We start from the raw sequence: 57671 nt of genomic DNA on the forward strand, positions 1-57671 counted from the left end.
CGCAGCTTGAAGTCCGACAGGCCCTCGCAGCCGAGCGAGCGGCAAAAGCGAATCACCGTGGGCTGGCTCACGCCGGCGGCCCGGGCGATTTCGGCGATCGGGTCGTTCAGCACCGAGCGCGGCTGGGCCAGCACCAGGTCGGCCACGCGCAGTTCCGCCGGCGACAGCTCGCTGCGCGCGCGGCGGATCTGGCCCAGGATGGCCGAACCCGGCGACGCCTGCAGGTTGCGCAGCTGGTTTTCAAGAATGGCCGACGCGCCCTTGAACGTGGCGTTCTCGGCCGTGATGACGAAGGTGGGAATGGCGGCCACGTAGTCCCGGAAGCGGCCCTTGTCTTCAAAGCGCTCGCGGAACGGGCTGCGGTCGAAGTACTCGCCCAGGCGCGGCACGATGCCGCCGCCGATGTAAATGCCGCCCAGCGAGCCCAGCGTCACGGCCAGGTTGGCCGCGGCGGTGCCCAGCAGGCCGCAGAACACCTCCAGCGTCTCCAGGCACAGGGCGTCCTGCTCGTCCAAGGCCTGCTGGGTGATGGCGGGCGCGGTCAGCGGCTGCACGGTGCGGCCGTGGCGGTCGGCCAGGGCGCGGTAGATCAGTTCCAGCCCGGGGCCGGAAATCAGTCGCTCGTAGGACACGTGGTCCAGCGTCTTCCAGGCGAACTTGAGGATGTCCATCTCGCGTTCGTCGCGCGGGCCGAAGTTGACGTGGCCGCCCTCGGTGCCCAGCGCAATCCAGCCTTCGCCCGCCGGAATCAGGCCCGACACGCCCAGGCCCGTGCCCGCACCCAGCAGGCCGATGACGCTGGGCCGGCGGGCTTGGCCGCCGCCGACCTGGCGCACATCCACCTCCGCCAGGCGGGGCAGGGCCATGGCCAGGGCGGTGAAGTCGTTCACCACCACCAGCGTGTCCAGGCCCAGGCGCTGGCGCATGTCGTCGATGGAGAACTGCCAGTGGTAGTTCGTCATCCGCACGCGGTCGCCTTCCACGGGGTTGGCGATGGCCACCGCGGCATGGGCAATTTGCTGGGGCCCGCCGTCTTGCCAGCTCAAACCCGAGAGGTAGGCCTGCACCGCGGTTTGGAAGTCGGCATGGTCGGCGCAGCGCAGCGACGCCGTCTGCGTGAATTCACCCGGGCCGATTTCCAGCGTGAACCGGGCGTAGGTGCCGCCAATATCGGCAAGCAGTCGGGGGCTGTCAAAACGGGGCATGAGCGCTACCGGAAACGGCGGGAACGAGGGACGGCGGATTATTCAGCAGGCCTGAGTGCGGCCCGGCGAACCCAGGGCCTGCGCCCTGCGGCCGGCTGGTGCGAAAGGAGTTTGTAGCTTCACTACAGGCGGCGTGACAGCGTGTTCTCCCTGGGGAATCGGCAAACTGGAACCGGTTCCGGTGTCGCTGGGTTTGGCGTCAGGGCGGTTGTGGATTGTGGAAAACCTGTAGTTTTGCTACCGTCCGAATTGACGCAGATTTTCTATTTCTTCCCGTGTTTTCCATCAGAACGTTTATCAAAACCTTCCCCGCCGCACTGCCCAAACTGTTGAAGGGGTGTGCAGCATGACGGCCGCCTACCCCTGGTTGGTGGCGGACGTGGGCGGCACCAACGCCCGGTTCGGCACGGTGGCAGGCCCGGGCGCTGCGGTGGAAGACGTGCGCGTGCTGCCGGTGGCCGCGCACGCCGGCCCGGCGGCGGCGGTGCGTGCCTATCTGGCAGGCCGGCCAGCGGACACCCCAGCGCCGCGCAGCGCGGCGTTCGCCTTGGCCACGGCACTGGATGGCGACCGGATCGAGCTCACCAATGGCGCGTGGAGCTTCTCCCGCGCGCAAACCCAGCAAGACCTCGGTTTGCAGACCCTGCTGTGCCTGAATGATTTCGAGGCGCAGGCGTTGTCGCTGCCGAAGTTGTCGGGTGACCAGCTGCGCAGTTGGGATGGCGCGCGGCTCGCCCCGCGGGATGTGGCCGCTGGCACGGTGATGGCCGTCATCGGCCCCGGCACGGGCTTGGGCGTGGGCGGCGTCATTCGCGCCCCCGGCCGTTGGCTGGCGGTGCCGGGTGAGGGCGGCCATGCCACGCTGGCGCCGGGGGATGACTTCGAGAGCGATGTGCTGCGCGCTGCGCGCCGCGAGTTCCCGCACGTGTCGGCCGAGCGCTTCCTGTCGGGCATCGGCCTGCCGGTGTTGTGCCGCTCGGTGGCGGCAGTGCTGGGGCAGGGCGAGGATGTTTCGGCGCTCGCCCCGGAGCACATCGTGGCGCGCGGTTTGTCGGGCGAGTCGGCGGCCTGCAGCCGCACGCTGGATGTGTTCTGCGCCATGCTCGGCGGGTTTGCCGGCAATGTGGCGCTGACCTTGGGCGCACGGGGTGGCATGTTCATCGGCGGCGGCATCGTGCCGCGCCTGGGCGAGCGCTTCTTCCAGTCGGAATTCCGGCGCCGGTTCGAGGCCAAGGGGCGCTTCCAGGGGTTCCTGGCCGGCATTCCCACCGCGTTGATCACCGACACGCTGGCGGCGCTGTCTGGGGCCGCCTTGGCGCTGGAGCAGGCCGACAGCTGACACGTTCGTTGGTCCGGCGCCTGCCGCGCCGGCCGTGAGCTCCTTCAAGGGGCGCTGCACATCGCGGCGCCCCTTTTTTCTTTACCGACCTTTTGTGGGCCTGACACGCCGCACTTCGCTGTCGCCTTGCGGCAACGGGTGGCGTGCGGGGCTTGCATGTGGCTTGTTTTGGGCGCATGCGTCGAGCTGTTGCCGCACCTTGTGTGGCCATGTAGTTGCGCTACAGAATCGCGCCACTCGAGGGCATTCAAATCGATCAGACCCCTCGTTTTCACCAAACCAACTCGGGCAAACCCTCGGTTTCGACTCGAAATCCGGTCGCTTTCGCGCAACGTCTAGGGTTTACGTAAGTGTGGTTGGAAATCTAGTTTTGATACAAACTCGTTCGAGACGTTGGGTTCTCGCCCCGTCCAAGCTGCGCCGAGCCAGATGCGGCCGCGCGGGCCTAGCCGATTTCCATAAACCAAGGAGACATCCATGACCTTGAGCCAAGACAAGCGTGCCGCCAGTGGCGCCGTGTCCTTCCGCATCAGCCAGGTGGCCGTGGGCTGCACGCTGCTGATCGCGGCCGCTGCCGCCACCGCGCAGCAACAGCCTCAGCAACTCGAAACCGTGACCGTCACCGGTATCCGCAAGGGCATCGAAGACGCGATCTCGGTCAAGAAGAACAACGACTCCATCGTTGAAGCGATCTCCGCCGAAGACATCGGCAAGCTGCCCGACGCCAGCGTCGCGGAATCGGTGTCGCGTCTGCCCGGCGTGACCTCGCAGCGCAACAAGTCCACCGGCAAGGCCAGCAACGTCAGCGTGCGCGGCATGTCGCCCGACTTCAACGGCGCGCTGCTGAACGGCCGCGAGCAAGCCTCCAGCGGCGACAGCCGTGGCGTGGAATTCGACCTGTACCCCTCCGAACTGCTGGGCTCGGTCGTCATCTACAAAACGCCGGACGCCCAACTCGTGGGTCAAGGCCTGGCGTCCACCATCGACCTGCGCACCGCACGTCCGCTGGACTTCGCCAAGCGCACCATCGCCGTGAACCGCCGCAACCAGCGCACGGGCGTGTCCTCGGGCGCCGGTGAAGGCACGGGCGACCGCACCTCGCTGTCTTACGTCGACCAGTTCTTCGACCGCACCGTGGGTGTGGCCCTGGGCCTGGTTCGTTTCAAGGAAGAGGGCGCTGACCAACAGAAGTTCAACTCCTGGGGCGGCTGGAACGTCGACGACTGGGTCACCACCAAGGGCACCGGCTCGCCGCTGGCCCGTGCAGGTCAGTGCGCTGACATGGCCAAGACCGACGCCACCATCGTGTGCGGCACCACCAAGTACAAGGTGCAAGGCGGCTTCACGGCGGACACCGAAAGCAGCACGGCTCAGCGCGACGGCGCCATGGCCACGTTCCAGTTCAAGCCCAACAAGGACTTCGAGTCCACGCTGGACTTCTTCCGCTCCAAGGGCACCTTCGGTCTGAAGAAGACCGGTCTGGAAGGCGCAATCGGCGGCAACGACAACGGTGCGTACGACCCCGTGGGCGTCATCACCAACTACACGCTGGGCAACGGCGTGGTGTCGGCCGGTACGCTGTCCAACTACAAGGGCGTGGTTCGCAACCACGTTGAAGGCGGCGACGACAAGCTGACCTCCTGGGGCTGGAACAACAAGCTGAAGGTGTCCGACTGGACGCTGATTGGCGACATCTCGCAGTCCAAGGTGACGCGTGACAGCTCGCGCTACGAAACCACCGCCGGCCAGCCTGGCCCGCAGAGCAACCCCAACCTGGGCAGCATCAGCTGGAGCGGCTTTGACGGCGGCAACTTCACCAGCGTGAAGTACAGCACCAGCCTGAACTACGCCGACCGCGCGGTCGCCAAGTTGACGGACGTGAACGGCTGGAGCGGTGGCGCCAGCTCGCCGCAGGCCGGTTACGTGGCTCTGCCGCACGTGGAAGACAAGGTCAGCTCGTTCCGCGCTGCCGCTCGCACCGACCTGAGCTTCGGCCCGATTGCCGCTGCCGAGTTCGGCGTGAACTACACCAAGCGCGACAAGGTCCGCACCACCCAGGAAGGCCGTCTGGTCATCAAGGGTGGCGACCCCTACGGCGTGGCCGCCGTGCCGGGCTCGGGCACCGCGATTGCTGGCACCACCGGCCTGCAAGTCGTGTCCTGGGATCCGCGTGGTTCGCTGGGTTCGATCTATGAGCTGGGCCGCAAGGTGGACGCCGACATCCTGAACAAGGACTGGACCGTCACCGAAAAGGTCACCACCAGCTACGCCAAGGGTGAGCTGGACGGCGAGCTGTTCGGCCTGCACTACCGTGGCAACGCCGGTCTGCAGATTGTGAACGCCGACCAGCAATCCACCGGCTTCAACGTCGACCGCACCACCTGCACCGGCAACACCGCCGCCACCTGCCCGGGCGCCACCGTGGGCCGTGGCACGTCGTACACCGACGTGCTGCCCAGCCTGAACGTGGGCTTCGACCTGGGCGACGACCAAGTGGTTCGCCTGGCCGCCGCCAAGGTGCTGTCGCGCCCGAACATGGGTGACATGCGCGCCAGCCTGGGCTTCAGCCTGAACAACTCTGGCACGCCCATCCTGACCGGCAGCGGCGGCAACCCGGAGCTGAAGCCGTTCAAGGCCACGGCACTGGACCTGTCGTACGAAAAGTACTTCGGCAAGAAGGGCTACCTGAGCGTGGCGGGCTTCTACAAGAAGCTGGACACCTACATCCTGCGCGTGCCGACGGTCTTCGACTTCAAGCAATACGTGGGCGCTGCCACGCCGCTGCCGCAAACCGGCCCGTACAAGGGCTCCACGATGGGTCTGCTGGACCAGCCGATCAACGGCACCGGCGGCAACATCAAGGGCATCGAACTGGCTCTGAACGTGCCGCTGTCGATGGTCAGCTCGTGGCTGGATGGCTTTGGCGTGCAGGTCAACCACTCCAGCACCAGCAGCTCGGTGCAACTGCCGACCTCGGGCTTCTCGGTGGAAAGCGTGACCCCGGTCACCATCCCGCTGCCGGGTCTGTCCAAGAAGGTGACGAACTTCCGCTTCTACTACGAGGCTCACGGCCTGCAAGTGGCGGTCGCTCAGCGCAAGCGTTCGGACTTCCTCGGCGAAATCAGCGACTTCCAGGACAACCGTCAGCTGACCTTCATCAAGGGCGAGTCCATCGTCGACCTGCAGGTGTCGTACGAGTTCGACAGTGGCTGGCTGAAGGGCCTGTCGCTGCTGGCTCAGGGCAACAACATGACGAACTCGAAGTTCCAGCGCTACTCGTCCTCGCCCAGCGAGATCACCGAGTCGATCAAGTACGGCAAGACCTACCTGTTCGGCGTGAACTACAAGTTCTGATGCACGGTTGCGGGTTCTGCCTCCCGCGCAGAACCCCACTCCTGAGTTAGAACCAAGACCCCGCAGCCGCCGCGCCCGCGGGGTCTTTTTCCTTGTGTTGATATCTCCCCATGCCTGACACCCTGATCCAAGACATCGTCATCGTTGGCGGCGGCACCGCCGGCTGGATGACGGCCGCCGCCCTGTCTGCCGTTGTGGGCGACCGCTACCGCATCCGTGTGGTGGAGTCCGAAGAGATTGGCACCGTGGGCGTGGGCGAGGCCACGATTCCGATGATCCAGCGCTTCAACCGCGTGCTGGGCATCGACGAAAACGAATTCCTGCGGGAGACCTACGGCACCTTCAAGCTCGGCATCGAGTTTGTGAACTGGGGCCGCCAGGGCGACCGCTACATGCACGGGTTCGGCCGCGTGGGCCAAGACCTCTGGACCGTGCCGTTTGACCAGTACTGGCACCGCATGCGTTCGGTGGGCCGTGCGGCACCGCTGGAGCAGTACTCCATCACCCGGATGGCGGCGCTGGCCAACAAGTTCATGCCGGCCCGCACCGACATCGAGAACTCGCCGCTGGCCGACATCACCTACGCCTACCACTTCGACGCCAGCCTGTACGCGCGTTACCTGCGCCGCAAGAGCGAGGCGCGTGGCGTGCGGCGCACCGAAGGCAAGATCACCCATGCCGAGCGCCGCGGCAGTGGCCCCCACCCCGGCCACATTGCGGCGGTGGTGCTGGAGGGCGGCGAGCGCGTGGCGGGTGACCTCTTCATCGATTGCTCCGGCATGCGCGGCCTGCTGATTGAGCAGACGCTGGAAACCGGTTACGAAAACTGGAGCCACTGGCTGCCCTGCGACCGCGCCCTGGCCGTGCCGTGTGAGCCGGCGCCGGTGCTCACGCCCTACACCCGCTCGACCGCGCACCAGGCCGGCTGGCAGTGGCGCATTCCGCTGCAGCACCGCATCGGCAACGGCCATGTGTACTGCAGCCAGTTCCTGAGCGACGACGAAGCCGCTGCCACGTTGCTGGCCAACCTCGACGGCAAGCCCATGGCCGACCCGCGTCCCATCAAGTTCACCACCGGCATGCGCCGGAAGGCGTGGAACGAGAACGTGGTGGCCATCGGCCTGTCCAGCGGGTTCCTGGAGCCGCTGGAGTCCACCTCCATCCACCTGATCCAGGCCGCGGTGCAGCAACTGATCGACTTCTTCCCGGACCAAGGCTTCGCCGCGGCCGACATTGACGAGTTCAACCGCCACAGCCGCTTCCACTACGAGCGCATCCGCGACTTCATCATCCTGCACTACCACGTGAACCAGCGGGACGATGCCGAGTTCTGGAAGGCCTGCGCGCACATGAGCATCCCGGACTCGCTGCGCGAAAAGATCGAGCTCTACCAAAGCCACGGCCGCGTGGTGCGCTTCAACAACGAACTCTTCACCGAAGTGGGCTGGTTGCAGGTGCTGGAGGGCCAGAACCTGCTGCCTCGCCGCCACCACCCGCTGGCCCGTTTGCAGTCGGACGACGCCACGGCGGCTTACCTGGAAAGCGTTCGCGCCGTGATTGGCAAGTGCGTGGACGTCATGCCCGACCACGCGGCCTACATCGCCGAGCACTGCGCCGCCGCGCCGATGTGAGCCTGAGGCCACGGGCGACGCCACCTCTTCCCACCGCACCATGGCCTCCTTCGTTTGCTCCTCTCCTGCGCAGGGCCGTCGCGCGTTGAAATCGATTGCCGTGTGGGGGCACGCATGCTGACGCGCCGCCAGCTCGGCGTGGCAGGCCTGTCCTGCGCGTGGGCTTCTGGGCGCGAGGCGGCCGCAGCACCCGCTGCCGTGGGCCAGCAGGCGCCGCTGGTGGTGTGGTTCACGGTGCAGGGGGCCGCGGGCATGCGCCGCGTGGCCGAGCGTTTCACGGCGGCGACGGGCGTGCCGGTGGTCATCGAGACGCCGGACGACGGGCCCAGCAAGTTCCAGCAGGCCGCTTCAGCCGGCAAGGGCCCCGACATCTACAGCTACAGCCACGACCGGCTGGGCGAATGGGTGGCGGGCGGCCTGCTGCAAGCTGTGTCGCCGCCGCGCGCTCTGCGTGAGGACATCACCCCCGTGGCGTGGGAGGGCTTCACCTGGCAAGGGCGTGTTTGGGGCTACCCGTACGCCATCGAGTCGGTGGCACTCATCTACAACCGCCGCCTGGTGCCGCAGCCGCCCAAGACGTTTGACGAGGTGGTGGCGCTGGACGACCGCCTGCAGCGCCAAGGGCGTCGCGCCATCCTGTGGGACTACACGAACAACTACTTCTCCTGGCCGCTGCTGGCCGCACGCGGCCCGGACGCGGGCTACGCCTTCCAGCGTCGGCCCGACGGCAGCTTTGATGCGCGCGACACCGGCGTGGCGCAGCCCGGCGCGGTGCGCGGCGCGGCGCTGATCGCGCGCTTGGTGCAAGAGGGCCGCATGCCCGCCGGCAGTGGCTATGCCGAAATGGAGGCCGCACTCGCCACGGGCCGGGTGGCGATGATGATCAACGGCCCCTGGAGCTGGGTGAACCTGCAGCGGGTGGGCGTGGACTTTGGCGTGGTGCCGGTGCCGGCTGTGGGCGGTGCGGCGGCCAGCCCGTTTGTGGGCGTGCGGGGCATGATGATCAATCGCGCCTGCCGGCAGCGGGAGGTGGCCATCGAGTTTCTGGAGCACTTCCTGCTCACGCCCGAGGGCCTGCGCGATCTGGACGCGGCGGAGCCCATCGGCGCCGCCGCGAGCCAGCGCTTTCTGGCCGAGCTGTTGCAGCGCCCGAACGGGCACCGCATCGCGGGCCTGGTGGCGTCAGCACGCGACGGGGTGGTGACGCCCAGCATCCCGGAAATGGGTCGCTTCTGGGCGGCGATGAAATCCGCGCTGACCGCCATGACCGAGGGCCGGCAAGGCGCGGCCGAGGCCCTGGCCGGCGCGCGCCAGCGCATCCTGGAGGCGGGGCTGTGACGGCCACGGGACGGCGACTTCGGGCCGCGCTGACCGCCGCGGCGGCGTTGCTGGGCCTGTTCGGCCTGCAAGCTCTGTACGCCCAAGGCCAGCCGCTGCTGGCCGCGGCCTTGCTCGGTGCGGGTGCCCTGGTGCTGTGGGCCTACACGGCCGGGCGCAGCGCGGCCTTGCGCTTCTTGCTGCCGGGGCTGCTGGCGGCGGGCGTGTTCGTGGTGCTGCCGCTGGTGTTCACCGTGGGCATGGGCTTCACGAACTACAGCGCGCGCAACCTGCTGCCGCTGGACGAGGCCCGCGCGCTGCTGCTGGCCGAGCACCGCCAGGCCGAGGGCAGCGAGCGCGCCTTTCACCTGCACGACACCGCTGCCGGCCTGTGGCTCGAACTGGAAAGGGAGGGCGCGGCCCCGGTGCCGCTGGATGACGCCGCCACGCCGCGCGTGCTGCCGCTGCAGCCGCTGCCCAGCCCGCTGCCGTGGCCCGCGGCGCCGCCGAACGCCGACCGGGCCGATGCCCCCGATGCCCCGAACCTGAGGCTGCACGTGCGGCACCTCGCCCGCTTGCGCACGCTGACCCTGCGACTCCCGCAGGGGCCGGCGTATCGGCTCGCCACGCTGCGCGAGTTCGCGGTGCAAACGCCGCTGTTCACCGCCGATGCCGATGGCAGCCTGCGCGAGGCCACCACGGGCCGGGTCTTTCGGCCCGACGCGAGCACCGGCTTCTTCACCAGCGCGTCCGGTGACCGGCTGCAGCCGGGCTTTCGTGTGTCCGTGGGTTGGCAGCACTACACGCGGCTGTTCACCGATGCCCGGCTCAGCGCGCCGTTCGCCGCCGTGTTCGGCTGGACGGTGCTGTTCGCGGCCGGCAGCGTGGCGCTCACGGCCGCCCTGGGGCTTGTGCTGGCGGCGCTGCTGAACTGGCAAAGCCTGGAAGGGCGCTCGGTGTACCGGCTGGTGCTGTTCCTGCCGTACGCGGTGCCGGCCTTCATTTCCATTTTGGTGTTCAAGGGCCTGTTCAACCAGAACCTGGGGGAAATCAACCTCGTGCTGCACGGCCTGTTCGGTGTGAAGCCGGCGTGGTTCTCCGACCCCACTTACGCGCGGCTAATGCTGCTGCTGGTGAACCTGTGGCTGGGGTTCCCGTACATGACGGTGCTGTGCAGCGGGCTGATTCAGTCCATCCCGGCCGACCTGTACGAAGCCAGCGCCGAGGCCGGCGCGGGGCCGTGGGTGAACTTCTCCCAGATCACGCTGCCGCTCATCCTGAAGCCGCTGACGCCGCTGCTGATTGCCAGCTTCGCGTTCAATTTCAACAACTTCGTGCTGATCAGCCTGCTCACTGGCGGCCGGCCGGACCAGCTCGACGCCGCCTTGCCCGCCGGCACCACCGACCTGCTGGTGACCTACACCTGGCGCATTGCCTTTCAAGACTCGGGCCAGCAGTTCGGCCTGGCTGCGGCGGTGTCCACGCTGATCTTCGTGCTGGTGGCCGGCATCACGCTGGTGCAAATGCGCCTGACCCGCCAGCAGGCCCAGGAAGGACGGCGCTGACATGGCCATCGTGCAACCCAAGTCGCAGCGCTGGCGCAAGGTGGCGGCGCATTTGTTTCTGCTGAGCCTGTGCGCGCTGGTGCTGCTGCCCTTTGTGGTGGTGCTGTCGGTGTCGCTGCGCCCGGGCAACTTCGCGGTGGGCTCGCTGTGGCCCGAGAACGTGAGCTGGGAGCATTGGCGCTTCGTGTTGGGCCTGCCCACCACGCTGCCTGATGGGCGGGTGCTGGAGCCCGACCTGCCGGTGCTGCGCTGGCTGTGGAATTCCATCGTCGTGGCCACCGCCACCGGCGTGCTCACGCTGGCGTTTTCCACCACCTGTGCCTATGCCTTGTCGCGGCTGCGCTTCCGGGGGCGGGGCGTGGTGCTGGGGGCGCTGATGTTGATGCAGATGTTCCCGGCCGTGCTGGCCTTGGTGGCCATCTACGCCATCTTCGACCGGCTGGGCGCGGCCTTTCCGGCGGTGGGCCTCAACACGCACGCCTCGCTCATCCTGGCGTACTCCGGAGGCATCGCCATGCATGTCTGGACGCTCAAGGGCTACTACGACACCTTGCCGCTGGAAATCGAAGAGGCCGCTCGCGTGGACGGCGCCACCGTGGCGCAAAGCTTCTGGCGCGTGCTGCTGCCGATGTCGCTGCCCATGCTGGCGGTGGTGTTCCTGCTGGCTTTCATTGGCGCCATCGTGGAGTACCCCGTGGCCTCGGTGCTGCTCACGCAGCAAGACCTGCTCACGCTGTCGGTCGGCGCCAAGCTGTTTGTGCATGAACACAACTTCCGCTGGGGCGACTTTGCCGCAGCGGCGTTGCTGTCGGGCGCGCCGATCACGGTCGTATTTCTGCTGGCCCAGCGCTGGCTCATCGCCGGCCTGGCGGCCGGTGGCGTCAAAGGATGAACCTTTCCATGTTGCCCATCACCCGTCGCGCCGTGCTCGGCGCCTCTGCTTCTCTTGCTCTGCCTGCCATGACTGTTGCTGCCCCCGCCCCCTCCGACCGCGCCGCCCTGGCCTGGACCCGCCAGGCCGTCATCTACCAAATCAATGTGCGCCAGTACTCCGCTGCCGGCACGCTGGCCGCCGTGCAGGCCGACCTGCCGCGCCTGAAGGCCCTGGGGGTGGATGTGCTGTGGGTCATGCCCTGGCAGCCCATCGGCCAGAAAGAGCGCAAGGGCACGCTGGGCAGCTACTACGCCATTCGCGACTACACCGCCATCAACCCCGAGTTCGGCACGCTGGCGGATGCCAAGGCCTTTGTGGCCCAGGCGCAGAAGCTGGGCTTCAAGGTGATCCTCGACTGGGTGGCCAACCACACCGCGTGGGACCACCCCTGGGCCACGGCCCACAAGGCGCGCTACAAGCTCAACGCGCAGGGCGAGGTGTTCCCGGTGACCTTCAACGAAGGCCAGCCCAGCGTGGAGTACTGGACCGACGTGATCGGGCTGGACTACCGCAACGAAGGCCTGCGCACCGCCATGATCGATGCGATGGCCTTCTGGGTGCGAGAGACCGGGCTGGACGGCTTCCGCTGCGACGTGGCCAGCCTCGTGCCCACCGACTTCTGGGTGCGTGCGCGCCGCGAGCTGGAGGCCATCAAGCCGCTATTCATGTTGGCGGAGTCCGATGCGGTGGACCTGCACACCAGCGGCGCGTTCGACATGACCTACTCCTGGGATCTGCCCGACCGCGTGTTCAAGAAAGTGGGGCAGGGGGAGCGCGGTGCGCCGCTGCTCAAAGCCTGGCTGGCCGACCAGGCCGACCCGGCCAAGAACCGCTACCCCGCGCAGGCCCTGCGCATGCGCTTCACCAGCAACCACGACTACAACTCCTGGCACGGCACCGATGCCGAGTTGTACGGCCCGGCCTACCCAGCCCTGGCGGTGTTGACCTTCACCTTGCCCGGCATGCCGCTGATCTACAACGGGCAGGAGTCGCGGCTGGACAAGCGCCTCGCGTTCTTCGAGAGAGACGCCATTGCCTGGAAGCAGTACGAGCTGACCGGCTTCTACCAGCGGCTCATTGCCTACAAGCACCAGCACCCGGCGCTGGCGGCCGGTGCGGCGGGCGGGGCCGTGACGCTGCTGGACGCGCCGGCGGACGTGGTGGCCTTCGAGCGCCGCGTGGCGGGCGACGTGGTGCGCGTGGCCGTCAACCTGTCGGCCACCGCGCGCACCTGGAACGGGCACGCACTGCCCGCCTGGGGCTGGGTGCTGGCGTGAGCGCGCCCGGCACCGACCGCTTTCGGCCGCGGTTTCACTTCACCGCGCGGCAGCACTGGATCAACGACCCCAACGGCCTGATCTACGACGCCGCCACGGGGCTCTACCACCTGTTCTTCCAGCACAACCCGTTCGCGGCGGTGTGGGGCCACATGAGCTGGGGGCACGCCACGAGCACGGACCTGCTGCACTGGACCGAACTGCCGGTGGCGATTCCGGAGACCGAGCGCGCGTCCATCTTCTCGGGCTCCGTCGTCATCGACCACCACAACACCAGCGGCTTCGGCCGCGACGGCGTGGCGCCCTGGGTGGCTTGCTACACCGGGTGCCTGCGCCGGCCCGAAGGCGGCCAAGCGCAGGAGCTGGCTTACAGCCTGGACCAAGGCCTGACCTGGACCGCTCACGATGCCAACCCCGTGCTGGACCTGGGCCTGCGGGACTTCCGCGACCCCAAGGTGTTCTGGCACGCACCCACTGGCCGCTGGTGCATGGCCGTGGTGTTGCCCCACGAGCACCGCGTGCTGTTCTACGCCAGCGCCGACCTCAAGTCCTGGGCCGAGGTGGGCCGCTTCGGCCCGGCCGGCTGCACACAGGCGATTTGGGAATGCCCGGATTTGATCGAGTTCCCGGCGCAGGGCCGCTGGCTGCTGAAGGTGGACACCTTCGAGGGCCACCCGGCGGGCAGCGGCGCGCAGTGCTGGGTGGGCACTTTCGACGGGTGCGCGTTCCAGCCCGAGGGCCCGGCCTTCTGGGCGGACCATGGCAGCGACTTCTACGCCGCCTTGTCGTTCGCGGGCTTGCCGCCTGGCCGTGCGCCGATCTGGCTGGCCTGGATGAACCAGCACGCCTATGCCAAACACACGCCCACCGGCGCCTGGTGCGGCGCCATGAGCGTGCCGCGCGAGCTGGGGTTGCAGCCCGGCCCGAACGGCTGGCAGCTGACGCAGCAACCCGTGGACACACGGGCTCTGCGTGGCCCAGCCCGCGAGTTGGTGGGGCCGGGCGTGTTGGCCGACGCGGGCAGCTGCACCGAATGGCTGTGGACCTTGGCGCCGGGCGAGGCGCACAGCTCCACGCTCAACCTCTGCTGCGGCGCCCAGGGTGAGCGCACCGAAATTGGCGTGGACCACCGGCGCGGCACGGTCTGGATCGACCGCAGCCGCAGCGGCGCGGTGGTGAGCGAGCCGCACTGGGCCGGGCGGCAGGAGGCGCCGTGGCCGGCGGCGAGCGGCCCGATCACGCTGCGCGTGCTGGTGGACCGGTGCACGGTAGAGGTGTTCTCGGGCGACGGCACCGTGGCGCTGAGCGCGGTGGTGTTCCCGGACGCCGCCAGCGTGGACGCCGCCGTGCTGGCCCGCGGTGGCGCCTGGGCGCATTCGCGCCTGCAGTGCTGGGCGTTGGACGTATGAAGCTGCTGATCACCGGACTGGGCGGCACGCTGGCACCCGCGCTGGCCGACGCTGCCCGAGCAGCCGGGCACGAGGTGCTGGGCTGGGACCGCCAGGCCGTGAACCCCGATGACGAAGCCGCCAGCGCCCGCTGGCTGGACGCCCAGGCGCCTGACGCCGTGGCGCACCTGGCCATGGGATCGGCCCGGTGGGCCGCTTGGTTGGCCGCGCGCAGCCCGCGCTTCCTGTTCACCAGCACCGCCATGGTGTTCGACCATGACCCCGACGGCCCGCACGACGTGGCTGCCGCACGCACCGCCCGAGACGACTACGGCCGCTACAAGATTGCGTGTGAAGACGCGGTGCAGGCCGCGCAGCCGCAAGCAGTGCTGGCGCGCATCGGCTGGCAGATCGACCTGTACCGCCGGGGCAACAACATGCGCTGCGCGCTGGACGCCCAGCAGGCCAACAGCGGTGGCGTGGACGCAAGCCGCGTCTGGACACCGGCCTGCTCGTTCATGGACGACACTGCCGCCGCTTTGCTGGCGCTGCTGGAGGCCCCGCAGCCCGGCGTGCACCACCTGGACAGCAATGCCGAGGAGGCCTGGACGTTCGACGCCGTGGCGCGTGGGCTGGCGCAGGCGGCGGGGTGCGAGTGGGCTGTGCGCGTGAATGACGACTACCGCCACGACCAACGGCTGGTGGGCGGGCCGACGCAGCTGCCGCCGCTCTCGCGCCGGCTGCCGGCATTGAAGCGGACGGATTGAACCGGCCGTTTGGAGGCGGCCGGACTGAAGCTCAGCGCGGCGCCACGGCCCGCAGTCGTTGGGTGCGCATCAGCGTGAACTCGCTGGGCTGCAGAAAGGCGTGCAGCGCCTCCCGCTGCGCCATGCCGTCCTTCTCGCCCAGTTCCAGCAACTCCTGCGTGTAGGCGCTTTCAAACAGCAGGTAGCTGGCCAGTGCCGCGCCCTGGCGCTGGCCGGCGCGCACGCCGGTGGAGCGCAGCAGCAACTGCACCGACTTGGGCAGCCGGTGGATGTGCCGGGCGGCCACGTCGTCCAGCCGCTGGCTGGGTGCGATCACGATGGACTCGATGGGCTGCAGCGGGTGGTTGGCCCGCTGGTCGGCGCTCAAGCCCTCCAGCGTGCGGTTCACGCGCTGCATGCGTTCGATGTCGGCAGACAGGGCGTCCAGGAAGATGCTGGACATGGCGTGCCCGGCCACCTGCGCCAGCGACGGGTAGCGGTGGTCATGCACGATCTCGTCCTGCGGCTGGTGCATGCGGCCAGCCCCGATGATCACCAGGCGCTTGGCGCCCAGGTGAATCGCGGGTGACAGGGGCGACGACTGGCGCATGGACCCGTCGCCATACCAGGCGCCGCGGCCTTCGTGGTGCAACCGGGTCGCCGGGAAGATGAAGGGAATGGCCGACGAGGCCATCAGGTGCTCGTGCACCAGCATGGTCTGCGCCGCGATGCGCTGGGTGCGCACCCAGGGCGGAATCGGCGTGCTGCTTTGGTAGAAGGTGACGTGCTGCCCCGTGGTGTAGCTGCTGGCGCTGATCGCCAGGGCATGCAGGTGCCGCCGCGCCAGCATGGTGGGCAGGCGGTGCATGGGCACCAGCCGGCGCATCAGCTCGGCCAGGGGCGAGTTGTCCAGCAGCGACTTCGGGCGCAGGCGCCGCATCGTCCAGCCCATGGACATCACGCCCATCCAGCGCAGGCCGTTGGTCAGCAGGCCGAGCGTGTCGCAGCGGTACACCTGGGAGGCATGGAAGTTGGCCCAGGCTTCGGCCAGGCGCTCCACGCCCGCGTCGAAGTCGTCGGCGTAGCAGGCCAGGCCGGCGCCGTTGATGGCCCCGGCCGAGGTGCCGGAGATCACCGCGAACGGGTTGCCGGTGTCGGGCGCTTCTTGCAGCAACTCGCGCCGGATGCGGGCAATCGCGCGCAGCACCCCCACCTGGTAGGCCGCACGCGCGCCGCCGCCACTGAGCACGAGGCCGGTCATGGGCAAGGCATACATGGCAGAACTCCTTGCGTCGGACGTTCAGAACAGCTCGATGCGCGGGCCGTTCACCACCGCCAGTTGCACGGCGGGCGGCTCGGGCAGGCCCACCTCTTCGCGCAGCGGTACGACGTTGCTCGCTTCGCCGCCGCCCATGGCCAGCACGTGGGCCACACGCTGGGCTTGCATCACGTAGTCTTGGGTCCAGAGCTGCAGCAGCTCTTCCAGCAGCACCGGCGGCGGCGGGGCCTGGCCGTCGATCAGCTGGTACAGCTGCGCGAAGTGGCTGGAGAGGCTGGCCAGGGCATGGTTGATCTGCTCCAGCAACTGGCGGTTGATGTCCTGGAACTGCATGTCGCCCAGCGTGTCGACGATGTCCGAGGTCACGTCGGCAATGCCGCGGTCCATCTCGGTGGACAGTTGCCCCAGGTAGGGCACCACCTCGGCCAGGGTCTGACTCATGGTGGTGATGTGCTTGGCAATCTCGTCCAGTTGGGCCGCCGAGTTGTCGCCCAGTTCGGCCTGCAGCTGGATGGCCTCGCGCTCGATGGCCTGGGCCGCCTGCTGGATGCCCTCGGTCACCTGCTTGGCCGCGTCTGCGGTTTGGGTGGAGAGGCGCCGCACCTCGCCGGCCACCACCTTGAAGCCCGAGCCTTCGTTGCCGGCGCGTGCCGCTTCAATGGCCGCGTTGATGGCCAGCATGTTGGTCTGCCGGGCAATGTCGCTGATCAACTCCGCCAGCGGGGCGAGGTGGCGCACCTGGTCGGCCGAGTTGCGCACGCGCTGCAAAAACTCCATGCGGGTGCGCTCGAAGGTTTGCTGGTGGGTGGCGAGGTCGGCCACCGCTGCCGCATGCTCGTGCGACTGCCGCAGCGATTGTTCCGACAGGCTCTCCGAATGGGCCACTGCATCCACCACGCGCTGGCGCAGGTCCACCGTACGGCCGTGCACGCGGGCCATGCGCTCGCCCATGGCGAGCACGGCGGTTTCAGAGGTCTGGATCGTGGCGTTCACCTGCTGGCCCAGCACGGCAAACGCCTGCTGCAGCGTCGAGATGTCTTGCGCCACCACGCTGCTGGCTTGTGGATGCTGCATGCGGGCGCCGGTGCTCTCGGGCTTGCGGGCACGGTCTTGCCAGCGCTTGGCCTGCCAGCCGGCATAGGCACCCCCGGCCGCCCAGGCCAGCGGCACGGTCAGGCTTTCACAGGTTGTGGCACCTTGCAGGGCATAGGCCACCAGGCCCACACCGGCGCACACGCCCAAACCGAGGCCAGCGTGCTGGCGGGTCCACTGCGCGGCCCGGTGCAGCCAGCCCGGTGAGGCGGATGCATCGGCCGGCGCGGTGTCCGGCGCGGCGACAGATTGATCGGGGTCCATGATGCGCTCTCCTCAAAGGCCAGGGATCACCTGGCGAATGACCTGCAGCAGCTCGTTGCCGCCCACGGGCTTGACCAGCCAGCCGGTGGCGCCTTGGCGCTTGGCTTCGTCGCGCTTGCCCTGCTGGCTCTCGGTGGTGAGGGCGAGGATGGGCGTGAAGCGCAGCAGCTTGCGCGCTTCCTGGATCAAGCCCAGCCCGTCCATCTTGGGCATGTTGATGTCGGTGATGATCAGCGCGGGCTTCAGGCCGGCCTTGAGCTTCTCCAGCGCCAGGCTGCCGTCGGTGGCGGTTTCCACGGTGAGGCCGCTGATGGTGAGCGAGTTGCGCAGGCTCATCAGCATGGTCGCGGAGTCGTCCACGATGAGGATGGTTTTGTTCATGCGGGGCTCCCGGTGGGTGTGGGGGGGGCGTCCAGGCTCAGCGCCTGGCAAAGCCAGCGGTCGGCCGGCGGCGCCTTGATGCGGGGTTGAAACGCCAGCAGGGTTTGCAACAGGGCCGCGTGCAGCGACTCACACTTGCCCAGGTGCACCTGCGGCTTGGATTGCTCGCGCAGCCAGGCCACCAGGCCCTCGGCGTCTTCAGCCCCGAGGTGGCCTTCCAGCGCGGCGTAGGTCTTGAGGTAGCGGATGGCCATCAGAGCAACTCCTTGGGGTTGAGGATCATCAGCACGCTGCCGTCGCCCATCAGGGCCGAGCCGGCGAAGCCGGTCATGCCGCCCAGCACGCCCTCCAGGGGGCGCAGGATGATGTCGGAGGTGCCGTCGAATTCGTCCACGATCAGGCCCACGGGCTCGCCGCCCCAGCGCAGCACCAGCACCGCGTGCTCGCGCTCGCTGTTCAGGGTTTGGGGCTCGTCCATGCCCAGCAGCTCGTTCAGGCTGCGCAGCGGCACGATTCGCCCGCGCAGCACCACCGTCTGGGCGGCCTTGAAGTGGTGGATTTCCTCCGCCGGCACCCGCACGGTCTCGACGATCAGGTCCATCGGCACGCCGAAGCGGCAGCCGGCGGAGCGGATCATCATCACGTGCGTCACGGCCATCGACAGCGGCAGCGTCAGCTGCAGCGTGGTGCCCTGGCCGCGCACGCTGGTCAGCTGCACCGTGCCGTTGACGCGCTCCACCGCGGAGCGCACCACGTCCATGCCCACGCCGCGGCCGGAGAGGTCGGAGATGCTGTCGGCTGTGGAGAAGCCGGGCAGGAACACCAGTTGCACGGCCTCGGCCTCGGTCAGGGCGTCGGCACGGTCGGCTGGAATCAGGCCCCGCTCCACCGCCTTGGCACGCACCCGGGTGGTGTCCACGCCGGCGCCGTCGTCGGCGATGTCCAGCACCACGCGGTCACCGTCCTGTCGGGCGCTGACCCGCAGGGTGCCATGCGCCGGCTTGCCGGCAGCCAGGCGCACATCCGGGGTCTCGATGCCGTGATCCAGGCTGTTGCGCAGGATGTGGATCAGCGGGTCGGCCAGGCTCTCGATGACGTTCTTGTCGGCTTCGGTGTCCTCACCCTCGATGACGAGTTGCACTTCCTTGCCCAGGCGCTTGGAGATGTCGCGCACCAGGCGGCCGAAGCGCTGGAACACCGTGCCCACCGGCAGCATGCGCACCTGCATGATGGCGTGCTGCATGTCCTCGGCAATGCGGTTGATGACGGCGTACTGGTTCTTGATCTCGCGGGCCAGCTCGCGCTGGCGGAAGTGGGTTTCGGCGCGCTGGGCGAGGTAGGGCAGGGCGTTCTTGGCCACCACCATTTCGCCGATGAGGTCCATCAGCCGGTCGATCTTGTCCTGGGCCACCTTCAGCACCTTGTGGGCGCCGCGTTCGGTGGTCGGGTCCTCGCTGGCGGCCACCGGTGCAGCACCGCTGCGGGCTGCGGGTGCGGTCGGGTCGGCCTGCACGGGGCCCAGCGGGTGGTGCTGGCGAGCCCAGGCGGCCAGGGCCGAGGGGCTGGCGTCGGTGGGCGGCAGGCTGGCTGCGGCATCGGCCAGGGCAGCGGCGTCGGCCTGCGGCAGTTCGCTGCGCACCGCCAGCAGGTGGCTCAGCACCTGGTGCCCGGCGGCCGTGGTGCCACCGGTTGGCGCGGGGCGCTGCAGCAGCGAAATCTGGTCGTTCCACAGCTGCGTCAGGCGTTGGGCCAGCAGGGCCTGGTGCTCTGCGCTGAGTTGCTGCGCCGCGGGGGCTTCCGGCGTGAGCGTGACGATCTCGCACTGCTCGGGCACGTAGCGGTAGTGCTCCTGCAGGTAGGCCTCGGGGGCGCTGCTGAGTATCAGGAAACCCAGCAGGCTGCGGTAGCAGTCGAACTCGGGCAGGGGCCCCCAGTCGGCGGGTTGCAGCACTTCCAGGGCCACCAGACCGGGCGTGTGTTGCACCAGCGCCCAGGGGTCTTCGCCCTTGAAGAAGCACTCCGGCTCGGGCTGGTAGCGCAGCACGCAGTAGCCGGGCTTTTGGAGCGCCTTCCAGGCGTCCGGCAGGCTCTGCGCCCAGGCCGGCAGCGGAGCAGCCGGTGCGGCGGCCTGGGCAGCCGGCTGGCTGGTGGGCTGCGCGGGCTGGGAGGGCAGTGCCGGTTCCGGCCGCGGCGCAGCCGCGGCCACCGGCCCGCCGTTCAAGAAGGCACGCAAGGCGTTGGCCAGTGTTTGCGACGGGCCCATGGCGCTTTCGGGCAACTGGCCGTGGGTGGCGATGGCGTCGATCAACTCGGCGCTGTGGTCCATGGCGGCCAGCAGTGCGTCAGCCATGGCGGTGCCGTACACCAGGCGACCCGAGCGCACCTGGTCGAGCAGGTCTTCGCCGGCATGCACCACGTGCTCCAGCGCGCCGAACTCGAACAGCCCGCAATTGCCCTTGAGCGTGTGCACCGAGCGGAACAAATCGTTCAGCAGCGCCGGGTCGTCGGGCCGGCGTTCGATCTCCAGCAGCCGCTGTCCAATCGTTTCCAAACATTCGCGAGCTTCGAGCACGAACTGCTCGAGCATTTCCGTGCTCGTGTTCATCGTGCACCTCCGTTCACAGGGTGGGCCGCGGCAGCCTGGGCCGCGGCCTGCGCGTCGCCCAGCAGCAGCGCGGCGGTGAGCACCAGCTCGGCCGGCCGGGCGGGTTTGACCAGGTAGCAGTTGGCGCCGGCTTCCTGGGCGGTGGAGGCGTCCTGAAGCTGCGCTTCGGTGGAGACCATCATCACCGGCGCTTGCTGCGAGGCGGGCAGCCGGCGCAGTTCACGCACGAAGCCGTAGCCGTCGAGCTTGGGCATGTTGACGTCGACCACGTACAGGTCGAACGGGCGCTCCCCCCCGCCGGCAGCCACCACTTTTTCAACCGCTTCCAGCCCGTTGATCGCCTCGTCGGTCTGCCAGCCGGCGTCACCCAGCAGCTTGCGGTGGTACATGCGGATGGTGGCGGCGTCGTCGACCACCAGGATGCGAGCGGCTGTCATGGCGCCTCTCCTGTCAGGGGTTTCTGATAGACCATGGCGTCGGCGAAGCGCCGCACGCGGTAGAGCGCACTGATGCGGCTCATGGATTCCGAGTGGCCGAGGCAGATGAAGCCGCCGGGGCTGAGCGCGTCGTACAAGGCTTCGGCCGCAGCGCGCCGGGACACGTCGTCGAAATAGATCAACAAGTTGCGGCAGAACACCAGGTCGATGTCGCGAAACCGCTGGGTGTCGGCCGGGTCGCTGAGGTTCACCCGGGTGAACTCCACCGCGGCAACCAGGTCCCGCGAGATGGCCCATTCGTTATCGCCTCGGCGGGTGAAGTACTTGTCCAGCCAGTGCTTGGGCAGGTTGGCCACCGAGCGGGCGCTGTACACGCCGCGCTGTGCGGCTTGCAGCACCTGTGTGTCGATGTCGGACGACAGGATCTCCACGTCATGCAGGTGGATGCCGGGCCAGCGCTCCAGCAGCTGCATCGCAATCGAGTACGGCTCTTCACCGGTGGACGACGGGATGGACCAGATGCGCAGCGGCTCGCCCGGGCGCTTGCGGGTGGCCAACTCGTCCATGAGACTGTTGGTCATGCAGTCGAACTGGTAGGCCTCCCGCAGGAAGTAGGTCTCGTTCACGGTCATGGAATTGACCAGGTGCTGCAGTTCCAGCCCCTCGGCCTCGAAACGCAGGCCGATGAAGTACTCCCGGAAGTTGGCGGCGCCTGTGGCCTCCATGCGGTCAACCAGGCGCTTGTCGACGAAGTAGCGCTTGTTCTCGTCGAAGTGGATGCCGGTCTTGCGATAGAAGAACTCCCGGAACTTCAGGAAGTCCGCATCGGTGACCACACGCTCGACGCGCGCGGGTGGGGTGCGCAGGGCGGAGGTCATGACGTTTCGATCCGGCTGATGGCCACATCGGCCGCGAATTGAATGAAGGCGTCGCTGCCGAACCGTTCGCGCACACTGACCAGTGCGGGCAGGTCAGCGGTGCTGCCCACTTCGGCCAGCACCTCCAGACTGGCCGCCACCACGTTGACGTGCGCTTCATGACGCAGCACCTGCTGCAGCCACCGGGGCACGTTGGCGTGGCGCAGCTCGCCCAGCAGGTTCACGGCAAAGATGCGCACATCAGCGTCCGGGTCCAGCAGCAGGCGGTCCATGCACGGGGCGACCACCTGCGGCATGGCGGCCAGCGCTTCGATGGCACCGTTGCGCAAGCCCGCGTCCTCGGTGCGCAGCAGGGGCAGCAGCGCTTGCACTGCCTCGTCGCTGGACAGTTGGCCCAGGCTGTTGAACAAGGCCTCACGCACGCTCGCATCGGTCTCCACCGCCAGGGCCCGGCCCAAGGCCAAGGCGGCCTGTGGGAAGGCTGCGAGGTCACGTGCGGCCAGACGGCGGTGGCGGGGGTCGGGGTCGGCCAGTTGCTGCTGCAGGCCCGGCAGGTCGCGGGCGTGGGCGCGGGGCTGCACAGCGTGCAGGGGGGCAGTGGGTGTTTTTCGCAGGGCCATGATGGGTTCCTTCACTGCGGTGCAATCCAGTCGCGCAGCTGCTCGCCGATGCGACCGGAGTGCAGAATGCGGTTGGCGCCCTGACGGTTGATGAGTTCCTGCGGCATGCCGAACACCACGGCGCTTTCGGCCGATTCGGCGATCGTGCGGCCGCCTTGCTGGTGCAGCCGCGTCATGCTGGCTGCGCCGTCAAACCCCATGCCGGTCAGCAGCACGCCCACCAGCTGTTCCGCTGGCATCTGGCGCAAGGCGCTGTCCACCAGGACGTCCACGCAGGGGTGCCAGGGCTGGCCCGGGGCTTCGGCCACGGGCTGGGCCACCAGGCGTCCCAGGCGCTCGGAGACGACCATGTCGAACCCACCCTGGGCGATGATGACTTGACCCGCCTGCAGCGGCATGGGGCCGTTGCACTCGCGCACTTCCAGCGCGCAGATCGAGTCCATGCGCTGAGCGAAGGTGGCGGTGAACTGCGCCGGCATGTGCTGGCACACCAGCACCGGCCAGGGAAAGTCGGCCGGCAGGGTGGGCAGGATGTCTTCCAGCGTGCGCGGGCCGCCGGTGGAAACGCCGATCAACACCAGCCCCTCGGGGCGGCCCAGGTCGCGCAGGGGCCGGGCCAGGCGGGCTTGGCGCTCGGCGAGGTCGTGCGCTTGGGTGCGGCCCTGGGGCTGCGCGTTCGTGTGGCCGCTGGGTGCCTGGCGGGTGCGCAGCGGGGCGCGGGTGCGCGCTGCGGGCTCCGGCTTGGCCAGGCGGGCCCGCGCGCCGCGCACCCGTGCCGTGCTGGCGGTGCGCACCTTCTGAACGAGGTCGTCGGCCACCTCGTGCAGGTTCAGCGAGATGGTGCCGCCGGGCTTGGCGATGTAGTCCACCGCTCCCAGGGCCAGGGCTTCCAGCGTGGGCATGGCCGACGCGGTGGTGAGCGACGAGACCATGATCACCGGGGTCGGCCGCTGCGCCATCAGCAACGACAGCGCGGTGAGGCCGTCCATCTCGGGCATGTTGACGTCCAGCGTCACCACGTCCGGCTGGAAGGCTTGCGCCAGCTCGATGCCTTCGCGTCCGCTGCGGGCGGATTCCACTTCAAAACCCGCCTCGCTCAGCACCTGACGCAGCACCTTGCGCATCAGGGCGGAATCGTCAACGACCAGGACCTTGTTGCCCATGATGACCTCCGCCCATTCATGCGGCCTGGCGCTGCAGGTCCGGCAGCGTGTCGGCGGCCGCGGCGGCAGCGGCTTCTTCCAGGGCTGCCTCGTTCTGCCATTGCAGCAGCTGGGGCGGGTCGATGAGCATGATGAGGCGCTGCTGGTCGTCCAGCCGGGCCACCTCGCGGATCATGCGGCCTTGCGCTTCGGAGAGCGACGGCGCAGGGGCCAGGCACTGCCGTGGCACCCGCAGCACTTCGGCCACGGAATCGACGATGAAGCCTGTGCGTTGCTCGCCCAACGTGAACACCATGATGCGCTGGCGATCGTTGCGCGCCAGGGCTTCCAGTCCCAGCCGCGTGCGCTGGTCGATGACCGGCAACACGGCGCCGCGCAGGTTGATCACGCCTTCGACGAAGGCCGGCGTGCGAGGCACTTTGGTCAGTTGCTCCGGCACGCGCACGATCTCCTGCACGCACATGATGGGCACGCCGAACTCTTCGGCGCCGAGGCGGAAGATCACCAGCTGCAGGTCCTCCTGCATCGGCGTGTCGCGGACGGTGTCCTGCATGGATGACTCCTGGATGGGATCGTGGGTGGGGTCCATCGAGCGGGTGAGGTCGGCAGCTTCGCGCACCGAGTCCAGCCCGATCAGCCGGGCCGACGACAGCACCGACACCAGCCGGCGGCCTTCGTCCAGGCGGCAAATCGCGCTGAACTCGGCCAGCTGGCCGTCACGGCTGAGCAGTTCGGGCACGGCGTCGGTCAGCGTGCGGGGCACGCTGAGGACTTCCTTCACCGCGTCGGTCACCAGGCCCACCGGGCTGCAGCCATTGAGGCTGACCACCACGATGCGCTGGTGAGCGTGCTGGGCCGGGCTGCCCAGGCGGAAGAGGCTGCGCAGGTCGACCAGCGGCAGCAGGCGCTGGCGCAGGGTGATGACGCCGCGCACGTGGTCCGGCGCCTGCGGCAGCGCGGTGACGGACTCGGGCAACTGCACGATCTCCTGCACGTCTTCAATCGGCAGCGCGTATTCCTGGCCGGCCACGGTGAAGCTCACCATGCGCAGGTCTTGGCTCAACGGGTCGGTGTCCGCGCCCTCGGCGCTGGCGAGCGGGTCGCGCGCGCTGCCGTCGGACTTCGCGTTGCGGGCTTCGCGCATCACGCTGCGGAACGCGCGCTGCACCAGCAACTCGAAGTCCAGCACCATCAGCAGCTCGTCGCGGCCTTCGGCACCGGGGCGGCGGATCAATCCGGTCAAACAGTCGGTTTGCACCACCGACTGGATGCCCGCAGCCGGCTGCAATTCGTCCGCTTCGACGTGGAGCACGCTGAGCACCGTGTCCACGAGGAAGCCCAGCGCCTGTCCACCACAGTGGATGACGAGGGCGCGAGCAGCGTCGTTCTGGGCCAGGTCGGGCAGGCCGACCAGGCGGCGCAGGCTCATCAGCGGCAGCACGCGGCCGCGCAAGTTGGCCAGACCGAGCAGCGCGTTGGGCGCCAGCGGCAGCCGGGCCACGTCCGGCAGGCGGATGATTTCTTGCACGGGGCCCATGGGCACGGCGAACTTTTCGCCCGCCAGCTCGAAGCTGACGAACTGACCGTCTGCCGGTGCTTGTGGCCCGCCCGGTGGGGCGAGGGGGTCCTGGGTGTCCATGGGGCCTCCCGAGGGGGTCAGTTGCTTTGCAGTTCGTCGGCGAGCGAGGAGATTTCCTCGATCGCAGCGCTCAGCTCGTCCGCACCCTGGCTTTGCTGCTTGGCCGCAGCGGCCGCTTGTTCGGCAGCCTTTTCAGCCTGCGCGGCTGCGGCGGAGATCTGGTCGATGCCGGTGCGCACCTGGGTCAGGGCGGCGGAAATCTCCACTGCGGCCTGAGCGGTGGAGGCATTGCCCGACTCCACCGCCAGCACGTCGCGCTCCATGCTGGTGAGGTTTTGCGTCACGCTGCGGGCCTTCTCCACCTCGGCCTGGCCCGCGGTCATGATCTCGGAGAGGTCACGGCCAACCAGGGCGATCTGGTCCTGGATGCTCTTGACCAGGTCTTTGATGCGGTCCGCGTTCTCGGCGGAGTCGTGCGCCAGGTTGCGGATGTCGGTGGCCACCACCACGAAGCCTTTGCCGTACTCGCCGGCGCGAGCGGCTTCGATGCTGCCGTTGACGGCCAGCATGTTGGTCTGCACCGAGACCTGCGTGATGGCGTCCACGATCTTGTCGATCTTGCGGCTCACCAGTTCCAGCTCCTTGATCTGCTGCATGCTGGTGCGTGTCGAGTTCACGCCGTCGCTGATGCTGGCCACCAGGGCATTGATGTGGCGGGTGTTCTCGCCCATCAGGCTGCGGATGGCCGTGGCGCGGTCGCGGGCTTCCACGGCGCGCTGCTCGGCAATTTGCGCCGACTTGGAGATTTGCGAGATCGCCGCGGCCGACTCGGTGGTGGCGCTGGCCTGGGTTTGTGCACCTTTGCGAATCTGGTCCAGCGCCACCATGATTTGCGTGGCGGCGCGGGTGATTTCCTGCACCGTGCTGGACAGCTCTTCGGCGGCCGACGCCACCTCTTCGGCGCTCTTGGAGATGTCGGTCGAGTTCTTCAACTCGTCGGCGATCTCGGAGAGGTTCGCTGCGGTCTGCTCGCACTCGGCGAGCGCTGCGGATTGCTCCTCCACCGTCTTCGCGGATTCCTCGCAGGCCGAGCTTTGCTCGGTCGAGGCCGCAGCGATCTGTTCCGTGCCACGCAGGGCCTGCTGGGCGGCTGCGCTGCTTTGCGCGGCGGCCGTGGCAATCGTGGTGGCCCCTTGCACGATCTCGGCTGCATCGTCGCGGATGCGCTCGAGTTGTTCCGTGATGATGCGGCTCTTCTCCACCTCGGCCTTGATGCTCTCGGCTGAGGTGTTGATGCCCGACGCGATGCTGGTGACCTCGGTCTGGATCTGACCGACCAGCTCCTGGATTTGCTTGGCGCTCTTTTCGCTGGTTTCGGCCAGCGTGCGCACTTCGTCAGCCACCACGGCGAAGCCCTTGCCGTGCTGCCCGGCGCGTGCGGCCTCGATGGCGGCGTTGAGCGCGAGCAGGTTGGTCTGGTCCGCGATGCGGGCCACGGCCTTGACGATGTCGCCAATGTTGGCGGCCTGACGCTCCAGCTCACCCACCATCTCCACCGAGGCGGCTTGCCGTTCGGCGGCGACGCCCACAGCCTGGATGGTGGCGCTGATTTCCGTGTTGATTTCGCCCGCGAGGTCGCGCATGCCCTCGGCCTTGGCCTGCGAGTCGCGGCAGGCTTCCAACTGGCGGGTGAGGGCGCCGTTGACCTGCGTGATCGCCGCCAGCGACTCTTGCGCCGCACCGGCGGCTTCTTCCGCGCCGCTGGCGATTTGGTCGGTGGCGCGCTTGAGTTCTTCGGCGGCCGAGGCGGCTTCGTTGATACCGCTGGACAGTTCGGTGCTGGCGCTGGCAATGCGCTCGGCGGCCTGTTGCTGCTTGGCCAGCGTGCGGGCGCGGCGTCGGTACACCTCGGCGTCGCGGTTCATGTTGCGACTCGGGCCTTTGGCCACCACGGGCGGTGGGCTCGAGTGTTGAAGGGCATCCTTGTTTTTCATCACCAGCGACATCGCCACTCTCCTTGCTTCAGGGTTGTCGAGCTGGCCGCTGCTGGCACTGGGTGAACATCACGGCGGCCGGGTAAGTGATCGAATTGGGCGCCTTATTTGATAAAAAAGCTAGTAAAACGTGGGTGAGGGCCCAAGGCAATCGTTTGGGATGTGAAATATGCTGCACTCGGGCTGGCTCTTTGCCCGATTTGCGCGTGGGGTCTTGCGGTTTTTTCGCTTCAGGCGCGCCGCCGACGCCCTCCTGAGCCACCCAGCCCTGTTGGGCGGGCCCCTCAACTGCGCGGGGGCTCGATCCAGAACGCCCGCTGGTTCAGCGGCGTCTGGAATGACAGGGTCGGGTTGTTCAGCGTGAGCACCGTGGTGCCTGGTGGCAAGTGCTCGCGCCAGATCGGGCCGTAGTAGGCGTCGTGCAACTGCTGAAAGCTGCCGTCACGGGCCGCAGCCCCAAGGCCGGTGGACAGGGCCTCGGCCAAATCCGGTCGCGTTGGGGCCACAAAGAAATAGGTGGCCGCCGGGTAATGCAGGGCCAACCGGGGCACGACGGCCAGCTGCTCGCGGCCGGGCACGGCCAGTTCGGCGTCGATTTCCAGCACCGAGCGGGGAAAGTAGTCGAACCGGCCGCTGCCCAGCATGCGAAACAGCGCCTCGTAATGGCTGCCCGTGGCCACCGGCAGCCCGTTGGCGCGCAGGATGGTGGTGTCGGGCCAATCGTGCCCTTGCCCGGCGCGGTGCTGTCGCAGGGCCGCCAGCGAGCGAACCGGCTCCCACAGGGCCAAGTCGCTGCGGCGCACCAGCAGCACCCGCCAGCCCAGCAATCCGCGATCGATGGGCACGCGAACCGGCAGCAGGCCGCAACTCTCGCGGAACCGGTCGGTCATGGTCCACATGATGTCGTTGGGTGCCGTGCCCTGGGCCACTTCAGCGAGGCTGCGGGTTTGCGACATCTCGGTGGGCACATCCACCAGCTCCGCGGTGCGGCCGGCGTGCTGCAGGGCCAACTGGATCAGCTGGCGCACATAGGGCAGCTGGGGGTCGGGCCGGCTGCCATGCACCGGCACGTGAACCCGCATGCTCGGGCCCGGTGGGCGGGGCGCTGCAGCGCCTGGGGTGGGTGCGGCGCAGCACGCAGACAAGCCTGCCAGCACCGTTCGCCGGGACAGGCGGTACGGTGGGCAGGCGAGGCAGTGCGCATGCGGTGGGCAGGCCATCTCCAGGCCATGATGCCACCCTCATGCAGCGTTAGGAATCTGCGGGGCGTGAGTTCTTCCCCTTGCCTTGATCGGGGTCAAGGGGTGCGATTCAAAGGCGCCGGCGGCGCTTGAATTCCTTTAAATCCAGCCCGCCCAGTGCGCGCCGTGCGCTTGAAACCCCGCGCGAATGGCCACCGCCTGCGCGGCGGGTAGGGGGCCTTGGGCGATGGCGCGCAGGTTGCGCTGCAGGTTGTGCGGCTGGGCCGTGCCCACGATGGCGCTGGCGGCGCCGGTGTGGAATGCGGCAAAGCGCAAGGCGATGTCGGCCCAGTCGACCGCACCGGGCGAAGCCGGCGACACCGGCAGGGTGTCGTTCAGCGCCATGGCCTGCCAGCGGTCCCAGTAGGCGCCTTCGGCGGGGTCGTTTGGGCGCTGGGCGTGGCGCCACACCGCGCCGGCCAGCGGCCGCTTGGCGATCACGCCCATGCCGGCGTGGTCGGCCCGCGCCGCGCGGGCGGCGAGGTGGGCCTGGTCGCACACGCTCACCGAGGTTTGCAGGCTGCCGAAGGCGCCGCTGGCGATGGCGAAGTCCACCTCGTCGTTGTCGCCCGAGTAGGCGGCCACGCGCAGCTTGCCGGCACGCTGGCAGTCTTGCAGCGCGCGGGTGACGTCGCCTTGCTGCAGCACCGGCAGCGGGCAGGAGTGCAGGTGCACCAGGTCCAGCCAGTCGGTCTTCATCAGGCGCAGCGCGCGTTCCACGCCGTGCACGATGCACTCGTAGGTCCAGTCCGGCACGCCTTCCACGCCATAGCCCACCTTGGTGGACAGCACGAACTCCTGGCGCCGGTGCGCCAGGTGGCGGCCGATGCGTTCTTCGCTCAGGCCGTAGCCCCGCGCGGTGTCGATGAGGGTGATGCCGGCGTCCAGCACCTGATTCAGCAGCGCGGCGGCTTCCGCCTCGGTGGTGCGCTCGTCGTGGATGTGCATGGCGCCAAAGCCAAGCGCGGAGACGCTCAGGCCGGTGCGGCCCAGGGAGTTCTGGATCATGAAAGGCAGTCAGGGCGTGACGAGAACCCGCCCGAACAGCGGCGGCACGGTCAGTTGGATCTGGTGGTTTTGCACCGACACCGGCGCGCCACCCAGCGCGTCGTTCAGCGTGCCCGAAGCCATGGGCACGTTGACGGTGACCGTGCGCGGGCTGGTGCTGTTGTTGGTGGCCGTGAGTGCCCAGGTGGCACCGTGCTGGCGGGCCAGCACCACCACGTTGGCGTCCACGTGCAGCGGCGCGGCCAGCGTGCCATGGCGCAGCACGGGCAGGGCGTGGCGCAGTTGCGTCAGGCGCTTGAAGTCGGCCAGCAGGGCCTCGTCGGGCTGGCCGCCTTCGTCGGCCCAGGGGTAGGGGGCGCGGTTGAACGGGTCTTCCCCGCCGCCCAGGCCCACTTCGTCACCGTAGTAAATGGTGGGCGAGCCGGGGTAGGTCATCTGGAAGAACACGGCCAGGCGCAGGCGTTGCTTGGCCTGGGCCAGGTCGGTGTCTTCGCCGAAGTGGTGCAGGGCGCGGGGCTGGTCGTGCGTGGAGAGCAGGTTCATCAGGGCCGAGAAGGCCTGCGGCGGATAGGCCTCGCGCATCAGCTCCAGGTTGGCGGCCATCAGCGTGCCGGGCTTGCCGGCGGCGTAGTCCAGCACCGCGTTGCGGAAGATGTAGTTCATGGTGCTGTCGAACATGTCTCCCAGGAAGTACTTGGAGCTGTCGAACCAGGTCTCGGCCACCGTCAAGGCGTCGGGCTTCTTAGCCTTCACGGCCTGCCGCCATTCGCGCCAGAAGTCGTCGGGCACCCAGGGGGCCACGTCCATGCGCCAGCCGGCGGCGCCGCGGTCCAGCCAGAGGTTGGTGACGGAGTCTTTGTCGCGGTAGGCGTAGGCGCGGAAGGCGGGGCTGTTCTTGTCGATCTCCGGCAGGTCGGTCACGCCCACCCAGCCCTGGAACTGCTTGTTGGGGTCTTTCTCGTCGGGCTTGAACTTGAACCAGCTGGCGTAGGGCGAGTCGGGGTTGATCTTGCCGTTGTCGAACGCGCCGCCCGCCGGGAAATTGCCGAAGCGGTTGAAGTAGGGCGAGTCAGCGCCCACGTGGTTCAGCGACGTATCCGGGATCACGCGGATGCCACGCTTGGCGGCCTCGGCGCACAGGCGCACGAAGTCGTCGTTGGTGCCGAAGGCAGGGTCGATCTGCTTGTAGTCGGCCGTGTCGTACTTGTGGTTGCTGGGTGCGCGGAACACCGGCGTCATGTAGATGGCGTTGGCGCCCAGGCTCCGGATGTAGTCCAGCTTTTCGATGATGCCGGCCAGGTCGCCGCCGAAGAAGTCGTTGTTGTAGAGGGCGTCCGAGCCGTCGCCCGTGCCGGGCTTGAACGGCTTTTCGTTCCAGCGGGCGTGGCGTTCCACATCACCGCTTTGGTAGCGGTCTTGCGGGCGGCCGCCGCCGGGGCGCGGGTCGTTGGCCTTGTCGCCGTTGCGAAAGCGCTCCGGGAACACGTAGTAGTAGACGATGTCTTTCGCCCAAGCGGGCACCTGGAAGTCCGCCGCGTAGATGGTTTGGCGGTAGCGGCGGATGCGCTGGGTGGAGGCTGGCAGCCGCTCGACCACCGCTGCGCCCATGGAGCCCTTCTCGCGCGTCCAGTACACGGTGTCGGTGTTGTTCTGCAGCGCGTAGCGCGTGCCGTCATACATCTCCAGCTCGAACCAGTAGCCGTAGACACCCACCTCGGAGAAACGGTAGCGGGCCGAGAAGCCCACGCCCAGGCCGCGCGGCTGGGGCGTCATGGCGATGCGGGCCAGTGGCTGGTACTGGAGTTGCTCCTGGTTGCCGCTCATCTGGCGGCGTTCGATCACGAGGGTGGCCTGTTTCAAGCCCGGCGCGTCATTGCCCATGCTGAAGCGCACTTCGGTGCCGGCGGGCTGGGCGCCGAACGGGGCTTTGAACTCTTCCACCCGCGAACTGAAATGGGCGGTGAGCGCCGCGCGGTCGGTGATGGGTTGCGGCGGCGTGGGCTTGAAGGTCTTGGGGCCCACGGCCAGCGTGGCCTGGCCCTCGGGCGTGAAGCTCAGGCGCAGGGTGTGGGCGCCGCTGAACTGGCGTTGCAGGTTGCCGTTGGCGCCGCGCGCGGGTTGGCCGTTGCTGCCGCCGCCGAAGGTCAGCGCCGGCGTCCAGTCTTCATCGGCGATCTTGAATTCCTGCGGGCCTTTGGCCGTGAGGTTCAGGTAATAGGCGTCGCAGCGGTACTCGAACGCCTGTTCGTCTTGCGCGGCCCAGTTGTTCAGGCCGCCGCGCAGGTAGAGCACGGCATCCCCCAGCGGGGCGGGCTTGCAGGGGGCGGCCTGGGCGTCAGGGAGGCACATGAGCACGGTGGCGCAAAGCGCGAGGAGCTTGTTCATGGAGGTGGGTGGGGTGAGCGTTCAGGGTGCCGCGTGAGGCGCCCAGGAGCGAAAGACGGGGGAGCAAAGACGGGTCAGCGCACGCGCTTGTAGCGGTCGTAGCCGCCCAGGTCGCGCCGGCGGGGTTCCAGCACCAGCACGCCGTGGGCCGGCAGCTCCACGGTGATGAAGCCAGCGCTGAGCGTGAGGGGTTCGGTCGGCGTGAGGCCCAGCAGGTCGTGCAGGGGGGTGTCGTCCATCAAGGCCCAGTTGGCCACCATCACGCGGTCGCGCACGGGCTGGTTGCTGGGGTTGGCCAGGATGATGCGGGTGTCCAGCGCGCGGTCGGTGTGGCGCTCGAAGGCCAGCAGCTTGGCCGACTCAATACGCCGAAAGTCGCCCACGCGCAGCGCCCGGTGGCCCTTGTGCAGCGCCACCAAGTGCCGCACCCAGGTCATTTCGGGGTGGGTGTCGCTGACCCGCTCCCAGCGCATGGGGCCGCGGTTGGCCGGGTCGGCGCCGCCTTCCATGCCCACTTCCACGCCGTAGTAGAGGTTGGGCGCGCCGGGCAGCGTGAACTGCAGCGCCTGCACGAGCCGGCGCCGCGCTGCGTCGGGCCACTGCGTGGCGATGCGGGGGATGTCGTGGTTGTCGATCACCACCCAGGACTTGAGCATCGGCTCGATGCCGGCGTCAGCCACCATGCGCTCGATCATGCGGCCTGCGGTGGGGCCGTCGATTTCGCCGCCCGCCGCGCCGTTGATGACCTGGCGCAGCGTGAAGTTCATGACCGCGTCGAGCGACTTCAGCCAGTCGCCGGGGTAGTTCACGATCTCACCCACCACCAGCGAGCCGGGTTTTTCGCGATGGGCGGCGCGGGTCAGGTCGGCCAGATAGGTGCGGCCCAGCTCAAAGGCCGTGTCCAGCCGCCAACCGTCGGCGCCGTCGCGCAGGTAGCTGCGCACGACCGAGTCGGGCGCCTCATACAGATAGCGGCGCACCGCCGGCGTTTCGAGGTTCAGCTCCGGCAGGTTCTGAAAACCCGTCCACACCCGGGCGCCGCCGGTGTACTGGGGGCCGATGGCGAACCAATCGCGCCAGGGGCTTTTCGGGTCGCGCAGGGCTGACTGAAACGCTGGCGCGTTGCGGCCCATGTGGTTGAACACGCCGTCGAGCACCACCTTCAGGCCGCGGCGGTGCGCCTCGGCGGCCAGGCGCTTGAAGTCGTCTCGCGTGCCGTACTCGGGCGAGATGGCCTGGAAGTCCAGCGCGTCGTACTTGTGGTTGGTGTAGGCGCGGTGGATGGGGTTGATGTAGAGCACATCGGCGCCCAGCTGCTGCACGTGGCCCAGCCGCGTGGTGGCGCTGGGCAGGTCGCCGCCCCAGAAATCCAGCTCATGGGCAGCCAGCCGCTCGGCTTCCAGGTAGGGGCCGGTGGTGGGGTCCTCCGACCAGTCGCGCAAGCGCTTGGGCGCGGGGTACAGCGCGCGCTTGGCGTCCAGCTGGGCTGCGGGCACGAAGCGGTCCACGATGATCTGGTAGACCACCGCGCCGTTGCGCCAGTCCCGCTCGCGGGCCTCGTACGGGCCGGCGTGCGCCAGCGTGGCGATGAGTGCCAGCCCCGCCAGGAGCTGGCGCTTCATCCCTTGACCCCGCCGGCCGTCAGGCCCGAGACGATCCAGCGTTGGGCCAGCAGGAACACGGCCGTGATGGGCAGGCCGGACAGCACGGCGGCGGCCGCGAAGTCGCCCCACAGGAAGCGCTGGTCATGCAGGAAGTATTTCGAGCCCACGGCCAGCGTGAGGTTGGACTCCTCTCGCAGCAGGATGCTGGCGACCGGGTATTCGATGATGCAGCCGATGAAGGCCAGCACGAACACCACCATCAGGATGGGCACGGCCATGGGCAGCAACACGCGCGAGAAGGCCTGCCAGTGCGTGGCGCCGTCCACCTTGGCGTTTTCTTCGATCTCCACCGGAATGGTCTCGAAGTAGCCCTTGATGGTCCACACATGGGTGGCAATGCCGCCGAGGTAGGCCAGCACCAGGCCAGCGTGCGTCTCCACGCCGAGCGCCGGCACGTAGGTGCCGATGGTCTCGAAGATGGCGAAGATGGCGACGAGTGCCAGCACGGGCGGGAACATCTGCAGCAGCAACATGCCGTTGAGCACCGGCTTGCTGAACGAGAACTTCAGCCGTGCGAAGGCATAGGCCGCCGTGGTGGAGATGGCCACGATCAGAAAGGCCGAGGCGGTGGCGATCTTGATGCTGTTCCACAGCCAGGTCAGCACCGGGAAGGGCGGTTGCACCAGGCTGCCGTCGGCCGCCTGGTACGGAATGCCCAGCGCCAGCTTCCAGTGTTCCAGGCTGATTTCAGTGGGGATCAGGCTGCCGGTGGCGAAGTTGCCGGGCCGCAGCGAGATGGACACCACCGCCAGCAGCGGGAACAGGGTGATGGCAATGAACGCCCACATCACGGCGTGGGCCGTGAAGGTGCGCCAGCGGGCTTGTTTGCCGAGGACGATGGCCATGTCGGGTTCCTTACTTCTGCGCCTTGGCAGACAGTCGCAGGTTGATCAGCGACAGCGCCGCGACCAGGAAGAAGATCAGCGTCGAGATCGCCGCGGCCAGCCCGAAGTCCGAGCCGGAGTCGCGGAAGGCGATGCGGTAGGTGTAGCTGACGAGGATGTCGGTCTGGCCCGCCGGCAGCTTGGTGGACAGGAAGTCCGGCCGGCCATCAGTCAGCAGCGCAATCAACACGAAGTTGTTGAAGTTGAACGCGAACGCGCTCACCAGCAACGGGGCCAGCGGCTTGATGATCAGCGGCGCGGTGATCTTGAAGAAGTTGGTGGCGGGTGACGCACCGGCCAGCGCCGAGGCCTCGTACAGGTCCGCCGGAATCGCTTTCAGCAGGCCCGAGCACAGGATCATGATGTACGGGTAGCCCAGCCACACGTTCACGATCAGCAGCATGGTCTTGGCCAGGAAGGGGTCGGCAAACCAGGCGGGCTTCACGCCGAAGAGGGCGTCCAGGATGGCGTTGATCTCGCCGAAGTTCTGGTTGAACAGACCCTTGAACACCAGGATGGAGATGAAGCCTGGCACCGCGTACGGCAGGAACAGCAGCGTGCGGTAGGTGGTGCGGAACTTCAGCCCCTCCCAGTTCAGCATCACCGCAAACAGCATGCCGATGGCGGTGGCGCAGGCCACGGTGAGGGCCGAGAACACCACCGTCCAGGTGAAGATGGACAGGAAGGGGCCACGGAACTCGGCATCGAACAGCATGCGGGCGTAGTTGCCCACGCCGATGAAGGCCTTGAAGCCGGGCTGCAGCGTCTCGCCGGTGGACGACTGGAAGAAGCCGGTGTCACGGTTGGGGTCGAACACCACGCCGTCGGCGGCACGGGTCAGGCTGCCGTTGGGGTTGGCCGTCCATTGCGGCTTCACGGGCCCGAACTCGCGCAGGCCCAGGTAGTGCAGCTCGGTTTTGTCCGGCCGCACCAGCACCAGGCGGGCCAGCGCGTCGCGGTGCTTGATGAGCTCGGGCAAGGGCAGGGCGGCCTGCAGCGGGGCGGTCAGCGGCAGGTGCTCGGCATCGGCGGGCGAGAGGTCCACCCGCACCGGCTGCCTGGCGCTGCGCAGCGCCAGCGGTGGGCTTACCCAGCGGGGCGCGGCGCCGCCTTCGGGTTGCAGCACCAGGCGGAACTCGGCGCCGTCTGCATGCAGGCTGTAGCCCAGCACCTGGTCTTCCACTGCGTCGTGCTGCTCCAGCAGGTACTCGCGCACGCGGGTCTCGCTGAGCAGGTGGGTGCTGGAGTAGTTGGTGAAGCCGATCTGCGCCGTGAACACCAGCGGGAAGGCGATGAACACCAGCATGCCGGCCACGCCGGGGAACAGGTAGCGCCAGGCGAAGCCGCCTCGGCTGAGGTAGACGTAAAAGCCTGCCGTGAACAACACCAGCAAGCCCGCCGCCCACGCGGCCTGGCCGGTGGAATACACGACGAACACGAAGTACAGCGCGCCCAGCATCAGCATGACCGCCGCCGGCCAGTACGCCAGCCGGCCCAGCCGTTCGGTGAGCGAGGGGGGCAGGGTGGAGTAGCTGCCCTGGCCCAGGGTGGAAGAAGTGGCTGTCATTGCAGTGCCTCGCCTGTCGAGGACTGCGGGCGGCTGCCCGCGGGGGCGCCACAGCGCTTGGGGCGGGCCGGCGCTTGTGCGGCTTCAAGCATGCGCTTCGCGTTCTTGTTCATTTGTTCAGCAGCATCCGTGCGGCGGCGCCATCGAGCGCGTCCTTGGGGCTTTGCAGGCCGTTGGTGATGGCCTCCAACGCGGCGTCCATGGCCGTCCAGAACCGGCCCACTTCGGGGATGTTCGGGATGGGGGCGCCGTTGCGGGCGTTGGTCATGCTGGCCGCGATCAGCGGGTTCACCGACAGCTCGGCGTAGAACGCCTTGTTGGCCGGCACGCCGATGGGCACGTCGGCGTCCAGCACCTTCAGGGCTTCGGGGCGCATCAGGTGGTTCTCGATGAACTCCTTGGCCAGGTCCTTGTTCTTGCTGGGCGCGGAAATCATGCAACCCAGCACGCCCACAAAGCTCTTGCTGGGCTTGCCGGCCACCACGGCCGGAATCGGCGCCACGCCGAAGTCGATCTTGGCCTTGCGCGCGTTGTCCCACGCCCAGGGGCCGGAAATCATCATCGCGATCTCACCGCGGGCGAAGGCCGATTCCATCTCGGCGTAGTTCGCGCCCTTGGGCATGTGGCCGTTGCGGATCAGGGTGTCCAGCGTCTGCGCGGCACGCAGCGCGCCCGGGGTGTTCACGCCCACCTGGCGGGCGTCGAAATCACCCTGAGCATCGCGCCCGAAGATCACGCCGCCCGCGCCAGCCAGCATCGGCCAGGTGAAGAAGCTCTTGTTGTAGTGCCACAGCACGGCGTGCTTGCCTTGGGCCTGCAGTTGCTTGTCCAGCACCATCACCTCGTCCCAGGTTTGGGGCGGGGTCTTCACGAGGGCCTTGTTGTAGATGAGGCCGGTGGTTTCGATGGCGATGGGGTAACCCCAGATGCGACCGCGGTAGCTCAGCGCGGCCCAGGCCTGGTCTTCCACCTCGGCCTTGAGCTTGCTGGACGGGCGCAGCGGCGTGAGCAAGCCGGCCTTGGCCCACTCGCCCACGCGGTCGTGCGGCCAGCAGAAGATGTCCGGCCCCTTGCCGGCGCCGGCGGCCTGCTGGAACTTGTCGGTGGGGTCCACGGGGTGTTCCACCACCACCTTCACGCCGGAGGCCTTCTCGAAGGCGTTGCCCACCTTCTGCAGGCCGTTGTAGGCCTTGTCGCCGTTGATCCAGACGAGCAGCTTCGGGCTCTCGGCCGATGCCGAACCCGCAGCCAGTGCAGCTGCGGCAAGCAGGAACTTCAGCTTCATGCCGCGAGCTCCGGCGCGGCGAGGCGGCGCAGGGCGCGGCCGTTGCTGTCGAACACGTACAGGGCTTCTTCCGGCAGGTGCAGGTCCAGCGCCTGGCCGCTGCGCAGGCGGTCCACGCCGTTGCGGCCTTCAAACTGGCAGGTAAGGGGCTCTTCCAGGCCGGGGTAGGGGCAGTACGCAAACGTGATGCCGCCCAGCGACTCCACGAAGGCTACCGTGCTTTGCAGCAGGTTGTTCGGGCCGCCTTGGCGGATGTGCTCGGGGCGCACGCCCACGGTGACCTTGGCGCCGGGCTGGGTGCCGCTGGCATCCACGCGGGCGCGCAGGGTCACCGGGTTGCCCTGCAGCTTGACGTCCACATGCCCGTCGCCCACGGCGGTCACCTCGCCCTGAATGAAGTTCATCTTGGGGCTGCCAATGAAGCCGGCCACAAACAGGTTGCACGGGTGCTCGTACAGCTCCAGCGGCGAGCCCACCTGTTCCACCTTGCCGGCCGACAGCACCACGATGCGGTCGGCCAGGGTCATGGCCTCCACCTGATCGTGCGTCACGTAGATCATGGTGGTCTTGAGGTCTTCGTGCAGCTTGGCGAACTCGTAGCGCATGCGCACGCGCAGGGCGGCGTCCAGGTTGGACAGCGGCTCGTCGAACAGGAACACCTCGGGCTTGCGCACGATGGCGCGGCCGATGGCCACGCGCTGGCGCTGGCCGCCGGAGAGGTCTTTGGGCTTGCGGTCCAGCAGGTGCTCGATGTGCAGGATCTTGGCCGCGTTGCGCACGGCGGTCTCGATCTCGGCCTTGGGCACCTTGGCCAGCTTCAAACCGAAGGCCATGTTGTCGAACAGATTCATATGCGGGTACAGCGCATAGGACTGGAACACCATGGCGATGCCGCGCTCACTGGGCGGCACATCGTTCACCACACGCCCGCCGATGGTCAGCTCACCGCCGGTGATCTCCTCCAGCCCGGCGATGGAACGCAGCAGCGTGCTCTTGCCGCAGCCCGAGGGGCCGACGAACACCATGAACTCGCCATCGCGAATCTCCAGGTCAATGCCATGAAGGATGCGGATGTCGCCATAGGCCTTCTCCACGCCGGTCAGTCGAACGTCTGCCACTTCTAACCTTTCTATCGCGAGCCGCGCAGCCGGTGCCGGCGCCTCGCTTGTCTCGTCAAAATGGGGTCCAAATTTTCAGTCTTTGGCCGTCTTTGTAGACAATATACATTTCAAGGCCGCCAACAACAACCAGAACTACCCGGCTGAACTCGAGTGAAACCGTTGTAGATCAATGATTTGCGATCTTGCGCGGGTTTTCCCGATGTAGTCAAACTACACAAGCGGGCGTGACTGACCGATACTTCGGCCAACGCTGCCCGTCGAGCAGCATTCTTGCCCTCGTCGCTGGGGGCTGGCACTGATGAACACCCCAACCTCTTCCAGCCCCGCGCTGCCCGTTCAACGCAAGCAAAAGCCCAAGGCGTCCACCGCGATGAAGAAGCCGACTGCACTGACCGCTGAAGACAAGGCCCTGCGGGCCGCTTTCGAGACCGCCTATGAGCGCGAACTGGCGCAAAGCAGCCATGGCGCCACGCCGCAGGCCGCCTTGCACGCGGCCGCGCTGGCGTGCCGTGAATCGCTGGCCCGCCGCTGGGCGGCCACGCAAGCGCAGGACGCGAAGCGGGGCGACAAGGCGCCGGTGCGCCGGGTGCATTACCTGTCGATGGAATTCCTGATGGGCCGCGCGCTGTCCAACGCGCTGGCGGCCCTGAAGCTGACCGACCCGCTGGAGGCCAAGCTGGCCGAGCAGGGCCTGGCGCTGGGCGATGTGCTGGAGCGCGAGCCCGACGCCGCGCTGGGCAACGGCGGCTTGGGCCGTCTGGCCGCGTGCTTCCTGGACAGCTTTGCCGAACTGGAACTGCCGTCCTTTGGCTACGGCCTGCGCTACCGCTACGGCACCTTCGCCCAGGTCATCAGCCAAGGCCGCCAGATGGAGCAGCCGGACGACTGGACGCGCAACTCGCCCGCGTGGGAGTTGCCGCGCCACGACGTGCGCTTCAACGTGGGTTTCGGTGGGCGCGTGGAGGTCGATGCTTCCGGCGTTCGCCGCTGGCTGCCGGCCGACACCATCGAAGCCCAAGCCTTCGACTTCATCGTGCCGGCGCACCACAGCGACCGCGTGTCCACCCTGCGCCAATGGCAGGCCACGGCCGCGCCCATTGCGTTCAAGCCCTTTTGCGAAGGTGACTACGCTCGCGCCGCCCGCCACCAGGTGCTGGCCGATGCACTGAACTGGGTGCTGTACCCCGACGATTCCACCGAAGCTGGCCGCGAGCTGCGCCTGAAGCAGGAGGCCTTCCTCGTCAGCGCCTCGCTGCAGGACCTGATCGAGCGCCACCTGCGCGAGTTCGGCAGCCTGCACAACCTGGGCAAGACCAACGCCATCCACCTGAACGACACGCACCCGGCGCTGGCGCCGGCCGAGTTGATGCGCCTGCTGCTGGACGAGCATGGCCTGGGCTGGGATGAGGCCTGGAAGATCACGCGTCAGGCGGTGGCCTACACCAACCACACGCTGATGCCCGAGGCGCTGGAAACCTGGCCGGTGCGCATGTTCGAGCAGCTGCTGCCGCGCCACCTGGAAATCATTTACGAGATCAACCACCGCTTCCTGGAGGAGTTGCAGGCGCGCTTCCCGGGCGACCATGCCCTGGCGGCCCGCGTGTCGCTGATCGACGAAGGCAGCCACGGTGGCGAGCGCCGCGTGCGCATGGCGTCTCTCGCGCTGGTGGCCTCGCACCGCGTCAACGGTGTGGCAGCCCTGCATTCGGAGCTGATGGTGCAAACCATCTTTGCCGACTACGCCCGCATCTGGCCGGACCGTTTCCACAACGTGACCAACGGCGTCACGCCGCGCCGCTGGCTGCAGCAAGCCAACCCGCAGCTGTCGGCCCTGCTGGACAGCCGCATCGGCGAAGGCTGGCGCAAGGACCTGGCCGAGCTGGGTGAACTGAAGGCGCTGGCCGCCAACGCCGAGCTGGGCGAAGAGTTCCTGGCCGTGAAGCGCGCCAACAAGGAGCGCCTGGCAGCGGTGATCCGTCGCGAGCTGGGCATCACGGTCAACGTGGACAGCCTGTTCGACATCCAGATCAAGCGCATCCACGAGTACAAGCGCCAGCTGCTGAACCTGCTGCACGTCATCAGCCGCTATCAGGCGATTCGCGACAACCCCGACGCGAACTGGGTGCCGCGCACGGTCATCATTGCCGGCAAGGCGGCCTCGGCCTACCAGATGGCCAAGAGCATCGTGCGCCTGGCGCACGACGTGGCCCGCGTCATCAACAGCGACCCGCGCGTGGGCGACAAGCTCAAGCTCGTGTTCCTCCCCAACTACAGCGTCACGCTGGCCGAAAGCATCATCCCGGCGGCTGACCTGTCGGAGCAGATCTCCACCGCCGGCACCGAGGCCTCGGGCACGGGCAACATGAAGTTCGGCATGAACGGCGCGGTCACGATCGGCACCTGGGACGGCGCCAACATCGAGATGGCCGAAGCCATGGGCGTCGAGAACATGTTCGTGTTCGGCCTGCGCGCCGATGCGGTCGCCAAGATCAAGTCGCTGGGCTACGACCCGCGCCTGTATGTGGAAGAGAATCGCCAACTCAAGCGCGTCATTGACGCCATCTCTGCCGGCGTCTTCAGCAACGGAGACACCGAGCGGTACCGCAGCCTCGTCGACAGCCTCCTGCACCGCGACGTGTACCTGCTGATGGCCGATTTCGCCGACTACGTCGCCACCCAGGCCAAGGTTGACGCCCTGTTTGCCAACCGCACCGCCTGGGCGGAACGCGCCTTGCGCAACATTGCTGGCATGGGCCCGTTCTCGTCTGATCGCACGATCGCCGAGTATGTGGAGCGTGTCTGGTCCGTGAAGAGTTTGAACTGACGATGCTGAACGACGCCGACCTCGACGCCCTGATGGCAGGCCGCCACGCCGACCCGTTTTCACGGCTCGGCCTGCATGCGGACGACGCGGGTCGGCTGTGGGTGCGGGCGTTGTTGCCCGGTGCCGGCAGCGTGGCGCTGGTGGATGCTGCCAGCGGCAAGCAATTGGTGACGCTGGATCAGCGCCGGCCGGGCTTTTTCGAGGCCCAGGTGCCGCGCCGCAAGCACCGGTTCGACTACCGGCTGGCCGTGTCGTGGCTGGGCGGCGGGGAGGGCGTGTACGCCGACCCCTACGCCTTCTACCCGCAGCTGGATGAAGCCGACCTGAAGTCGTTTGCCGATGGCACCAACGGCCGGCCCTGGTTGATTCTGGGCGCGCACTGCGTGACGCACGGCGACGTCAGCGGTGTGCGGTTTGCCACCTGGGCGCCGAACGCCCGGCGCGTGAGCGTGGTGGGCAACTTCAACAACTGGGACGGCCGGCGCCACCCCATGCGCCTGCGCCACCAATCGGGCGTGTGGGAAATCTTCGTGCCGCACGCGGCCGAGGGTGACCTCTACAAATTCGAGATCGTGAGCCGCGGCGGCGTGCTGCTGCCGCTCAAAGCCGACCCCTACGCCCGGCGCGCCCAGTTGCGCCCGGACACGGCCAGCATCGTGGCGCCGCTGCCCGAGCCCACGCCGCTGCCGCGCCAGCGCGAGCGGGCCAACCGGCGCGATTCGGCCATCAGCGTCTATGAGGTGCATGCCGCGTCGTGGCGCCGGGGCGTGTCAGGCGAGTTTCCGACCTGGGACGAACTGGCTGCACACCTGCCGGCCTATGTGGCCGACCTGGGCTTCACCCACGTGCAGCTCATGCCCATCAGCGAGTACCCGTTCGACGGCTCCTGGGGCTACCAGACGCTGGGCATGTACGCGCCGAGCGCCCGCTTCGGCCCGCCGGAAGGCTTCGCCCGCTTTGTGAAGGCGGTGCACGACCAGGGCCTGGGCTTGCTGCTGGACTGGGTGCCCGCGCACTTCCCGGTGGACGCCCACGGCTTGGCGGAGTTCGACGGCACGCGGCTGTACGAATACGCCGACCCCAAGGAAGGCTTCCACCGCGACTGGAACACGCTGATCTACAACTTCGCCCGCACCGAGGTGTGCGAATTCCTGATCGGCAGCGCCACCTACTGGATTGAGCGTTGGGGCGTGGACGGCCTGCGCGTGGACGCGGTGGCCAGCATGCTCTACCGCGACTATTCGCGGCCCGATGGCGAGTGGATTCCCAACATCCGCGGCGGCCGCGAGAACCTCGAAGCCATCTCGCTGCTGCGCGAGATGAACGAGCACGTGGGCGAGATCGCGGGTGCCGTCACCGTGGCCGAGGAAAGCACGAGCTTTCCGGGCGTGTCGTCGCCCACGTACGCGGGCGGCCTCGGGTTTCACTACAAGTGGAACATGGGCTGGATGAACGACACCTTGCGCTACATGGCCGAGGACCCGATCAACCGCCGCTGGCATCACGACAAGATGACCTTCGGCCTGATCTACGCGTTCAGCGAGAACTTCATGCTGCCCATCTCGCACGACGAGGTGGTGCACGGCAAGGGCTCGATGCTTTCCAAGATGCCGGGCGACGACTGGCAAAAGTTCGCCAACCTGCGCGCCTACTACGGCTTCATGTGGGGGCACCCCGGCAAGAAGCTGCTGTTCATGGGCCAGGAGTTCGCGCAGCGCCAGGAATGGAACCACGCCGAGAGTCTGCCCTGGGGCTTGCTGGAAGACGACCGGCACGCCGGCGTGCAGCGCTTGGTGCGCGACCTGAACAAGCTCTACCGCGAACATTCCGCGCTGCACCGGCTGGACTGCGAGAGCGGCGGCTTCGAGTGGATCAGCGCCCACGACGCCGAGCATTCCATCTACGCCTGGGTGCGCCGCGACGGCACGGGCCGCATGGTGATCGTGGTGTGCAACATGACGCCGGTGCCGCGCGAGGGCTACTCGCTGGGCGTGCCGGACGGCGTGACTGCGTGGAAGGAAGCGCTCAACACCGACTCCGCCTACTACGGCGGCAGCAACATTGGCAACGGCGTGGCCGCGGCCGGCCTGCCGGTGCAGGCGCAACCGGCGCACGGACGGCGCCTGTCCATCACCATCAACCTGCCGCCGCTGGCGACCTTGTTCTTCGTCCCGATCTGACCGGGCCACTTGCAGCAGTACCGCATGGCGCACCTGTCTGACCTCCAACCCGGCTGGCACGAGCCGCTGGGTTCCCTCGCCCGCGATGGCGGCGTGAACTTCGCGGTGTTCAGCGAGAACGCCACGCGCATGGAACTCTGCGTGTTCGACGCCGAAGGCCAGCGTGAACTGCGCCGCTACGCGCTGCACGGCCCGGACGACGGCGTGTGGCACGGTTTCCTGCCCGACGTGGGCCCGGGCCTGGTGTACGGCCTGCGCGCGCACGGCCCGTATGCGCCGGAGCAGGGGCACCGCTTCAACCCGCACAAGCTGCTGCTGGACCCACAGGCCCGCGAGATCGTGGGCCACTTCGGCTGGCGCGCTGAGCATCACGGCTACGAGTTGGGGCACCCGGACGGCCCGCGCTCCTTCGACCGCCGCGACAACGCCACCCAGGCCCTCAAGGCGCGTGTGGCGCCGCCCAGCGCGCCGACGCCGCTGCGCCGCCCGCGCCGCGCCGCAGCGGAGGTGGTGCTGTACGAGCTGCATGTGAAGGGCTTCTCGCAGCTGAACCCCGCCTTGCCCGAAGCGCTGCGAGGCACCTACGCCGGCTTGGCACATCCAGCGTCCATCGCGCACTTCAAGCGGCTGGGCGTGACGACCTTGTCGCTGCTGCCGGTGCAGTACTGCGTGGACGAGCCGCACCTGGCGGAGCGGGGCCTGCGCAACTACTGGGGTTACAACACCCTGGGCTTCTTCTGCCCCGACCCGCGCTGGGCGCAGGCCGCGCACCGGCACGACCCCACGGCCGTGACGGCCGAGTTCCGCGCCATGGTGCAAGCCCTGCACGACGCTGGCCTCGAGGTGGTGCTGGACGTCGTCTACAACCACACGCCGGAAGGCAACGAGTTCGGCCCGACGCTGTCGTGGCGGGGGCTGGACAACAAGACCTACTACCGGCTGGTGGGCGGCGACTGGAGCCGCTACGAGAACCTGACCGGCTGTGGCAACACGCTGCACGCCTCGCACCCGCGCGTCACGCAGTTCGTGCTCGATTCCCTGCGGTACTGGGTGGCCGAGATGGGCGTGGACGGCTTCCGCTTTGACCTGGCACCCGTGCTGGGGCGCAGCTCGCACGGTTTCGACCCCAACGCCGCCTTCTTCACCGCCCTGCGGCAAGACCCGGTGCTGGCCGGCGTGCACTTGATTGCCGAGCCCTGGGACGCCGCCTACGACGGCTACCAGGTGGGCCGCTTTCCCGGGCGTTTTCTGGAGTGGAACGACAAGTTCCGCGACGCGGCGCGCGGCTACTGGCTGCACGGCCAGCCGAGTGCCGGCCCCGGCGTAGGCCGCGGGGAATTTGCGCGCCGCTTCATGGCGTCCAGCGATGTGTTTCACCACGGCCAGCGCCAGCCCACGGCGTCCATCAACTTCATTGCGGTGCACGACGGCTTCACGCTGGCCGACCTGACCAGCTACGCCGCCAAGCACAACCACGCCAACGGCGAAGACAACCGCGACGGCCGCGACGGTGAGTGGTGCGCCAACTTTGGCGTGGAAGGCCTGACCGACGACGCCGGCATCGTGGCCACGCGCGACCGCGCCCGCCGTGCGCTGCTGGCCACCTTGCTGCTCGCACAAGGCACACCGATGCTGTGTGCGGGCGACGAGATCGCCAACAGCCAGGGCGGCAACAACAACGCCTACTGCCAGGACAACGCCACCACCTGGCTCGATTGGGCGCAGGCCGACCCGCACCTGCCGGCGCTGGTGTCTGAGCTGCTGGCCCTGCGGGCGCGCGAGCCGCTGCTGCGCCATCCGCGCTGGTTTGCTTCGGGGCCCGAAGACGCCGGTGTCACCTGGTTCGCGCCCAGCGGCCACGAGATGACACCGAACGACTGGCACGACGCGGGCCAGCGCGCCTTCGGCGCCCAGCTGCGCGACGCCGGTGCCAGCGCCCCGCGCTTGATGATCGTGTTCAACCCCGACCCGGCGCCCTTGCCCTTCCTGCTGTGCAACGGCCCCTGGCAGTTGCTGCTGGACAGCAGCGGCGAGTCGGCCGCGCCCCTCGTTCTTCCTGGCCAGCCGCTCAGCGTGCCTGGCCGCTCCCTGCTCGTTCTGAGACACGCCTGACCATGGATCTCAACCAACGCTCCTCCGGTGTGCTGCTGCACATCACCTCGCTGCCCGGCCCGCACGGCATGGGCGACTTTGGCCCCGACGCCTATCGTTTTGTCGACTGGCTGCAGGCCGCCGGCCAGCGCATCTGGCAACTGCTGCCCACCACGCCCATCGGCCCCGGCGACAGCCCCTACCAGGGCGTTTCCGCCTTCGCGGGCAGCCAATGGATGGTGGCGCTGGAGCCGCTGATCGCCAAAGGCTGGCTGGCCCAGCCCGAGGTGCCGCATTTCAATGCGGAGCAGGTGAACTACGGCGAAGTCACGCCCTGGCGCGAGCAGCAGCTGCGGGCTGCCGCTGCCGGCTTCTTCGCCAAAGCCACGCCGGCGGACCAAAAGGCTTACGCCGCTTGGTGCGAGTCGCAAAAGAGCTGGCTGGACGACTACGCGCTCTTCATGGCGATCCGCTCCCCGCTGAACGGCCAGCCCTGGTGGACCTGGGCCGACGGCCTCAAGCGGCGCGAAGCCCGAGCCATGGCGCAGGCGCGCAAGGATTACGCCGCTGAAATCAGCTTCTGGCAGTTCGTGCAGTGGCAGTTCGACGTGCAGATCGGCGCGCTCAAGGCCTACGCGAACGAACGCGGCGTGCACCTCATGGGCGACCTGCCCATCTTCGTGGCCCACGACAGCGCCGACTGCTGGTCGCGCCCGGACCTGTACTCGCTGGACGAGAACTTCCAGACCACCGTCGTGGCCGGCGTGCCGCCCGACGACCTGGGGCCGCTGGGCCAGCGTTGGGGCAACCCGCTGTACCGCTGGGACAAGATGGCCGACGAGAACTACGCCTGGTGGACGGCGCGCGTGCAACGTGCGCTCAGCCAGGCCGATGTGTTCCGCATCGACCACTTCCGGGGCTTTGCCGGCTATTACGAAATTCCGGGCGACAGCCCCGATGCCAAGCGCGGCGAGTGGAAGGTGGGCCCCGGCATGGCGTTGTTCGACGCCATCAAGAAAGCACTCGGCCCGCTGCCCATCGTGGCGGAAGACCTGGGCTTCATCACCGACGACGTGCACGCCCTGCGTGACGGCTGCGGCTTCCCCGGCATGAAGATCCTGCAGTTCGGCTTCGGCGCCGAAGGCGACCACGAGTTCCTGCCGCACATGTGGCCCAAGGCGGCCGTGGCCTACACCGGCACGCACGACAACGACACCGTGCGCGGCTGGTGGGATGCCGCCAAGCCCCGCGAGCGGGCATACGCGGGCTCCTACCTGGCCTGCGGCGAGCACGACGTGCACTGGGCCATGATCCGCGCCTGTGCCAACTCGGTGGCCAACATGGCCGTCTATCCGCTGCAAGACGTGCTGGGCTTGGGCAGCGCGCACCGCATGAACGTGCCGGGCGTGCTGGGCGGCAACTGGGGCTGGCGTTTCCGCTGGGACTGGCTGGGCGCCGAACCCACCCGCGTGCTGGGCTTGATCACGGCCGCCTCGGGTCGCGGACCGTTCGACCTGCTCCGCCTGCCGGCCTGACGTGGGCGCCGATCCTCAAAGTTGAGGATCGGCCTGTCCCCTGCAGGCAGTTCAACAGCGATCCAAGGGGGTGGCGGCGCAACCCGCCCTCGCTAATATCAAGAGTGATTCCGGCGGCAGTTCGCCGGGCGCTTGATTGAAGGATCTTGGATGAAGTTGAAAGCAATTGCATTCGCAGGCGCGCTGCTGATGGCCGCCGGCGCGCAGGCGAGCATGCTCGCCAGCGTCACCGTGAACGCCGGGGCGTACACGCTGCAATACAACCCGAATCCGACATTCGGCTCTTTCGTCACCACGTTTTCGTCGGGCAACTCGGTCGGCTTTGAATGGGCGGTGCCCGCTGCGGTCAACCTGTCCAGCTTGGGCGGAGCGTCTGCCTCGGCCAATTTTTCGTTGCCCAGCTTCACGATCACGGCCAACGCCGGCTATGCCCTCAGCGGCCTGAATGCCGGCTTGGGCAACATCGTTTACTTCGCATTCGGGTCGGGTGCAAATGCGTCGATCACCGCGGCGGGCCAGTACTCGGTGAACGGTGGTGCAACTACTGCAACGCCTTGGAGCGCCATGTCCAAGACGGTCGTGACGCCGGCTGGCTCGTCGAACCCGGAGTTTGGTTACTTCGCAGACGGCGGCCCGTTGGTGGCCGGCGGATTCAACACGTTCAGCCTGAGTTCTGCTTCGATCACGCTGAACACGTCGGGTGGGACTTTCGTGTCCATCGGCGCGCAGCCGCAAAACAAGCTCAGCTTCACGTTCACCGCCGCGCCGGTGCCGGAGCCCGAGACCTATGCATTGATGCTGGCTGGCTTGGCCATGGTGGGCTTCCTGGCCCGCCGCCGTCAGGTCCTCTGATCGGCGCGTCGCGCACGCAAAAGGGCTCCCTCGGGAGCCCTTTTTCATTGCGGTCTGGCGGTCGGCTCAGCGGCTGATTTCCAGAATCAGCGGGCTGCGCGCGGGCACCGTGAAGCTTGTGCCGACCGTGAAGGCTGGGGTGTCGGCCAGCACATCCTTGGCGCGGTCGGTGGGCGTCAGGCGTTCGGGGAAGCGCGCCACGGGCAAGCTCACCGGTTTGCCGGTCTTGTTCAGCGCCACCAGCACGGTGCGGTCGGCATCGTGGCGGAAGAACACGTAGCAGCCGTCCACCGGTGCGTACTGCATCAGCGCGCCGTCGTGGATGACGCTGGCGCTCTTGCGCCAGTTGAACAGTCGGCGTGTCCAGGCCTGCATGTCGCGCTGCACCGGCGTCAGCCCCGCGCCGGTGAAGGCGTTGACGCTGTCGCCGGCCCAGCCACCGGGCATGTCGGCGCGCACCTTGCCGTCGTCGCGCTCCAGCGGGCTTTCCATGGCGAGTTCGGTGCCATAGAACAGCTGCGGGATGCGGCGGGTGGTGGCGAGGTAGGCGAGGGCGATCTTCGTCAGGCCCACGTCCTTGCCCAGCAGCGAGAACAGGCGCGGCGTGTCGTGGTTGCCGTCGAACAGCACCAGGTTGGCCGGATCCGGGTACATGAAGTCGTGCGCCAGGCCCTCGTAGAGCTTGGTGAGGCCGGTGTGCGGGCCGTCGGCTTCGGTCAGCGCCGCCAACAGGTTGGTCTGCATGGGGAAGTCCATGAGGCTGGGTGCGTGGGACACATAGCCGTCGTGGTTCTTCTTGCCGCGCTGCCAGTACGACACCACGGCCGGGTGCGGGCTCCATTCCTCGCCCACGATGTTCAGGCGCGGGTACTCCTGCATCACGCGGGCCGACCAGCGGCTCAGGAACTCGCGGTCGGAGTAGGAGTAGGTGTCAGTCCGCAGGCCCGACAGGCCGGCTGTCTCGATCCACCAGAGCGTCATCTGCGTGAGGTAGGTGGCCAGCTCCGGGCGGCGCTGGTTCAGGTCGGGCATGGCGGGCACGAACCAGCCGTCGGTGAAACGCTTGCGGTCGCTGGGCGCGGCGTAAGGGTCCTGCAGCGTCATGCGCGCGTGGTGGGTTTCGGTGTAGGCCGGCCACTGGTTCACCCAGTCGGGTGCGGGCAGGTCGGCCATCCACCAGTGGCCGCTGCCGATGTGGTTCAGCACGATGTCCTGGATCACGCCCACGCCCAGCGCGCGGGCCTCGGCGGTGTAGGCCAGGAAGTCGTCGTTGCTGCCGAAGCGCGGGTCGACCTTGTAGAAGTCGGTCGCGGCGTAGCCGTGGTAGCTGTACTGCTCGCTGTTGTTCTCGACCAGCGGCGTGGGCCACACTTGCGTGAAGCCCAGGCCGGCGATGTAGGGCAGGTGCTGGCGCATGCCCGACAGGTTGCCGCCGTGGCGGCCGCCCGGGTCGGCGCGGCGCTCGCCTTCCTTCATGCCGTTGGCGCCTGCCGGCGGCGTCGGCCCCTTGGCGAAGCGGTCAGGCACCACCAGATAGATCGCGTCCTTCGGGCCGAAGCCGACCCGGTCGGCCGAGCCCGGGGCCCGCGCGCGCAGCGGGTAGCGCAGCACGGTGCCGCCCACGTCCAGCTGCAGTTCGCCCGGCGCGGCGCTGGCGCTGATGTCGAGGTCCACGAACAGGTAGTTGGGGCTGTCGGCCCGGTGGCTGCCTTTGAGGCGCACGCCGGGGTAGGGCTTGAGCGTGGGCGTGGCGGTGGCAATGCCGGCGCCATGCAGCATCAGTTGCAGGGAAGGGTCACGCATGCCCGCCCACCAATGGGGCGGCTCCACGTGCTGCAGGCCAGCGGCCCAGGTGTTCAAGCTCATCAGCAAAGCGGTGGTGAGGGTGACGGCGGTTTTCACGGTGCCTCCAGGGCAAACACGCGCACGGACAAAGGCGGCAGCATCGCACGCCCTTGGGTGCGGCCACCCTTGGGCAACAGGCCCCGCGCCGGGGCCGGCAGGGTCACGGCGGCCGGGGTGTCGCCGTAGTTGATGGCCACCCACACCCGCTCGCGCCCGTGCACGCGCTCGAAGCTCCACACGGCGCCGTCAACGCGATCCCGCTCGTAGCGGCCTTCGGTCAGTGCGGGCGAGGCTTTGCGCAGCGCAATCAGGCTGCGGTAGAAGTGAAACAGCGATTGCGCGTCGCGCTGCTGGCTCTCGGCGTTGTGACGGCTGCGGTTCAGAGCCAGCGGGCGGAACGGCTGGGCTTGGGTGGAGAAGCCGCCGGCCCCCACGTTGCTGGCCGTCCAGCTCATGGGCGAGCGCAGCGGGTCGTCGCCAGGGCCGTCCACGCCCGACTGGCCGATCTCCTCGCCGTAGTACACGAACGGGGTGCCCGGCAGCAGCAGGTAGCTGGCTGCGGCGAGTCGGTAGCGGGCTTCGTCTCCGCGAAGTTGGTCCCACACGCGGTGGCCGGTGAAGATGTCGTGGTTGTGCAGGAAGGTCGCCATCGTGGGCGACATGCTGCGGTAGTAGTCCGCCACCTTCTGCACGGCGGCCACGTCGCCCTTGGCGGCCTTGATGATTTCGTAGTTCTGATTGAACGCGAACGCGCCGCCGCACAACTCCGGCTTGCCGTAGGCAATGGGTTCGGCCGTGGCCTCGCACACCACGTAGCGGCCGGGGTAGCTCTTGATGAGGTCTTGGAACTGCTTGGTCAGCACGCGGCTTTCGGGCTGGTCGTTCCAGTCTTTGGCGTTGTTCTCGATGAGGTGCGGCACGGCGTCGAGCCGGAAGCCGTCGAGCCCGCGGTTGAGCCAGAAGCGCATGGAGTCCTGGTGGTACTTCACCACCACTGGGTTGCGCATGTTGAAGTCAGGCATGTGCGGGCCGAAAGTGCCGAAGTACACGTCCGGCGCGCCCGGCGTGGGCGCGGGCAGGTCCTTCCACTCGCCCGTCCAGTCCCAAGGCTTCTGGGCAGCGTCGTACCACGGGAACTTGCCCCAGATGTCCCAGCCCGGGCCGGGGTTGGGGTTCCACACGAACCAGTCGCGCCAGGGGCTGCTGCGGTCAGCCACGGCCGCCTGGAACGGGGCCGACTGCCAGGACGCGTGGTTGATCACGTAGTCCATCACGATGCCGATGCCGCGCTTGTGGGCCTCGCGAATCAGCGTGTCGAAATCCTCCAGCGTGCCGTACTGGGGCTCGATGGCGCGGAAGTCGGTGGTGGCGTAGCCGTGGTCGTGGTCCGAACTGGCGGTGATGGGCATGAGCCACAGGCCGCTGACGCCGAGTTTCTGGAGGTAGTCCAGCCGCTGGATCAGCCCGCGCAGGTCGCCGATGCCGTCACCGTTGCTGTCTTGAAAGGCGCGCACGAACACTTCCATGAACACGCCGTGCTGCCAGCGGGCGGGCAGGGTGCTGGCCTGCGGGCGCGCGGGCACGGCCGAGGTGTCGAACGGCATGGGCGTGCTCGGCGCTGCCGGGGCGGCCAGGCTGGCCGTGGTTGCAGCGGCCAGGGCCAGGGTGCTGAGCAGGCGGCGGGTGGCGTGGCGGGCAGAGAAGCAGGTGGGGGCGTTCATCGGGCGGCCGTGTAGACGCGCACAGACTGCGCAGGAACGGTGACGCGGGCCTGGCCGGCCGCATCGGCGGTGGCGTTGGTGCCACCACTGGGCAGGGCAGCCTGCAGCGTCGCGTTGACGGGCAGCCCCGTCAAGGCCGCGTCGGCCGACGCGGTGCCGAAATTGATGACGACCACCGCCACCTGCGAAGCCGTGCGACGCTGGAAGCTCAGCATCGTGCCGCTGGCCGAGGCGTTGGCGTAGTCGCCATCGCGCAGGGTAGCCGTGGTGCGGCGCAGGTTCAGCAGCGTGCGGTAGTGGCTCAGCAGCGAGTCGGGCGCTTCCAACTGGGCCGAGACGTAGGCCGTGCCGGCGTTGCCCGCCAGCGCCCGATACGGCACGCCGGTGCTGAAGCCGGCGGCGTTGCCGGTGCTCCAGGCCATGGGCGTGCGAATGGCGGCGTCGCCGCTGAGCGAGGGCGCAGCGCGCAGGCCGATTTCTTCGCCGTAGTACACGAAGGGCGTGCCGGGCAGCAGCAGGTAGGCGCTGGCGGCCAGCTTGAGTTGGGGGATATCGCCGTTCAACTGGTCGGCCGGGCGCTGGCCGGCAAAGCTGTCGTGGTTGGACAGGAACGGCGCCATGCTCAGCGGCGCGGTCTTGAAGTAATTCGCCACCTGCGCCACCGACGCCGCCTGGCCCTTGGCCGCGCCGATGAGCGCGCCGTTCAGGTCGAACGTGAACGCGCTGCCGCAGGCGCTGCTGGCCGCAAAGCCTTGCGGGTCGGCCGGGGCCTCGCACACCAGCGTGCGGCGGCTGTAGCCCTGGATCACGGCGCGCATCTCACCCATCAACGTGTAGTTGCGGGGCTGGTTCTCCCAGGCGGAGGGGCCGTTTTCCACCAGGTTGCCCACGGCGTCGAAGCGGAACCCGTCTACGCCGCGGTTCAACCAGAAGCGCAGGTTGTTCTTGTGGAAGTCCACCACCTCGGTCTTCAGGAGGTTGAAGTCGGGCATCTGGTCCCAGAAAGGGGCGTAGTACGCGCCGTTGGCGGTGCTGCGCCAGGGGTTGCTGCCGTAGATGTTCCAACCCGTGGGGGCCGGGTTTTGCCAGATATACCAATCGCGCCAGGGGTTGGTCGCGCTGTCCTTCGAGTTCACGAACAGCGGGTGCTGGCCGGCGCTGTGGTTCATCACGTAGTCCAGCATCACGCCGATGCCGCGCGAGTGCGCCTGCTTCACCAATTCGTCCAGGTCGGCCAGCTTGCCGTAGGCGGCTTCGATGTCGCGGTAGTCGGACACCGCGTAGCCGTGATCCCCGTCCTGGCTCTTGGTGATGGGCATCAGCCACAGGCCGGTCACGCCGAGGTCGCGCAGGTAGTCGAGCCGGCTGATGAGGCCGCGCAGGTCACCCACGCCGTCGCCGTCGCTGTCTTGGTAGCTGCGCACGAAGATCTGCATAAAGCCGCCGCGTTGCCAGCCCTCGGGCAAGGCGCTGCCTGGGTCTTGCGCGGCGATGGCGCTGACATCCGGTGTGGGCAGGGGGGCCGGGGCTGGCGCGGGGGCCGGAGCCGGAGCCGGCGTTGGGGCCGGCGCGGGTGCGGGTGTCGGCAAGCTTGCACCGCCGCCACCGCCACCGCCGCAGGCGCTCAAGGTCAGCAGGGCGGCCAGGGCGGCTGCCGTCGAAATCTTGTCTCCAAGCTTGTTCATGTAATCAAACTACTCCAATGTTTGCGGAAGCATAGTCACTTTGCCCGCGATGCGACCATTCGGGTTTGAATGAATGTAGTTTTGCTACGATCGTCAACAAACAACTGGAGACACCATGCGCCACCGTCTGCCCCGGCCCATCCGGCTCGGCCTCAGCCTCGTTGCCTTCGCTTGGTGTGGCGCTGCGCATGCGGTGGACCTGAGCGAGTGCCAGGGTGATGTGCCGGCTTCTGCCAGCGCGGCGCCCGCATGGCCCGCCGCGGCGGTGTGGCTGAACGCCAGCAGCGTGCAATGGCCAGGCCTGCAACTGCGGCCCGGTGAGCGTGTGCGGTTGCACCATGCGCGGGCTGCGGGCATGGCCGCACCGGTGGGCGCCGCCGTGACCGGCGCGGATGGTGCGCTGACGCTTGAAGCCTTGCCCGCCGCCGAGCCTCCCGCCGCGCTGCGCCACATTGCCCCCGGCCCGCGCTTTGCCGTGCCGGCAGCCGAGGTGGATGCACTGCTGCAGGCGCAACTGGTGCTGGTGCATGAGTCGGCGGACGGGCGGGTGATGGCTGCCACCGGGCTGCAAATCGCCGCCGCGTTGGACGACCGATTTGCCACGGCCGCGCAAGTGCCAGACCTCGGCGCCCACCCCAGCCGACAGCGCACCACGTTTGCACTGTGGGCCCCCACGGCACAAGCCATGCACCTGTGCCGGCATGCACAGCCGGATGGCCCGGCCGTCGCGATCGAGCCGATGCACCGCGATGCCGCCACCGGCGTCTGGCGCGTGGCGCTGCCGGGCGACCTGAGCGGCCAGGCTTATCGCTACCTGGTGGACGTCGTCACGCCCACGCACGGCCGCGTCCGCAACTTGGTGACCGACCCCTACGCCGTGGCGTTGACGGCCGACTCACGCCACGCCGTGGTGGCCAACTTGGCCGCCCCCGCCCTCAAGCCCGCCGGCTGGGACGCCGCGCCACGGCCCCAGCGCGTGCGTGCCGCCACCGACCAGGTCATTTACGAACTGCACGTGCGCGACTTCTCGGTCAGCGACGCCACCGTGCGCCCCGCCTGGCGGGGCAAGTACCTCGCGTTCACTGAACCCCAGTCGGCCGGCATGCGGCACCTGCGCGCCTTGTCCAAGGCCGGGCTGACGGATGTGCACCTGTTGCCGGTGTTCGACCTGGCCAGCGTGCCCGAGCGCGGCTGCCAGGTGCCCGCGGTGCCCCAGGCGGCGCCCGACAGCGAGGCCCAGCAGGCGGCCGTGATGGCTGTGGCTGCCACCGACTGCTTCAACTGGGGCTACGACCCCTGGCACTTCAACGCCCCCGAGGGCAGCTACGCCACCGACCCGCTGCGCCGGGTGCTTGAGTTTCGGCAGATGGTGATGGCTTTGCACCGCGCCGGGCTGCGCGTGGGCATGGACATGGTCTACAACCACATGGCCGCGGCCGGTCAGGCGCAGAAGTCGGTGCTCGACCGCATCGTGCCGGGCTACTACCACCGCCTTAACGCGCAAGGCGAGATCGAACGCTCCACCTGCTGCGACAACACGGCCACCGAGCACCGCATGATGGCCAAGCTCATGATCGACTCGGCCGCCCTCTGGGTGCGTGAGTACAAGATCGACTCCATGCGCTTCGACCTCATGGGCCACCAGCCGCGCGAGGCGATGGAGCGCTTGCAAGCACGGGTCAACGCCGAAGCCGGGCGGCCTGTGCAACTGCTGGGCGAAGGCTGGAACTTCGGCGAGGTGGCCAACGGCGCGCGCTTTGTGCAGGCCTCGCAACTCAGTCTGAACGGCAGCGGCATCGGCAGCTTCAGCGACCGCATGCGCGATGCCGCCCGCGGCGGCGGGGCAGGCGAGGGCGGTGACGACAGCGTGCGCCGCCAGGGCTGGCTCAATGGCTTGGTGTACGCGCCCAACGCGTTGGCCACGGCACAGCCGCAAGACCTGCTGGCCGCAGCCGACCTGATCCGCGTTGGCCTCGCCGGCTCGTTGCGCAGTTATGAGCTCACCACCTGGCGCGGTGAGCGCAAACGGCTGGAGCAGCTGGTGTACGGCGGTGACCAGCCCGCGGGCTTTGCGTCTGAACCCAGCGAGGTGGTGAACTACGTTGAGAACCACGACAACCAGACGCTGTTTGACGTCAACACCCTCAAGCTGCCGCTGGACACCTCACGTGAGGACCGGGCGCGCGTGCAGATGCTGGGGGCGGCGTTGGTGGCCTTCAGCCAGGGTGTGGCGTACTTCCACGCGGGCCAAGACATCCTGCGCAGCAAGAGCCTGGACCGCAACAGTTACGACAGCGGCGATTGGTTCAACCGCCTGGACTGGAGCTACCAGACCAACCATTTCGGCACCGGCCTGCCGCCCAAGCAAGACAACTTCGGGGCACAGGGTCGTGACTGGGCGCTGGCCCGCGAACGCCTGGCCCGCGATGACATCGCCCCACGGCCCCAAGACATCGCCTGGGCACGTGATGTGTTCCGCGACCTGCTGAGCATCCGCGCCAGCACGTCCCTGCTGCGCCTGCCCACGGCCGCGGCCGTTCGGCAACGCGTCACCTTCCCCGGCAGCGGCGCCGGCCAGAACCCGGTGCTGGTGGCCACCCGCATCGACGGCCGCGGCCTGCCCGGCGCCCGGTTCAAGGCGGTGCTGACCTTCATTAACGTGGCCCCCACCGCGCAGACCCTGACCCTGCCGGCCGAAGCTCGCGCGCACTGGCGACTCCACCCCGTTCAGCGCGCCGCCACCGCTGCCGATCAGCGGGTGGCACGCGAAGCCCGCGCTGCGCAAGGCCGCTTCCACATCCCCGCTCGTAGCGCCGCGGTGTTCGTGTTGGAGTGAGTGGGCCGACCCGCAGGCCCCAAGCGGCGGGCGGTCAGTCGGCAGGTCAAGGGCCGGTCAAGCCTGCGCGTCGTCCCACGTCCAAATCGTGGCTCCCCAGGCAGAGCCTTCGATGGTGGGCATGGCCTCGCCAGCCTCGAAACGCCTGCGGCTGTCGGGCTGGGCCGGCGTGGACCAGAAGCCTGCTTTCGGGCAGGGCTCTGTCGCCATCGCGCGCAGGCGAATCGCCGCTTGAGCTTCACCCGCGCTGAGCGCCGCGTGAGCACGGGCCCAGGCCACCAGGTCCTTGGGGTAGTACAAATACTTGTGCAGACTGCTGTCGTCTTCAATGCCCAACAGCAGCACCGCAGCTCCTGCCTCGAAACTCCAGTAGCCGTAGTAGCCACCCTGGTTTCCATATTCATCGGGCTTGTGGCTGTCATGCCAGCCAGTGCCAGCAAGGTCCTTGTACCAGTGCTTGAGGTACAGGTTCAGTTCTTTGAGTTGGTTGTCGGCGGACTCTTCTGTCAGTGCGTAGAACAAGTTTTCGTACGGGCGGACCTGGCACGCTTGCTCGGTCCCATAGCGGTTCTCGGCTCCGAACACGTGGATCATGAACTCTTCATAGATCACGTCTGCGCCACCGTTCGAGCCGTTCTCGCCGTCCTGCAATGCCGCCAAACGCGGCAACAAGTCGCGCCGGTGCAGAAGGAAGCACAAGCCGATGAGTTGCATTAGCGTGCAGTACTCGTCCACAAAAGTGAATGTGAAGACGGGTTCGTTGCGATCCTGCGTATCACGCCACATCAGGTGGCCGTAGCGCTCATAGGCGGTGACGATGACTTCCAGCTCCTGGCGAAGCGGGCCAATATCTTCCCCTGCGGTGTAAGCCAACTGCAGGCGATTGAACTTCTCCCACCCGACACCCCGGGCGAGCGATGCGTGCCAACCTCGTTGCCGCTCCTTGCTTTTGAGATTGGCTTCCAAGCCTTCCGGGCCGCCGATCACGTCGTCGAATTCGGCGAGCTTGGTTTCGACGTACTTCTCCGCCAGAAACTGCTGGCGGCGCTTTGCGTTGAATTCCATACTGGATCAGGTCCTACCGGGCTCGGCGTTGGGACGGCTCGACCAAGCCAGCTCGGTCGTTCACCACCTGGGAGATCTGGTTGTCACCCCACTCCCTGCTTGCTTCGTGTGCTGCGTGCATCGTTGGTTGTGCGCCCCGCCCGGAAGCATGAAGGATCACAGCTTCTGCATGTGCAACTGCTTGGGGAACGGAGAAGAAAAGCACGTGGCGGGAGTAGCCGGTTTCTTTCAATCGGCGCAGATTGGCCAAATCTTGTGCCCGCCCGCGTAGTGCGCGTTCCAACCTCGTCTGCACCCAAGCATGACTCATCTGCGTCACTTTGCCGTTGAGCTGACGTGTCGCCGCACCTCCCATTTGGCCCTGACCACCAACACCACCTCTTCGTCTCAGGCCGCCAGTGTTTGTGTTCGACGCTCGCTCACTTTTATCCCCCGCCTCCCCCAGCAAGGCCCCTAACCCCTTCGTCGGGTCATAACTGGCCTTGGCCTCGATGACTGCATATAGCTTGGCCCCTCCTGTGGTCCGCCAGATGGCATCGATGCCGCGCCCGCGTGGCAGGCAGGGCCAGAGTTGCACCATGTGCCCGTTGTCGTTGAGCTTGGCGTTGTTGACCAGCGCCTGGTCATGGGCGACCTTGTGGCCCCAGCCTTTGGCGTCCTGGCAGTGGTAGTCGGCCATGTGTTCACCCAGCACGCCCAGCACTTTCTGCGTGAGGCTCTTGAAGCGTGCCGTACGTTGCTGGGCGGCGTTGGGCGTGTGGGGGCTGGCGGCATCGCCGGTGTGTGTCTTGTCGTGCGAGCCTGCCTTGGCTTCGCTGTGCGGCTTGGCGGGTG

40 protein-coding genes (2 of these 40 cut by a window edge) are annotated in these 57671 nt (G+C 68.0%); 15 read left to right on the plus strand and 25 right to left on the minus strand.

The annotated features are described in order from the left end of the window. On the minus strand, window positions 1-1205 hold the 5' portion of the coding sequence (locus ACG01O_RS10270; RefSeq protein ID WP_394384101.1) for a glucokinase. Its footprint begins 700 nt before the window's first position; the window shows 1205 of its 1905 coding nt (coding positions 1-1205); the start codon lies at window positions 1203-1205; its stop codon lies off the left edge, out of view. Between the two features lie 346 nt (window positions 1206-1551). On the opposite strand from ACG01O_RS10270, the gene glk reads away from it, so the two are divergent. From glk to ACG01O_RS10315, 9 genes are all read left to right on the plus strand, one after another. Continuing rightward, the gene (glk, locus tag ACG01O_RS10275; protein ID WP_394384103.1) at window positions 1552-2544 is read left to right on the plus strand and encodes a glucokinase; all 993 of its coding nucleotides are present in this window, start codon (window positions 1552-1554) and stop codon (window positions 2542-2544) included. A gap of 477 nt (window positions 2545-3021) precedes the next feature. Next, window positions 3022-5898, plus strand: a complete 2877-nt coding sequence (locus ACG01O_RS10280) for a TonB-dependent receptor (protein WP_394384105.1) — start codon at window positions 3022-3024, stop codon at window positions 5896-5898. 110 nt (window positions 5899-6008) lie between these two features. Continuing rightward, window positions 6009-7529, plus strand: coding sequence for a tryptophan halogenase family protein (locus ACG01O_RS10285; RefSeq protein ID WP_394384106.1), 1521 nt, complete (start codon window positions 6009-6011; stop codon window positions 7527-7529). Window positions 7530-7643: 114 nt separating this feature from the next. Further along, window positions 7644-8867 carry a maltose/maltodextrin ABC transporter substrate-binding protein MalE gene (malE, locus tag ACG01O_RS10290; RefSeq protein ID WP_394384109.1) on the plus strand — a complete coding sequence of 408 codons (1224 nt, stop codon included), beginning with the start codon at window positions 7644-7646 and terminating at the stop codon, window positions 8865-8867. Next, the gene (gene malF, locus ACG01O_RS10295) at window positions 8864-10411 is read left to right on the plus strand and encodes a maltose ABC transporter permease MalF (RefSeq protein WP_394384112.1); all 1548 of its coding nucleotides are present in this window, start codon (window positions 8864-8866) and stop codon (window positions 10409-10411) included. The genes malE (ACG01O_RS10290) and malF (ACG01O_RS10295) overlap by 4 nt, the downstream gene beginning before the upstream one ends. A gap of 1 nt (window position 10412) precedes the next feature. Continuing rightward, on the plus strand, window positions 10413-11303 hold the full coding sequence (malG, locus tag ACG01O_RS10300) for a maltose ABC transporter permease MalG (RefSeq protein WP_394384115.1): 891 nt from the start codon (window positions 10413-10415) through the stop codon (window positions 11301-11303). 68 nt (window positions 11304-11371) lie between these two features. Further along, the gene (locus tag ACG01O_RS10305) at window positions 11372-12622 is read left to right on the plus strand and encodes an alpha-amylase family glycosyl hydrolase (RefSeq protein ID WP_394384118.1); all 1251 of its coding nucleotides are present in this window, start codon (window positions 11372-11374) and stop codon (window positions 12620-12622) included. After that, window positions 12619-14031 carry a glycoside hydrolase family 32 protein gene (locus ACG01O_RS10310; protein ID WP_394384120.1) on the plus strand — a complete coding sequence of 471 codons (1413 nt, stop codon included), beginning with the start codon at window positions 12619-12621 and terminating at the stop codon, window positions 14029-14031. The genes ACG01O_RS10305 and ACG01O_RS10310 overlap by 4 nt, the downstream gene beginning before the upstream one ends. After that, window positions 14028-14777, plus strand: coding sequence for a sugar nucleotide-binding protein (locus tag ACG01O_RS10315; RefSeq protein ID WP_394384122.1), 750 nt, complete (start codon window positions 14028-14030; stop codon window positions 14775-14777). Before ACG01O_RS10310 ends, ACG01O_RS10315 begins: the two co-directional genes overlap by 4 nt. A gap of 31 nt (window positions 14778-14808) precedes the next feature. Here ACG01O_RS10315 and ACG01O_RS10320 read toward each other — a convergent pair whose 3' ends face one another. The 19 genes from ACG01O_RS10320 to ACG01O_RS10410 form a co-directional block, all read right to left on the minus strand. Beyond that, the gene (locus tag ACG01O_RS10320) at window positions 14809-16032 is read right to left on the minus strand and encodes a patatin-like phospholipase family protein (RefSeq protein WP_394384124.1); all 1224 of its coding nucleotides are present in this window, start codon (window positions 16030-16032) and stop codon (window positions 14809-14811) included. A gap of 24 nt (window positions 16033-16056) precedes the next feature. After that, a complete protein-coding gene (locus ACG01O_RS10325; protein ID WP_394384126.1) occupies window positions 16057-17391 on the minus strand; it encodes a methyl-accepting chemotaxis protein in 1335 nt (444 codons plus the stop codon). Window positions 17392-17403: 12 nt separating this feature from the next. Next, window positions 17404-17772: a response regulator gene (locus ACG01O_RS10330; RefSeq protein WP_394384129.1), complete on the minus strand. Its 369-nt coding sequence runs from the start codon at window positions 17770-17772 to the stop codon at window positions 17404-17406. After that, window positions 17769-18026, minus strand: coding sequence for a hypothetical protein (locus ACG01O_RS10335; RefSeq protein WP_394384131.1), 258 nt, complete (start codon window positions 18024-18026; stop codon window positions 17769-17771). Before ACG01O_RS10335 ends, ACG01O_RS10330 begins: the two co-directional genes overlap by 4 nt. Further along, the gene (locus ACG01O_RS10340) at window positions 18026-20377 is read right to left on the minus strand and encodes a chemotaxis protein CheA (protein WP_394384133.1); all 2352 of its coding nucleotides are present in this window, start codon (window positions 20375-20377) and stop codon (window positions 18026-18028) included. The genes ACG01O_RS10335 and ACG01O_RS10340 overlap by 1 nt, the downstream gene beginning before the upstream one ends. Then, complete coding sequence (locus tag ACG01O_RS10345) at window positions 20374-20814, minus strand: response regulator (protein WP_394384135.1); 441 nt, start codon at window positions 20812-20814, stop codon at window positions 20374-20376. Before ACG01O_RS10345 ends, ACG01O_RS10340 begins: the two co-directional genes overlap by 4 nt. Continuing rightward, window positions 20811-21692, minus strand: a complete 882-nt coding sequence (locus ACG01O_RS10350) for a CheR family methyltransferase (protein WP_394384137.1) — start codon at window positions 21690-21692, stop codon at window positions 20811-20813. Before ACG01O_RS10350 ends, ACG01O_RS10345 begins: the two co-directional genes overlap by 4 nt. Then, window positions 21689-22312, minus strand: a complete 624-nt coding sequence (locus ACG01O_RS10355) for a HEAT repeat domain-containing protein (RefSeq protein ID WP_394384138.1) — start codon at window positions 22310-22312, stop codon at window positions 21689-21691. Before ACG01O_RS10355 ends, ACG01O_RS10350 begins: the two co-directional genes overlap by 4 nt. Before the next feature lie 11 nt (window positions 22313-22323). Further along, window positions 22324-23475, minus strand: coding sequence for a chemotaxis-specific protein-glutamate methyltransferase CheB (gene cheB, locus ACG01O_RS10360; RefSeq protein WP_394384140.1), 1152 nt, complete (start codon window positions 23473-23475; stop codon window positions 22324-22326). Window positions 23476-23491: 16 nt separating this feature from the next. After that, a complete protein-coding gene (locus ACG01O_RS10365; RefSeq protein WP_394384142.1) occupies window positions 23492-25114 on the minus strand; it encodes a chemotaxis protein CheW in 1623 nt (540 codons plus the stop codon). A gap of 17 nt (window positions 25115-25131) precedes the next feature. Beyond that, window positions 25132-26979: a methyl-accepting chemotaxis protein gene (locus tag ACG01O_RS10370; protein WP_394384144.1), complete on the minus strand. Its 1848-nt coding sequence runs from the start codon at window positions 26977-26979 to the stop codon at window positions 25132-25134. A 353-nt stretch (window positions 26980-27332) separates the two neighbouring features. Next, window positions 27333-28130 carry a hypothetical protein gene (locus ACG01O_RS10375; RefSeq protein ID WP_394384145.1) on the minus strand — a complete coding sequence of 266 codons (798 nt, stop codon included), beginning with the start codon at window positions 28128-28130 and terminating at the stop codon, window positions 27333-27335. Window positions 28131-28388: 258 nt separating this feature from the next. After that, window positions 28389-29297 carry an aldo/keto reductase gene (locus tag ACG01O_RS10380; RefSeq protein WP_394384147.1) on the minus strand — a complete coding sequence of 303 codons (909 nt, stop codon included), beginning with the start codon at window positions 29295-29297 and terminating at the stop codon, window positions 28389-28391. Window positions 29298-29306: 9 nt separating this feature from the next. After that, window positions 29307-31682, minus strand: coding sequence for a glycoside hydrolase family 13 protein (locus tag ACG01O_RS10385; RefSeq protein ID WP_394384149.1), 2376 nt, complete (start codon window positions 31680-31682; stop codon window positions 29307-29309). Between the two features lie 74 nt (window positions 31683-31756). Continuing rightward, window positions 31757-33304: an alpha-amylase family glycosyl hydrolase gene (locus tag ACG01O_RS10390; RefSeq protein ID WP_394384151.1), complete on the minus strand. Its 1548-nt coding sequence runs from the start codon at window positions 33302-33304 to the stop codon at window positions 31757-31759. Then, window positions 33301-34191 (minus strand): maltose ABC transporter permease MalG, encoded by an 891-nt coding sequence (gene malG, locus ACG01O_RS10395; protein ID WP_394384153.1) that lies wholly within the window; start codon window positions 34189-34191, stop codon window positions 33301-33303. The genes ACG01O_RS10390 and malG (ACG01O_RS10395) overlap by 4 nt, the downstream gene beginning before the upstream one ends. Window positions 34192-34201: 10 nt before the next feature. After that, window positions 34202-35797, minus strand: coding sequence for a maltose ABC transporter permease MalF (gene malF, locus ACG01O_RS10400; RefSeq protein ID WP_394384155.1), 1596 nt, complete (start codon window positions 35795-35797; stop codon window positions 34202-34204). A 109-nt stretch (window positions 35798-35906) separates the two neighbouring features. Further along, a complete protein-coding gene (gene malE, locus ACG01O_RS10405) occupies window positions 35907-37082 on the minus strand; it encodes a maltose/maltodextrin ABC transporter substrate-binding protein MalE (RefSeq protein WP_394384157.1) in 1176 nt (391 codons plus the stop codon). After that, the gene (locus ACG01O_RS10410) at window positions 37079-38200 is read right to left on the minus strand and encodes an ABC transporter ATP-binding protein (protein ID WP_394384159.1); all 1122 of its coding nucleotides are present in this window, start codon (window positions 38198-38200) and stop codon (window positions 37079-37081) included. Before ACG01O_RS10410 ends, malE (ACG01O_RS10405) begins: the two co-directional genes overlap by 4 nt. A gap of 301 nt (window positions 38201-38501) precedes the next feature. Here ACG01O_RS10410 and ACG01O_RS10415 point away from each other — a divergent pair, with 301 nt between their 5' ends. The 5 genes from ACG01O_RS10415 (at window position 38502) to ACG01O_RS10435 (ending at window position 47685) form a co-directional block, all read left to right on the plus strand. Continuing rightward, complete coding sequence (locus ACG01O_RS10415) at window positions 38502-41027, plus strand: glycogen/starch/alpha-glucan phosphorylase (protein ID WP_394384161.1); 2526 nt, start codon at window positions 38502-38504, stop codon at window positions 41025-41027. A gap of 2 nt (window positions 41028-41029) precedes the next feature. Next, entirely contained in the window at window positions 41030-43207 is a 2178-nt protein-coding gene (gene glgB / locus ACG01O_RS10420) for a 1,4-alpha-glucan branching protein GlgB (protein WP_394384163.1), read from the plus strand. 24 nt (window positions 43208-43231) lie between these two features. After that, window positions 43232-45319: a glycogen debranching protein GlgX gene (gene glgX / locus ACG01O_RS10425; protein ID WP_394384165.1), complete on the plus strand. Its 2088-nt coding sequence runs from the start codon at window positions 43232-43234 to the stop codon at window positions 45317-45319. Window positions 45320-45321: 2 nt separating this feature from the next. Continuing rightward, entirely contained in the window at window positions 45322-46833 is a 1512-nt protein-coding gene (gene malQ, locus ACG01O_RS10430) for a 4-alpha-glucanotransferase (protein ID WP_394384167.1), read from the plus strand. Window positions 46834-47022: 189 nt separating this feature from the next. After that, window positions 47023-47685 carry a PEP-CTERM sorting domain-containing protein gene (locus ACG01O_RS10435; RefSeq protein ID WP_394384169.1) on the plus strand — a complete coding sequence of 221 codons (663 nt, stop codon included), beginning with the start codon at window positions 47023-47025 and terminating at the stop codon, window positions 47683-47685. Window positions 47686-47751: 66 nt separating this feature from the next. Here the strand turns inward: ACG01O_RS10435 and ACG01O_RS10440 are convergent, their stop codons facing one another. The 3 genes from ACG01O_RS10440 to ACG01O_RS10450 are packed head-to-tail and all read right to left on the minus strand — an operon-like array spanning window position 47752 to window position 52936. Then, a complete protein-coding gene (locus ACG01O_RS10440) occupies window positions 47752-49587 on the minus strand; it encodes a glycoside hydrolase family 13 protein (RefSeq protein WP_394384170.1) in 1836 nt (611 codons plus the stop codon). Next, entirely contained in the window at window positions 49584-51251 is a 1668-nt protein-coding gene (locus tag ACG01O_RS10445; RefSeq protein WP_394384172.1) for an alpha-amylase family glycosyl hydrolase, read from the minus strand. Before ACG01O_RS10445 ends, ACG01O_RS10440 begins: the two co-directional genes overlap by 4 nt. Then, the gene (locus ACG01O_RS10450; protein ID WP_394384175.1) at window positions 51248-52936 is read right to left on the minus strand and encodes an alpha-amylase family glycosyl hydrolase; all 1689 of its coding nucleotides are present in this window, start codon (window positions 52934-52936) and stop codon (window positions 51248-51250) included. The genes ACG01O_RS10445 and ACG01O_RS10450 overlap by 4 nt, the downstream gene beginning before the upstream one ends. Window positions 52937-53051: 115 nt before the next feature. On the opposite strand from ACG01O_RS10450, the gene pulA reads away from it, so the two are divergent. After that, entirely contained in the window at window positions 53052-55772 is a 2721-nt protein-coding gene (pulA, locus tag ACG01O_RS10455) for a pullulanase-type alpha-1,6-glucosidase (protein WP_394384177.1), read from the plus strand. Window positions 55773-55829: 57 nt separating this feature from the next. On the opposite strand, the gene ACG01O_RS10460 is transcribed toward pulA, so the two are convergent. Together ACG01O_RS10460 and ACG01O_RS10465 are read right to left on the minus strand one after the other, a co-directional pair. Then, on the minus strand, window positions 55830-56837 hold the full coding sequence (locus ACG01O_RS10460; protein WP_394384179.1) for a PoNe immunity protein domain-containing protein: 1008 nt from the start codon (window positions 56835-56837) through the stop codon (window positions 55830-55832). 13 nt (window positions 56838-56850) lie between these two features. Further along, window positions 56851-57671 carry the 3' portion of a hypothetical protein gene (locus tag ACG01O_RS10465; RefSeq protein WP_394384181.1) on the minus strand. The gene runs 640 nt beyond the window's last position, so the window shows 821 of its 1461 coding nt (coding positions 641-1461); its start codon lies off the right edge, out of view; it ends in the stop codon at window positions 56851-56853.

The sequence above is a fragment of the Pelomonas baiyunensis genome, assembly GCF_043555935.1.
Lineage (GTDB): Bacteria > Pseudomonadota > Gammaproteobacteria > Burkholderiales > Burkholderiaceae_C > Pelomonas > Pelomonas baiyunensis.

What these genes read in the sequence shown, in the direction of transcription:
- ACG01O_RS10375 (WP_394384145.1), bottom strand. Translation starts at nt 28,130, where the DNA reads ATGCGGGTTCACGTGCCGGTGCATGGCAGCCGGCCCGACCCCCAGCTG.
- ACG01O_RS10315 (WP_394384122.1), top strand. Translation starts at nt 14,028, where the DNA reads ATGAAGCTGCTGATCACCGGACTGGGCGGCACGCTGGCACCCGCGCTG.
- ACG01O_RS10285 (WP_394384106.1), top strand. Translation starts at nt 6,009, where the DNA reads ATGCCTGACACCCTGATCCAAGACATCGTCATCGTTGGCGGCGGCACC.
- glgX (WP_394384165.1), top strand. Translation starts at nt 43,232, where the DNA reads ATGGCGCACCTGTCTGACCTCCAACCCGGCTGGCACGAGCCGCTGGGT.
- ACG01O_RS10415 (WP_394384161.1), top strand. Translation starts at nt 38,502, where the DNA reads ATGAACACCCCAACCTCTTCCAGCCCCGCGCTGCCCGTTCAACGCAAG.
- ACG01O_RS10335 (WP_394384131.1), bottom strand. Translation starts at nt 18,026, where the DNA reads ATGGCCATCCGCTACCTCAAGACCTACGCCGCGCTGGAAGGCCACCTC.
- ACG01O_RS10325 (WP_394384126.1), bottom strand. Translation starts at nt 17,391, where the DNA reads ATGGACCCCGATCAATCTGTCGCCGCGCCGGACACCGCGCCGGCCGAT.
- ACG01O_RS10435 (WP_394384169.1), top strand. Translation starts at nt 47,023, where the DNA reads ATGGCCGCCGGCGCGCAGGCGAGCATGCTCGCCAGCGTCACCGTGAAC.
- ACG01O_RS10340 (WP_394384133.1), bottom strand. Translation starts at nt 20,377, where the DNA reads ATGAACACGAGCACGGAAATGCTCGAGCAGTTCGTGCTCGAAGCTCGC.
- ACG01O_RS10320 (WP_394384124.1), bottom strand. Translation starts at nt 16,032, where the DNA reads ATGTATGCCTTGCCCATGACCGGCCTCGTGCTCAGTGGCGGCGGCGCG.
- ACG01O_RS10330 (WP_394384129.1), bottom strand. Translation starts at nt 17,772, where the DNA reads ATGAACAAAACCATCCTCATCGTGGACGACTCCGCGACCATGCTGATG.
- ACG01O_RS10305 (WP_394384118.1), top strand. Translation starts at nt 11,372, where the DNA reads ATGACTGTTGCTGCCCCCGCCCCCTCCGACCGCGCCGCCCTGGCCTGG.
- ACG01O_RS10280 (WP_394384105.1), top strand. Translation starts at nt 3,022, where the DNA reads ATGACCTTGAGCCAAGACAAGCGTGCCGCCAGTGGCGCCGTGTCCTTC.
- malG (WP_394384115.1), top strand. Translation starts at nt 10,413, where the DNA reads ATGGCCATCGTGCAACCCAAGTCGCAGCGCTGGCGCAAGGTGGCGGCG.
- ACG01O_RS10385 (WP_394384149.1), bottom strand. Translation starts at nt 31,682, where the DNA reads ATGAACAAGCTCCTCGCGCTTTGCGCCACCGTGCTCATGTGCCTCCCT.
- pulA (WP_394384177.1), top strand. Translation starts at nt 53,052, where the DNA reads ATGCGCCACCGTCTGCCCCGGCCCATCCGGCTCGGCCTCAGCCTCGTT.
- ACG01O_RS10445 (WP_394384172.1), bottom strand. Translation starts at nt 51,251, where the DNA reads ATGAACGCCCCCACCTGCTTCTCTGCCCGCCACGCCACCCGCCGCCTG.
- malG (WP_394384153.1), bottom strand. Translation starts at nt 34,191, where the DNA reads ATGGCCATCGTCCTCGGCAAACAAGCCCGCTGGCGCACCTTCACGGCC.
- malE (WP_394384157.1), bottom strand. Translation starts at nt 37,082, where the DNA reads ATGAAGCTGAAGTTCCTGCTTGCCGCAGCTGCACTGGCTGCGGGTTCG.
- malE (WP_394384109.1), top strand. Translation starts at nt 7,644, where the DNA reads ATGCTGACGCGCCGCCAGCTCGGCGTGGCAGGCCTGTCCTGCGCGTGG.
- ACG01O_RS10345 (WP_394384135.1), bottom strand. Translation starts at nt 20,814, where the DNA reads ATGACAGCCGCTCGCATCCTGGTGGTCGACGACGCCGCCACCATCCGC.
- ACG01O_RS10350 (WP_394384137.1), bottom strand. Translation starts at nt 21,692, where the DNA reads ATGACCTCCGCCCTGCGCACCCCACCCGCGCGCGTCGAGCGTGTGGTC.
- malF (WP_394384155.1), bottom strand. Translation starts at nt 35,797, where the DNA reads ATGACAGCCACTTCTTCCACCCTGGGCCAGGGCAGCTACTCCACCCTG.
- cheB (WP_394384140.1), bottom strand. Translation starts at nt 23,475, where the DNA reads ATGGGCAACAAGGTCCTGGTCGTTGACGATTCCGCCCTGATGCGCAAG.
- ACG01O_RS10390 (WP_394384151.1), bottom strand. Translation starts at nt 33,304, where the DNA reads ATGAAGCGCCAGCTCCTGGCGGGGCTGGCACTCATCGCCACGCTGGCG.
- ACG01O_RS10380 (WP_394384147.1), bottom strand. Translation starts at nt 29,297, where the DNA reads ATGATCCAGAACTCCCTGGGCCGCACCGGCCTGAGCGTCTCCGCGCTT.
- ACG01O_RS10460 (WP_394384179.1), bottom strand. Translation starts at nt 56,837, where the DNA reads ATGGAATTCAACGCAAAGCGCCGCCAGCAGTTTCTGGCGGAGAAGTAC.
- ACG01O_RS10355 (WP_394384138.1), bottom strand. Translation starts at nt 22,312, where the DNA reads ATGGCCCTGCGAAAAACACCCACTGCCCCCCTGCACGCTGTGCAGCCC.
- ACG01O_RS10370 (WP_394384144.1), bottom strand. Translation starts at nt 26,979, where the DNA reads ATGAACCGCGACGCCGAGGTGTACCGACGCCGCGCCCGCACGCTGGCC.
- malQ (WP_394384167.1), top strand. Translation starts at nt 45,322, where the DNA reads ATGGATCTCAACCAACGCTCCTCCGGTGTGCTGCTGCACATCACCTCG.
- ACG01O_RS10450 (WP_394384175.1), bottom strand. Translation starts at nt 52,936, where the DNA reads ATGAACAAGCTTGGAGACAAGATTTCGACGGCAGCCGCCCTGGCCGCC.
- ACG01O_RS10365 (WP_394384142.1), bottom strand. Translation starts at nt 25,114, where the DNA reads ATGGACACCCAGGACCCCCTCGCCCCACCGGGCGGGCCACAAGCACCG.
- glgB (WP_394384163.1), top strand. Translation starts at nt 41,030, where the DNA reads ATGCTGAACGACGCCGACCTCGACGCCCTGATGGCAGGCCGCCACGCC.
- glk (WP_394384103.1), top strand. Translation starts at nt 1,552, where the DNA reads ATGACGGCCGCCTACCCCTGGTTGGTGGCGGACGTGGGCGGCACCAAC.